At 64.8% G+C, this 57,671-nt stretch carries 50 protein-coding genes and 3 rRNA genes (1 of these 53 running past the window's edge); 47 read left to right on the top strand and 6 right to left on the bottom strand.

Going from position 1 to position 57,671, the window contains the following annotated elements; genetic code table 11:
- From BM197_RS09345 to dapF, 13 genes are all read left to right on the top strand, one after another.
- A protein-coding gene (locus tag BM197_RS09345; protein ID WP_090710870.1) for a dihydrofolate reductase crosses the window boundary here: on the top strand, positions 1–271 show its 3' portion. Its footprint begins 245 nt before the window's first position; the window shows 271 of its 516 coding nt (coding positions 246–516); the start codon falls outside the window, past its left edge; its stop codon occupies positions 269–271.
- Positions 272–335: 64 nt separating this feature from the next.
- Complete coding sequence (gene dapA / locus BM197_RS09340; RefSeq protein WP_090710867.1) at positions 336–1,313, top strand: 4-hydroxy-tetrahydrodipicolinate synthase; 978 nt, start codon at positions 336–338, stop codon at positions 1,311–1,313.
- A gap of 22 nt (positions 1,314–1,335) precedes the next feature.
- Positions 1,336–3,012, top strand: coding sequence for a ribonuclease J (locus tag BM197_RS09335; protein ID WP_090710865.1), 1,677 nt, complete (start codon positions 1,336–1,338; stop codon positions 3,010–3,012).
- A gap of 156 nt (positions 3,013–3,168) precedes the next feature.
- Positions 3,169–6,024 carry an FtsK/SpoIIIE family DNA translocase gene (locus BM197_RS09330; RefSeq protein ID WP_090710862.1) on the top strand — a complete coding sequence of 952 codons (2,856 nt, stop codon included), beginning with the start codon at positions 3,169–3,171 and terminating at the stop codon, positions 6,022–6,024.
- 3 nt (positions 6,025–6,027) lie between these two features.
- Complete coding sequence (gene pgsA, locus BM197_RS09325; protein ID WP_090710860.1) at positions 6,028–6,615, top strand: CDP-diacylglycerol--glycerol-3-phosphate 3-phosphatidyltransferase; 588 nt, start codon at positions 6,028–6,030, stop codon at positions 6,613–6,615.
- A gap of 17 nt (positions 6,616–6,632) precedes the next feature.
- Entirely contained in the window at positions 6,633–7,133 is a 501-nt protein-coding gene (locus tag BM197_RS09320; protein ID WP_245762475.1) for a CinA family protein, read from the top strand.
- Positions 7,134–7,313: 180 nt separating this feature from the next.
- Positions 7,314–7,622 carry a helix-turn-helix domain-containing protein gene (locus tag BM197_RS09315; RefSeq protein WP_090710857.1) on the top strand — a complete coding sequence of 103 codons (309 nt, stop codon included), beginning with the start codon at positions 7,314–7,316 and terminating at the stop codon, positions 7,620–7,622.
- Between the two features lie 82 nt (positions 7,623–7,704).
- Positions 7,705–7,929 (top strand): DUF3046 domain-containing protein, encoded by a 225-nt coding sequence (locus BM197_RS09310; protein WP_090711189.1) that lies wholly within the window; start codon positions 7,705–7,707, stop codon positions 7,927–7,929.
- 269 nt (positions 7,930–8,198) lie between these two features.
- On the top strand, positions 8,199–9,296 hold the full coding sequence (recA, locus tag BM197_RS09305; protein WP_090710855.1) for a recombinase RecA: 1,098 nt from the start codon (positions 8,199–8,201) through the stop codon (positions 9,294–9,296).
- Positions 9,297–9,310: 14 nt separating this feature from the next.
- Positions 9,311–9,958, top strand: a complete 648-nt coding sequence (locus tag BM197_RS09300; RefSeq protein ID WP_090710853.1) for a regulatory protein RecX — start codon at positions 9,311–9,313, stop codon at positions 9,956–9,958.
- Between the two features lie 418 nt (positions 9,959–10,376).
- Entirely contained in the window at positions 10,377–11,975 is a 1,599-nt protein-coding gene (gene miaB, locus BM197_RS09295) for a tRNA (N6-isopentenyl adenosine(37)-C2)-methylthiotransferase MiaB (RefSeq protein ID WP_090710851.1), read from the top strand.
- Positions 11,972–12,901, top strand: coding sequence for a tRNA (adenosine(37)-N6)-dimethylallyltransferase MiaA (miaA, locus tag BM197_RS09290; protein ID WP_090710849.1), 930 nt, complete (start codon positions 11,972–11,974; stop codon positions 12,899–12,901). Before miaB ends, miaA begins: the two co-directional genes overlap by 4 nt.
- Positions 12,902–13,064: 163 nt before the next feature.
- The gene (gene dapF, locus BM197_RS09285) at positions 13,065–13,946 is read left to right on the top strand and encodes a diaminopimelate epimerase (protein WP_090710847.1); all 882 of its coding nucleotides are present in this window, start codon (positions 13,065–13,067) and stop codon (positions 13,944–13,946) included.
- A gap of 2 nt (positions 13,947–13,948) precedes the next feature.
- Here the strand turns inward: dapF and BM197_RS09280 are convergent, their stop codons facing one another.
- A complete protein-coding gene (locus BM197_RS09280; protein WP_090710845.1) occupies positions 13,949–14,560 on the bottom strand; it encodes a class I SAM-dependent methyltransferase in 612 nt (203 codons plus the stop codon).
- Between the two features lie 41 nt (positions 14,561–14,601).
- Here BM197_RS09280 and hflX point away from each other — a divergent pair, with 41 nt between their 5' ends.
- The gene (gene hflX, locus BM197_RS09275) at positions 14,602–16,137 is read left to right on the top strand and encodes a GTPase HflX (RefSeq protein WP_090710843.1); all 1,536 of its coding nucleotides are present in this window, start codon (positions 14,602–14,604) and stop codon (positions 16,135–16,137) included.
- A 4-nt stretch (positions 16,138–16,141) separates the two neighbouring features.
- On the opposite strand, the gene lexA is transcribed toward hflX, so the two are convergent.
- Positions 16,142–16,756 (bottom strand): transcriptional repressor LexA, encoded by a 615-nt coding sequence (lexA, locus tag BM197_RS09270; protein ID WP_425435714.1) that lies wholly within the window; start codon positions 16,754–16,756, stop codon positions 16,142–16,144.
- 399 nt (positions 16,757–17,155) lie between these two features.
- On the opposite strand from lexA, the gene BM197_RS09265 reads away from it, so the two are divergent.
- From BM197_RS09265 to BM197_RS09225, 9 genes are all read left to right on the top strand, one after another.
- Positions 17,156–17,611, top strand: a complete 456-nt coding sequence (locus BM197_RS09265; RefSeq protein ID WP_245762474.1) for a LysM peptidoglycan-binding domain-containing protein — start codon at positions 17,156–17,158, stop codon at positions 17,609–17,611.
- Positions 17,612–17,676: 65 nt separating this feature from the next.
- Positions 17,677–18,759: a histidinol-phosphate transaminase gene (locus tag BM197_RS09260; protein ID WP_090710840.1), complete on the top strand. Its 1,083-nt coding sequence runs from the start codon at positions 17,677–17,679 to the stop codon at positions 18,757–18,759.
- The gene (gene hisB / locus BM197_RS09255) at positions 18,756–19,394 is read left to right on the top strand and encodes an imidazoleglycerol-phosphate dehydratase HisB (RefSeq protein WP_090710838.1); all 639 of its coding nucleotides are present in this window, start codon (positions 18,756–18,758) and stop codon (positions 19,392–19,394) included. The genes BM197_RS09260 and hisB overlap by 4 nt, the downstream gene beginning before the upstream one ends.
- On the top strand, positions 19,391–20,041 hold the full coding sequence (gene hisH / locus BM197_RS09250; RefSeq protein ID WP_090710836.1) for an imidazole glycerol phosphate synthase subunit HisH: 651 nt from the start codon (positions 19,391–19,393) through the stop codon (positions 20,039–20,041). The genes hisB and hisH overlap by 4 nt, the downstream gene beginning before the upstream one ends.
- Positions 20,042–20,091: 50 nt before the next feature.
- A complete protein-coding gene (gene priA / locus BM197_RS09245; RefSeq protein WP_090710834.1) occupies positions 20,092–20,838 on the top strand; it encodes a bifunctional 1-(5-phosphoribosyl)-5-((5-phosphoribosylamino)methylideneamino)imidazole-4-carboxamide isomerase/phosphoribosylanthranilate isomerase PriA in 747 nt (248 codons plus the stop codon).
- Positions 20,822–21,589 carry an SseB family protein gene (locus tag BM197_RS09240; protein ID WP_090710833.1) on the top strand — a complete coding sequence of 256 codons (768 nt, stop codon included), beginning with the start codon at positions 20,822–20,824 and terminating at the stop codon, positions 21,587–21,589. Before priA ends, BM197_RS09240 begins: the two co-directional genes overlap by 17 nt.
- Positions 21,590–21,674: 85 nt before the next feature.
- Positions 21,675–22,190 (top strand): SRPBCC family protein, encoded by a 516-nt coding sequence (locus BM197_RS09235; protein WP_090710831.1) that lies wholly within the window; start codon positions 21,675–21,677, stop codon positions 22,188–22,190.
- Between the two features lie 51 nt (positions 22,191–22,241).
- Positions 22,242–22,697, top strand: a complete 456-nt coding sequence (locus tag BM197_RS09230; protein WP_090710829.1) for an LpqB family beta-propeller domain-containing protein — start codon at positions 22,242–22,244, stop codon at positions 22,695–22,697.
- The gene (locus tag BM197_RS09225; protein WP_090710828.1) at positions 22,694–24,466 is read left to right on the top strand and encodes a DUF5671 domain-containing protein; all 1,773 of its coding nucleotides are present in this window, start codon (positions 22,694–22,696) and stop codon (positions 24,464–24,466) included. Before BM197_RS09230 ends, BM197_RS09225 begins: the two co-directional genes overlap by 4 nt.
- A gap of 205 nt (positions 24,467–24,671) precedes the next feature.
- On the opposite strand, the gene BM197_RS09220 is transcribed toward BM197_RS09225, so the two are convergent.
- The gene (locus BM197_RS09220) at positions 24,672–25,037 is read right to left on the bottom strand and encodes a DUF1844 domain-containing protein (RefSeq protein ID WP_177216793.1); all 366 of its coding nucleotides are present in this window, start codon (positions 25,035–25,037) and stop codon (positions 24,672–24,674) included.
- A 268-nt stretch (positions 25,038–25,305) separates the two neighbouring features.
- Here BM197_RS09220 and infC point away from each other — a divergent pair, with 268 nt between their 5' ends.
- The 10 genes from infC to pheT all read left to right on the top strand — a co-directional run bounded on the left by infC (position 25,306) and on the right by pheT (position 34,511).
- Positions 25,306–25,890 (top strand): translation initiation factor IF-3, encoded by a 585-nt coding sequence (infC, locus tag BM197_RS09215; protein ID WP_090710825.1) that lies wholly within the window; start codon positions 25,306–25,308, stop codon positions 25,888–25,890.
- Positions 25,883–26,077, top strand: a complete 195-nt coding sequence (gene rpmI, locus BM197_RS09210; protein ID WP_090710823.1) for a 50S ribosomal protein L35 — start codon at positions 25,883–25,885, stop codon at positions 26,075–26,077. Before infC ends, rpmI begins: the two co-directional genes overlap by 8 nt.
- Before the next feature lie 26 nt (positions 26,078–26,103).
- The gene (gene rplT / locus BM197_RS09205; RefSeq protein ID WP_090710822.1) at positions 26,104–26,496 is read left to right on the top strand and encodes a 50S ribosomal protein L20; all 393 of its coding nucleotides are present in this window, start codon (positions 26,104–26,106) and stop codon (positions 26,494–26,496) included.
- Between the two features lie 103 nt (positions 26,497–26,599).
- Entirely contained in the window at positions 26,600–27,409 is an 810-nt protein-coding gene (locus BM197_RS09200; protein ID WP_090710820.1) for a TrmH family RNA methyltransferase, read from the top strand.
- 85 nt (positions 27,410–27,494) lie between these two features.
- Positions 27,495–28,283 (top strand): amino acid ABC transporter ATP-binding protein, encoded by a 789-nt coding sequence (locus BM197_RS09195; RefSeq protein ID WP_090710818.1) that lies wholly within the window; start codon positions 27,495–27,497, stop codon positions 28,281–28,283.
- A gap of 90 nt (positions 28,284–28,373) precedes the next feature.
- Positions 28,374–29,240, top strand: a complete 867-nt coding sequence (locus tag BM197_RS09190) for a glutamate ABC transporter substrate-binding protein (RefSeq protein ID WP_090710816.1) — start codon at positions 28,374–28,376, stop codon at positions 29,238–29,240.
- A gap of 81 nt (positions 29,241–29,321) precedes the next feature.
- Positions 29,322–29,969, top strand: coding sequence for an amino acid ABC transporter permease (locus BM197_RS09185; RefSeq protein WP_090710813.1), 648 nt, complete (start codon positions 29,322–29,324; stop codon positions 29,967–29,969).
- Positions 29,966–30,889: an amino acid ABC transporter permease gene (locus BM197_RS09180; RefSeq protein WP_090711185.1), complete on the top strand. Its 924-nt coding sequence runs from the start codon at positions 29,966–29,968 to the stop codon at positions 30,887–30,889. The genes BM197_RS09185 and BM197_RS09180 overlap by 4 nt, the downstream gene beginning before the upstream one ends.
- Positions 30,890–30,943: 54 nt before the next feature.
- Positions 30,944–31,984: a phenylalanine--tRNA ligase subunit alpha gene (gene pheS, locus BM197_RS09175; RefSeq protein WP_090710812.1), complete on the top strand. Its 1,041-nt coding sequence runs from the start codon at positions 30,944–30,946 to the stop codon at positions 31,982–31,984.
- A gap of 1 nt (position 31,985) precedes the next feature.
- Positions 31,986–34,511: a phenylalanine--tRNA ligase subunit beta gene (gene pheT, locus BM197_RS09170; protein ID WP_090710810.1), complete on the top strand. Its 2,526-nt coding sequence runs from the start codon at positions 31,986–31,988 to the stop codon at positions 34,509–34,511.
- Between the two features lie 450 nt (positions 34,512–34,961).
- Here pheT and BM197_RS09165 read toward each other — a convergent pair whose 3' ends face one another.
- Positions 34,962–36,476: an SDR family oxidoreductase gene (locus BM197_RS09165; protein WP_090710808.1), complete on the bottom strand. Its 1,515-nt coding sequence runs from the start codon at positions 36,474–36,476 to the stop codon at positions 34,962–34,964.
- Between the two features lie 63 nt (positions 36,477–36,539).
- On the opposite strand from BM197_RS09165, the gene pnuC reads away from it, so the two are divergent.
- From pnuC to BM197_RS09115, 10 genes are all read left to right on the top strand, one after another.
- Complete coding sequence (gene pnuC / locus BM197_RS09160) at positions 36,540–37,229, top strand: nicotinamide riboside transporter PnuC (RefSeq protein ID WP_090710807.1); 690 nt, start codon at positions 36,540–36,542, stop codon at positions 37,227–37,229.
- Between the two features lie 297 nt (positions 37,230–37,526).
- Positions 37,527–40,052: a DEAD/DEAH box helicase gene (locus BM197_RS09155; RefSeq protein WP_090710805.1), complete on the top strand. Its 2,526-nt coding sequence runs from the start codon at positions 37,527–37,529 to the stop codon at positions 40,050–40,052.
- Between the two features lie 222 nt (positions 40,053–40,274).
- On the top strand, positions 40,275–41,324 hold the full coding sequence (argC, locus tag BM197_RS09150) for an N-acetyl-gamma-glutamyl-phosphate reductase (protein ID WP_090710803.1): 1,050 nt from the start codon (positions 40,275–40,277) through the stop codon (positions 41,322–41,324).
- Entirely contained in the window at positions 41,321–42,472 is a 1,152-nt protein-coding gene (gene argJ, locus BM197_RS09145; RefSeq protein ID WP_090710801.1) for a bifunctional glutamate N-acetyltransferase/amino-acid acetyltransferase ArgJ, read from the top strand. Before argC ends, argJ begins: the two co-directional genes overlap by 4 nt.
- A gap of 3 nt (positions 42,473–42,475) precedes the next feature.
- The gene (gene argB / locus BM197_RS09140) at positions 42,476–43,411 is read left to right on the top strand and encodes an acetylglutamate kinase (protein WP_090710799.1); all 936 of its coding nucleotides are present in this window, start codon (positions 42,476–42,478) and stop codon (positions 43,409–43,411) included.
- The gene (locus tag BM197_RS09135; protein ID WP_090710798.1) at positions 43,408–44,610 is read left to right on the top strand and encodes an acetylornithine transaminase; all 1,203 of its coding nucleotides are present in this window, start codon (positions 43,408–43,410) and stop codon (positions 44,608–44,610) included. Before argB ends, BM197_RS09135 begins: the two co-directional genes overlap by 4 nt.
- Positions 44,607–45,530, top strand: coding sequence for an ornithine carbamoyltransferase (gene argF / locus BM197_RS09130; protein ID WP_090710796.1), 924 nt, complete (start codon positions 44,607–44,609; stop codon positions 45,528–45,530). Before BM197_RS09135 ends, argF begins: the two co-directional genes overlap by 4 nt.
- A gap of 79 nt (positions 45,531–45,609) precedes the next feature.
- Positions 45,610–46,809, top strand: coding sequence for an argininosuccinate synthase (locus BM197_RS09125; RefSeq protein ID WP_090710795.1), 1,200 nt, complete (start codon positions 45,610–45,612; stop codon positions 46,807–46,809).
- Between the two features lie 3 nt (positions 46,810–46,812).
- Positions 46,813–48,249 (top strand): argininosuccinate lyase, encoded by a 1,437-nt coding sequence (argH, locus tag BM197_RS09120; protein WP_090710793.1) that lies wholly within the window; start codon positions 46,813–46,815, stop codon positions 48,247–48,249.
- Positions 48,250–48,255: 6 nt separating this feature from the next.
- Positions 48,256–48,855, top strand: coding sequence for a DNA-3-methyladenine glycosylase (locus BM197_RS09115; RefSeq protein ID WP_090710791.1), 600 nt, complete (start codon positions 48,256–48,258; stop codon positions 48,853–48,855).
- A 159-nt stretch (positions 48,856–49,014) separates the two neighbouring features.
- On the opposite strand, the gene BM197_RS09110 is transcribed toward BM197_RS09115, so the two are convergent.
- Positions 49,015–49,620, bottom strand: a complete 606-nt coding sequence (locus BM197_RS09110) for a hypothetical protein (protein WP_090710790.1) — start codon at positions 49,618–49,620, stop codon at positions 49,015–49,017.
- Positions 49,621–49,665: 45 nt separating this feature from the next.
- On the bottom strand, positions 49,666–50,319 hold the full coding sequence (locus tag BM197_RS09105) for a DNA-binding protein (RefSeq protein ID WP_090710788.1): 654 nt from the start codon (positions 50,317–50,319) through the stop codon (positions 49,666–49,668).
- 131 nt (positions 50,320–50,450) lie between these two features.
- On the opposite strand from BM197_RS09105, the gene tyrS reads away from it, so the two are divergent.
- The 4 genes from tyrS (at position 50,451) to rrf (ending at position 57,664) form a co-directional block, all read left to right on the top strand.
- Positions 50,451–51,746, top strand: coding sequence for a tyrosine--tRNA ligase (tyrS, locus tag BM197_RS09100; protein WP_090710787.1), 1,296 nt, complete (start codon positions 50,451–50,453; stop codon positions 51,744–51,746).
- 535 nt (positions 51,747–52,281) lie between these two features.
- Positions 52,282–53,804: ribosomal RNA gene (locus BM197_RS09095) — 16S ribosomal RNA — on the top strand.
- A gap of 456 nt (positions 53,805–54,260) precedes the next feature.
- A 23S ribosomal RNA gene (locus tag BM197_RS09090) occupies positions 54,261–57,391 on the top strand.
- 156 nt (positions 57,392–57,547) lie between these two features.
- Positions 57,548–57,664 (top strand): 5S ribosomal RNA (gene rrf, locus BM197_RS09085).
- The 16S, 23S and 5S rRNA genes sit together here, the layout of an rRNA operon.
- The last annotated feature ends 7 nt before the right edge of the window (positions 57,665–57,671 follow it).

Below are 57,671 nucleotides of genomic sequence, written 5' to 3'. Positions count from 1 at the left end.
CTCGAACTCCCTGGCATCCGCCCTCCAGCTCGCCGCTGAGGGCACGGGAGAAGACGACTTCGTCTGGGTGATCGGGGGAGCGGAGGTGTTCTCCGCCGTCATCGACATCGCCCACCGGCTCGAGGTCACCTCTCTCCGTGTGCGGATCGAGGGGGATGCCGTCGCCCCCGCCATCACGGAACGCTGGCGACTCGTCGCCTCAGACCCCGAAGAAGGCTGGCATACGTCAGCGACCGGGATCGAGTACCGCTTCCAGCGCTACGAATCGTAACTGAGCGCGTCCGACCTCCGCCTGGTGGGTCGGGACGGGCCCCGCAACCGGTAACCTGATACCTGTGTCTAACGTCGCAAATCCTTTCGGTCAGGTCCTCGTAGCTCTCGTCACCCCTTTCACCTCGGATGGTGAAGTCGACTGGCCCGGCGTCGAGAAGCACATCGACGACGTCATCAACGCGGGCGCTGACGGCATCGTCGTCACCGGCACGACGGGGGAGACGTCGACCCTCACCGACCCGGAGAAGCTCCGGCTTGTCGAGATCGGCAAGTCGGTATCTGCCGGCCGGGCGAAGATCATCACCGGCGGCGGATCCAACGAGACGGCCCACGCCATCGATCTGTACCGCCAGAGCGAGAAGGCCGGCGCCGACGGCGTCATGATCGTCACGCCGTATTACAACAAGCCGACGCAGGCAGGCATCCTCACGCACTTCCGGATGATTGCGGATGCCACGGACCTTCCGGTCATCCTCTACGACATCCCCGGCCGCACCGGTGTCGAGATCAAGTACGAGACCATCCTGCGCGCCGCCAAGCACCCGAACATCCTCGCTGTGAAAGACGCCAAGGGTGACTTCTCAGAGGTCAGCCGTGTCCTCAACCAGACGGACCTCCTCTACTTCTCCGGCGACGACGCGAACGCTCTGCCGCACCTGTCGATCGGCGCTGCGGGCCTCATCGGCGTCACCGCGAACATCGCGGCGACCCCGTACCGCCAGATCGTCGATGCTGTGAACGCAGGCGACCTCACCGCAGCGACCGCCGCGCACAAGCAACTCGAACCACTCGTCCGCGCCGTGATGACGCACGTGCCGGGCACCGTGGCCGCGAAATACATCCTGCACGGGCTCGGCCGCATCGGCAGCCCTCGCGTCCGCCTCCCCCTCGTCGGACCCGAGGAATGGGAAGCAGCACAGATTGAAGACGAGATCGACCTCGTTAGGAACATCCCGGGAGTGGACTTCTCCAACTTCCGTCCAGACCGCAACGCGGCAGCCGGCGGTGCACTGCCCAAGGTGCACGGCACCACTCGCTGACGCACACATCCAAGGAGGGCATATGCCCACATCCGTTTACAGTCCGCCTGCCCTGAAGAAGGGAACGCTCCGCGTCATCCCGATCGGTGGTCTCGGCGAAGTCGGCCGGAACATGACAAGTTTCGAGATCGACGGCAAGATTCTCATCGTCGACTGCGGCGTTCTGTTCCCCGAAGAGCACCAGCCAGGCGTCGACCTGATCCTGCCTGACTTCACCCCGATCAAGGACCGCCTCGACGACGTCGTTGGTGTCGTCCTCACCCACGGTCACGAAGACCACATCGGTGCGGTCCCGTACCTGCTTCGCCTGCGCAAGGACATCCCGCTGATCGGCTCAGGCCTGACCCTCGCGCTCGTCGAGGCGAAGCTCAAGGAGCACCGCATCCAGCCGTACAGCCTGACGGTGAAAGAGGGCCAGAAGGAGCAGCTCGGCCCGTTCGATCTCGAGTTCGTCGCCGTGAACCACTCGATTCCGGATGCCCTCGCCGTCGCGATCAAGACGTCGGCGGGCACCGTGCTCGCCACGGGTGACTTCAAGATGGACCAGCTCCCGCTCGACGGCCGGCTCACCGACCTTCGCGAGTTCGCCCGGCTCGGCCAGGAGGGCGTCGACCTGTTCCTCGTCGACTCCACCAACGCCGACGTGCCCGGTTTCACACCGCTCGAGCGGTCCATCGGACCCGTCCTCGACCAGGTGATCGCCCGTGCCCCCCGCCGGGTCATCGTCGCCAGCTTCTCGAGCCACGTCCACCGCGTCCAACAGGTGCTCGACGCTGCCCACTCCAACGGCAGGCGGGTCGCCCTCCTCGGCCGCTCGATGGTTCGGAACATGACCATCGCGGCGGACCTCGGCTACCTCAAAGTCCCCGAGAACGTTCTCATCGACTACAAGAAGGCGAAGGACGTTCCTGACGACAAGATCGTCTACATGTCGACCGGCTCCCAGGGCGAGCCGATGGCCGTGCTGAGCCGCATGGCGAACATGGACCACGCCATCGAGGTCGGCGACGGCGACACCGTCATCCTCGCGTCCAGCCAGATCCCCGGCAACGAGAACGCGATCTACCGCGTCATCGACGGACTCACCAAGCTCGGCGCCAACGTCGTGCACAAGGGGAACGCCAAGGTCCACGTCTCCGGGCACGCGGCTGCCGGCGAGCTGCTCTACTGCTACAACATCATCAAGCCGAAGAACGTCCTGCCTGTGCACGGTGAATACCGGCACCTGGTCGCCAACGCGAAGCTCGCCATCGACACCGGTGTTCCAGAGGAGAACACCATCCTCGCGGAGGACGGCACCGTCATCGACCTGCGCGACGGAGTGGCCGAAGTCGTCGGCCAGCTGGACCTCGGCTTCGTCTACGTCGACGGCTCCAGCGTCGGCGAGATCACCGACGCCGACCTCAAGGACCGCCGCATCCTCGGCGAAGAGGGCTTCATCTCGATCATCGTCGTCGTCGACGTGCAGACCGGCAAGGTCATCGTCGGCCCTGAAATTCACGCGAGGGGCTTCGCCGAGGACGACCGTGTGTTCGACGGCGTCAAGCCGAAGATCGAACAGGCGCTTGCTGAGGCAGCACGCAACGGCGTTCGCGACCCGCACGCGCTCTCGCAGATCGTCCGTCGTACCGTCGGCCGCTGGGTGAACACGTCGTACCGCCGCCGTCCGATGATCGTGCCTCTCGTCATCGAGGCGTAACCACGTTCGAGTTGCCCGGTCTGCCCGGTCCTGGTTCGCCAGGACCCGGCAGACCGGGCACTTCGGCGATATGGGGCGCTAAGACTCGCCGTTGCAGCGGGGGACAGGCCCACGTCAATGCGGGGCAAAGCGCCGCCTCGGAAGTACCGTTGAACCATGGCCACGACCAGCAAAACGTCCGGCCGCGGTCGGAGCACGCCGGCGCGCGGAGGAACATCGAGCGCCCCCGAAGCGCGAGCGAAAGCAGCACCGGCGAAAAACACGACGGCGAAAACCACCAAGCTTCCGACGGCGAAGACGGTGGCGTACCCCGCCGAATCGACCGAGAACGTGTTCGTCAGGATGTGGATGGGGCTCGCCCACCTCGCCGGCGGCACCGCCCGCGCGTTCGGTCCTGAACGGTTCGCCAAGGAAGATCGCCGCGACGGCATCCCGTTCCTGATCGTCCTGCTCGCCATCGTCGGCATGGTCATCCAGTGGTTCGGCGTCAACAACGACCTGGCCCAGAACCTCAACGCATTCACCTTCGGCGGTATTTTCGGGCGTCTCGCATTCGCGCTTCCCGTCATCATGCTGCTGTTGGCCATCTGGCTGTTCCGGCACCCGAATTCCGTCAACGACAACGACAATGGCCGGATCGGCATCGGCCTCATCCTCGCGCTCGTGGCAGTGGCGGGTCTGTGCCACGCATTCGGCGGCCAGCCGAGCCCGAGCGAGGGGATGCCCGCCCTCGCGGTGGCCGGCGGACTTATCGGCTGGATCGTCGGAGCACCCCTCGTCGCACTGACGACCCAGGTCGGCGCCGCCATCATCCTGTCGCTTCTCCTCCTGCTCAGCCTCTTCATCATCACCAAGACACCGCCGAACAAAATCGGTAACCGCCTCCGCGAGCTGTACGCGTGGACCTTCGGCACCGAACTTCCGTCCGAAGAAGAACGCCAGGCGGCGAAGCTCGAGAAGACGAAGCAGGTCGAGCTCTCCGGGCTCGACGGGGACGACGACGAGGCCGACGATTCACTGCCCTGGTGGCGACGCAACAAGAGCCAACGCGAGATCGATCCCGCGTTCGATTCGGCGCTCGAGACCGACGACGTCACCGAGCTGCTCGGCGGCCCCAGCCGCGGCAACGGGGAGTTCGATTCGGCGCTCGAAGGCCAGGACCTCGACATGTTCGGCAACCCGATCGACGACGACGAGGGCATGACCGAGATCATCGGTGATCTCTCCGCCGCTGAAGCCGCGCTCGGCACGTTCGACAGTTCGGGGGAGTCCACCTCAGGCCTGCACGACGACGGCCCGGACGGACAGACCGAAGCGCTCCCCGGGATGGAGGGGCTCGGGCTGATGGAGAACTCCAGCCCGCAGCGGATGACCCGGCCGGTGGCTCCTGCCGCTCCGTACCGGCTCCCCTCCGCCTCGACGCTCGGCGCGGGCGACCCTGCGAAGACCCGCTCGGCAGCGAACGACGTCGTCGTCGCCGCCGTGACGAGTGTCCTCGAGCAGTTCAAGGTCGACGCGAAGGTCACCGGGTTCTCTCGCGGGCCGACGGTCACGCAGTACGAGATCGAGGTCGGCCCGGGCGTCAAGGTCGAGCGGATCACGGCGCTCACCAACAACATCGCCTACGCCGTCGCGTCGAACGAGGTCCGAATCCTCGCGCCCATCCCTGGCAAGAGCGCCATCGGCGTCGAGATCCCGAACACCGACCGCGAAATCGTGACCCTCGGCGACGTGCTCCGGTCAGCGAACGCCACGAAGAGCGTGCACCCGATGACCATCGGTGTCGGAAAAGATGTAGGCGGCGGGTTCGTCGTCGCCAACCTCGCGAAGATGCCCCACCTCCTCGTCGCCGGCTCCACCGGGTCCGGAAAGTCGAGCTTCATCAACTCGATGATCACGAGCCTTCTCATGCGGGCCAAGCCCAGCGACGTGCGCATGGTGCTGATCGACCCGAAGCGGGTTGAGTTGACCTCGTACGCCGGGGTCCCGCACCTCATCACTCCCATCATCACCAACCCGAAGAAGGCGGCCGAAGCGCTGCAGTGGGTGGTGAAGGAGATGGACATGCGGTACGACGACCTCGCCAGCTTCGGCTTCCGCCACATCGACGACTTCAACAAGGCCGTCGTCAACGACGAGATCGTCCTACCCGCCGGCAGTGAGCGCGTGCTCAAGCCGTACCCGTACCTCCTCGTCGTGGTCGACGAGCTCGCCGACCTGATGATGGTCGCCCCGCGCGACGTCGAGGACTCGATCGTCCGCATCACGCAGCTCGCGCGAGCATCCGGCATCCACCTCATCCTCGCCACCCAGCGGCCATCGGTCGACGTCGTGACCGGACTGATCAAAGCGAACGTGCCATCGAGGCTTGCCTTCGCCGTGACGAGCGTCACCGACTCCCGCGTCATCCTCGACCAGCCGGGCGCCGACAAACTCATCGGGCAGGGCGATGGGCTCTTCCTGCCGATGGGGACCAACAAGGCAATCCGGGTGCAGGGCGCGTGGGTGTCCGAAGCGGAGATCGAAAAGGTCGTCAAGCACGTCACCCAGCAGGCGCGGCCCGAATACCGCAAGGATGTCGCGGCGATCACCGAGAAGAAGGAGGTCGACGCTGACATCGGAGACGACCTCGAGCTGCTCCTCGCCGCGACCGAACTCGTCGTCGGCACGCAGTTCGGGTCGACGTCGATGCTGCAGCGCAAGCTCCGGGTCGGCTTCGCGAAAGCCGGCCGTCTGATGGACCTCATGGAGTCCCGCGAGATCGTCGGACCATCTGAGGGCTCGAAAGCGCGCGACGTGCTCGTAACGGCCGAGCAATTGCCAGGACTTCTCGCGAAGCTCAAGGGAGAAGACGGCCCAGCGTTCGACTCTCAGCCCGAGCCTGCATCCGGATCCGGACCGGAATCGGACGATCGTTACGACGGAGACAAGGTCGAGGACCAGTTCGCCGGTTACGATGAGGTTGAAGGCGAATCCGACGAGGACGCCTGGCAACTCACCGGCAAGGACTAGATCATGGCTCTTCCCAGCGCCGCTTCCCCCCGTTCTGCCAACCTGAACCTGCCGAACGCGATCACCGTCGTCCGCATCCTTCTCGCCCCGGTGTTCATGTGGATGCTCCTGGCCGATGACGGAGCAGACGGTGCTCTCCGCTGGGCGGCGGCCGCGCTCTTTGTCGTCGCCATCGCCACAGACGGGATCGACGGTGCGATCGCCCGAAAGCAGGGCCTCGTCACCGAACTGGGCAAGCTGCTCGATCCGATCGCCGACAAGGTCCTGACCGGCGGCGCCCTTGTCGCCCTGTCGATCCTGGGCGAACTGCCCTGGTGGGTGACCATCATCGTGCTGGTCCGTGAGATCGGGATCACGGTGCACAGGATGATCGTGGCCACCGACCATGTCGTCGCCGCCGCGTGGATGGGCAAGCTCAAGACGCTCGCGCAGGCGGTCGCCATCTCGATCGCGCTCGCCCCGCTTTACCTCCTGCTCGGCGACTGGATCTTCTGGGTCAACGGGGCTCTCATGACCATCGCTGTACTTCTCACCATCGCAAGCGGTCTCGACTACGTCCTGACAGCACTGAAAGCATCCCGACGGCCATGACCGGCACAGGGGGGCACGTGGCGGATCGCACAGCCGCGTTGATCCGCCACCTGACCACGCGCGGACTCACCGTCGCCGTGGCTGAGTCGCTCACCGGGGGACTGCTCGCAGCCGAACTGATCCGGCCCGCTGGGGCCTCCGCTGTCGTCGTCGGCGGAGTCGTCGCCTACGCAACCGCTGCGAAGGAGTCCGTGCTCGGAGTCGAATCGGCGCTCCTCGCTCAGAACGGCGCCGTTCATCCCCGGGTCGCGGAGCAGATGGCGGCCGGTGCGCGTCGTGTCCTCAGCGTCGGCGGCCGCGAAGCCGATATCGGAATCTCGACGACCGGGGTCGCCGGTCCAGACCCGCAGGATGGCCGGGAACCCGGCACGGTCTTTCTCGGACTGTCGATGGGAAACGGCTCCCGCTCGATCGGGCTCAGTTTGGCTGGCGACAGGGACACAATCCGGCGCGACACCGTCACCGCCGCCATCGACTACCTCATCGCCATCACCGGCGCGGAAATGGGGGAATCCTGAAGGATTTCAACCCGTTCGGTGACCACGGAATACCAGCAAACATCCCGTCGTTGCATCGAACAGACTCACAAGAAAAGATCCAGTCAGCAACACTAGGGTTCGTGCGTGGATGGGTGTAGTAAAGTAGCCATTCACAGACTTACCGGTGGTGAGGCTGACCGGCAGAGAAGGAGGGGTCAAATGATACTTGTTCGTCAAGAAATCGGCGACGTGCTTCGTGACTTCCGGCTGCAAAAAGGGCGGACTCTTCGCCAGGTTGCAAGCAAAGCGAGTGTAGCCCTCGGCTACCTCAGCGAAGTCGAACGCGGGCAGAAAGAGGCATCGAGCGAAATTCTCGCCTCGGTTGCCGACGCGCTGGAGACGCCGATCTCCGTGATCATGCGCGAAGTCGGAGACCGCCTCGCTGTTCTCGAAGGCATCGAGCCGATTCCAGACACCGTCCCAGACGAATTCGTCGCAGAATTGGATGCCAACCTCGTCAGTCACTGACACGGTTGAATCCTCGAAAAACCCCGGAGTGCGTTGCGCTCCGGGGTTTTTCGCCGTCTGCGCGAACGTTACGCTTGAGTCCGTGAAGCTCAGCGAGTTCAGGACGGCCATGACGACCGAGTTCGGTGGCGCCTACAGCCGTGTGCTCGCGAACGATCTTGTTCTTCGCGAACTCGGCGGCCGGACGGCCAACGACGCGCTGGCAGCAGGGGAGTCGCCTCGCGCCGTGTGGCTGGCCATCTGCCGCGAAACCGATGTCCCTGAGGAGCGCCGCCACGGCGCCGGGGTTCCGCCGCCCCGCAAGTAGCCACTGCACTTCGCCGCCGTGCACCGAAATTGACTTCGACACGCCGACGCGTTCCTCTCGAACATCTGTTCGGTTTGGGTTAGGCTCCTTCACAAGAGCTATTCGGCTTCGTTCTGCCCACTGATTTCCTCCCCCAGACATTAATGTCAGGGGTGCACAATACAGTCGACAGCGTTCCTGAACATCGCTTCCAGCCTTGTCACAGCGCCGGATTTCCCGGGGCGCGACAGCCTACAGGCGCACCGATATCGACAGAGAAAGAGGCAGACATGCCATCACCAGCAGACCGCGAGAAGTCCCTCGAGACCGCTCTCGCCCAGATCGACCGCCAGTTCGGCAAAGGGTCAGTCATGCGCCTCGGCAGCGATGAGCGTGCCCCTGTCGCTGTCATCCCGACCGGTTCGATCGCGCTCGACGTCGCGCTCGGTGTCGGAGGGCTCCCACGCGGCCGGATCGTAGAGATCTACGGTCCTGAGTCGTCCGGTAAGACCACTCTCACTCTCCACGCCATCGCCAACGCGCAGAAGGCCGGCGGTATCGCTGCGTTCATCGACGCGGAACACGCCCTTGACCCCGAATACGCGAAGAAGCTCGGTGTCGACATCGACGCCCTGCTGGTCTCCCAGCCCGACACCGGTGAGCAGGCCCTCGAGATCGCCGACATGCTCGTCCGTTCCGGTTCCATCGACCTCATCGTGATCGACTCGGTGGCCGCACTCGTTCCCCGGGCCGAGATTGAAGGCGAGATGGGTGACTCCCACGTCGGACTCCAGGCGCGGCTCATGTCGCAGGCTCTCCGCAAGCTCACCGGTGGACTCAGCCAGACCAACACCACCATGATCTTCATCAACCAGCTGCGCGAGAAGATCGGCGTGTTCTTCGGTAGCCCCGAGACCACGGCCGGCGGAAAGGCGCTCAAGTTCTATGCGTCGGTCCGACTCGACATCCGCCGGATCGAGACGTTGAAAGACGGCACGGATGCTGTCGGAAACCGCACACGCGTCAAGGTCGTCAAGAACAAGATGGCACCGCCGTTCAAGCAGGCTGAATTCGACATCCTCTACGGCACGGGAATCTCCCGTGAAGGCAGCCTCATCGACTTCGGTGTCGAGCACCTCATCGTGAAGAAGTCCGGCTCCTGGTACACCTACGACGGTGAGCAGCTCGGCCAGGGCAAGGAGAACTCCCGGAACTTCCTGCTCACCAACCCCGATGTCGCCAACGAGATCGAGGGCAAGATCAAGGCGAAGCTCGGCATCGGTGGGGCCGTCGCGGCCGAGAATGCCGTCGAAGCGCCCGCAGCCGGCAAGACGACCGCTGCAGCCAAATCGGCCGCAGACCAGCTCGCCGCCCGGCGCGGCGCCTAGGGCTGGTCCCGAGTATGGTCCGGTTCATCGATCCAGACGAGAACGACTCGCCCGCGGGCGAGGCCGCCAAGCTTGCGACGGTGACCTACCTTCCCGGAGCGACGCCGAAGCGGGACTTTCCCGCTTCGAGTGTGGCCCAGGAGGTGGCTCAGGAGGTTGCTCTGGAGGCCGACCCTGAGGCGGTCGAGGCTGCGCTCGTGAAGAAGCTCGCCCGGCGGGCCCTGAGTGAGGCCGAAGTCCTGTCGTACGGCATGGACGAAGGCCTGACCGCTCACCAGGCGAACTCGGTGCTCGACCGTTTGCGCGACCTGGGCTACGTCGATGACCGGGTCCTCGCCGAGCAGCTGAAGCACGCGCTGTATGAGCGCAAGGGGCAGAGCAAGTCCGTGGTCACCCGGGCGATGTCCGGCCGATCGATCGACCGCGAGATCATCGATGAGGTCCTCGATGACATCGACTCGGGCGACGAGCTCAGTGCGGCTACCGAGCTCGCCGCGAAGCGCGCGTCACAGCTCACCGGGCTCGACAAGCAAACACTCGAGCGCCGGCTGGTCGGGTTCCTCGCCCGCCGGGGCTATCCGGGCAACATCGTCCGCGAGGCGATCGCACCTCTCCTCGCGGGCCGTTCGAGCTCGGCGTCGTCCACGGTGCGGTTCCGCTGAGCCGACGCTGCCCGAGGACACCCGACCCGGCTTGTGCCTACCGCTGAGCGGCGGGCACAAGCCGGTGCATCCGCTCGCTGGGCCGTGGAGGCGGCGCGCGGCGCGAATTCACTCGTTGCGAATTCACTCGTTGCGGCCGCAAACACCCGGTGGGCCGCGTGAGCTCGTCCGTACCGGGTGAACTCGTGCGACGAAGCCGCCGGTGCCGCCGGTGCGCCGGTGCCGCCGGGCCGCTGCTGCGCATGGCGGGCGGGCGGCGTCCGCGAGCCGGGCTTTGCTCCTGCGGCGAATTCACTCGTTGCGGCCGCAAACACCCGGTGGGCCGCGTGAGCCCGTCCGTACCGGGTGAACTCGTGCGACGAAGCCGCCGGTGCATCCGTCGCCCAGTTCGAGCGGGCGAACGTAGACTGGGACGATTATGAGCACGCTGCAGGAAACGCCCACCGTCATCACGCCGTCAGCCGCGGCACTCGACGGGTCAGGGCGCGCACGAACCTACGAAGTCCGCACCTACGGCTGCCAGATGAACGTGCACGACTCGGAGCGCCTCGGCGGTTCGCTTGACGCCGCCGGTTACGTCAAGGCCGTCGGAGTCGAACCGGATGTCGTCGTCATCAACACGTGTGCCGTCCGTGAGAACGCGGACAACAAACTGTACGGAAACCTCGGCTACCTGGCATCCGTGAAGAAGCGTCACAAGGGCATGCAAATCGCCGTTGGCGGATGCCTCGCCCAGAAAGACAAGAACGTCATCCTCGAGAAGGCGCCCTGGGTCGACGTCGTGTTCGGCACGCACAACATGGGGTCGCTTCCGAGGCTGCTCGAACGGGCCCGCCACAACGATGAGGCGCAGATCGAGATCCTCGACGCCCTCGAAACGTTCCCGTCGACGCTGCCCACCAAACGGGAATCCACCTACAGCGGCTGGGTGTCGATCTCGGTCGGCTGCAACAACACCTGCACGTTCTGCATCGTCCCAGCGCTCCGCGGCAAAGAGAAAGACCGCCGACCCGGCGAGATCCTCGCCGAGATCCAGGCGCTTGTCGACGACGGTGCGATCGAGGTCACCCTTCTCGGCCAGAACGTGAACTCCTACGGCGTCGAATTCGGCGACCGGCAGGCCTTCAGCAAACTCCTCCGTGCCGCAGGCGAGATCCGGGGACTCGAACGCATCCGCTTCACCAGCCCTCACCCCGCCGCGTTCACCGACGACGTGATCGACGCCATGGCCGAAACGCCCAACGTCATGCCCCAGCTGCATATGCCGCTGCAGTCCGGCTCGGACCGGATCCTCAAAGCCATGCGCCGGTCCTACCGCAGCGCGAAATTTCTCGGCATCCTCGACCGGGTCCGGGCGCAGATGCCGCACGCGGCCATCTCGACCGACATCATCGTCGGTTTCCCCGGTGAGACCGAAGAAGACTTCCAGGAGACGCTCCGCGTGGTCGAAGCCGCCCGCTTCGCCACAGCGTTCACGTTCCAGTATTCGGTTCGTCCGGGCACACCCGCCGCGACCATGCCCGACCAGGTGCCCAAGGCGGTCGTCCAGGAGCGCTACGAGCGGCTCACCGCCCTGCAGGACCGGATCAGCCTCGAAGAGAACCGGGCCGTCGTCGGCCGTGAGGTGCAGCTGGTCGTCGCCGTCGGCGAAGGCAAAAAGGATGCCGCCACCCACCGGATGTCTGGCCGCGCGGAGGACTCCCGGCTCGTGCACTTCGACGTTCCCGAGGGCTCCGAGATCCCTCGCCCCGGCGATGTGGTCACCGTGCGCATCAGCCAGGCGGCTCCGTTCTATCTCATCGCCGACACGGCAGACGGACAGCCGCTCCGGGTGCGCCGCACCTCGGCGGGGGATGCCTGGGACCGGGCAGAGGCGGAGTCCTGCGGCGTGCCGTCCCCCGCGTCTGCGACTCCCGGCCGGGTGTCGCTGGGGCTGCCGTCGCTGCGCGTCGGCCCGCAGGCATCCCTCGCGGGTGCCACGACACCGATCTACGACCAGTTGGACGGTCAGCGCTGAACCCGTCACCGGCCGACCTGATCGCGGTCGTCGGCCCGACGGGCACCGGTAAGTCAGAACTCTCGCTCAACCTCGCCGAGCGACTCGCCGCTCTGGGCCGGCCTGCCGAGATCATCAACGCCGACGCCATGCAGCTCTACCGCGGCATGGACATCGGCACCGCCAAGCTTGGTTTGCCAGAGCGCCGCGGTATCCCGCACCACCTCCTTGACGTCCTCGACGTCACCACGGAATCCACCGTCGCCCGTTACCAGGCGGATGCCCGCGCCACGATCGAGGACATCCTCGAACGCGGCGCAACGCCGATCCTGGTCGGCGGGTCGGGCCTGTATGTCGCAAGCGTTCTCTACGACTTCCAGTTCCCGGCATCCGACAAGGCTGTCCGTGCGCGGCTCGAAGCCGAGCTCGAAACGGACGGCGCGGGCGCGCTCTACCGCCGCCTCGTCGCGATGGACCCTGCCGTTGCGGCACGGATCGGTTCGCAGAACACGCGCCGTCTCGTCCGGGCGCTCGAGGTCGCCGAGCTGACCGGGTCGCCGGTGGCCGGGATGCTTCCTGAAGCGCCGGTTTACTGGAAGCCGACCCGCATTGTCGGCCTCCGAGCGCCGCGGGACGAACTGGTCGCCCGGCTGGACGAACGAGTCCTCGGGATGTGGCGGGGCGGCCTTGTCGACGAGGTCCGTGAACTGGTGCCGCTCGGGCTTGAGCATGGTGTCACCGCATCCCGGGCGATCGGCTACGCCCAGGCGCTGCAGCAACTCGCAGGCACGGCCACCGAGGCCGAGGCGATCGACCAGACACAACAGCTGACCAGGAGGTACGCCCGCAGGCAGGTGAGCTGGTTCCGTCGCTACGCCGACATTGTCTGGCTGTACTACGACGACCCCGAACTCGTCCCGACCGCGCTGGCATCCGTCGCAGGCTGACGATCGATCGGTCCCAAAGGGTCGCACACGGGATCGATCGGTCCGCAAGGGTCGCCGGAATTCCGGTGAGTGACCCTTAGGGCCCGATCGATGTGCATCCGAGCGCCAACGCCTTCGAGCCGCGGCGCCCTTGGCCCGCTGGCACGAACCGTAGACTTGGGCCATGGCATTCACTCTCCAGTTCACCAAAGGTCACGGCACAGGCAACGATTTCGTCCTCTATGCTGACCCGGACGGAACCATGCCACTCACCGCCGAACAGATCACCGCGATCTGCGACCGGCATTTCGGCGTCGGCGCAGACGGCGTCATCCGCGCCGTGCGGTCGGCGAACCTCGACGCAGGGGCTGCGGCCCTGGCGGAAGATGAGAACGCCGAATGGTTCATGGATTACCACAACGCAGACGGATCGATCGCAGAGATGTGCGGCAACGGCATCCGCGTTTTCGTCCGTTACCTGCTCGACCAGGGCCTCGCGACCCTGGAGTCCGGCGACACGCTGCCGATCGGGACGCGCGCTGGCGTGCGCGACGTTCAGAAGTCGACGAACGGCTTCCAGGTCGACCTCGGCCGGTGGAAACTCGACGGCGGAGAACCTCTCGTCCGGGCCAAGGAACTCAAAGTGGCTCGGCCGGGCCTCGGCATCAACGTGGGCAATCCCCACGTGGTCCTCGCCCTCGCGGATGAGACGGAGCTGGCGTCAGCGGACCTCAGCTACGTGCCGCGGATCGAACCGGAGCCGATCGACGGCGCCAACGTCGAGTTCGTCGTGCCGCACGACCCGCTGGTCACCGATGGCGTCGGCCGCATCACCATGAGGGTCCACGAGCGGGGGAGCGGCGAAACGCTTTCCTGTGGCACCGGCGTCGCCGCGGCAGCGCTGGCGACACGTCATTGGGCGGGAGCGGCCGCCCCGAACCAGTGGCGGGTGGACGTGCCTGGTGGAACACTCGGTGTGCGGATGTTCGCCACCCAGGACGGTGAGCACGTCGGGCTGAGCGGCCCCGCCGAACTGGTTTACGTTGGAACGCTCGAACTGGGCTGAGTTCAGCTGTCGTGCCGGCCGGCGCGCAACACGCGATAGCCCTTGCTGATCGCCTCCCGGGTCACATCGAAGTCGGGGAGATGCTCCTGCAGCCAGCGGTGCAGGCTGTCAGCGCCGAGATTCTTCTGCACGACGAGCCAGGCGTCCGAGCCTGGGGCGAGCCGCGGCAGCCAGTACTCGAGCATCTCGTGCAGCGCCTGCTTGCCGATCCGGATCGGCGGGTTCGACCAGATCGAGTCGAAGACGAGATCGGCGGGCACCTGGTCGGGGAGCACTGCGCGCACATTGTCGAGGCCGAGCTTCTCGGCGTTCATCCGGACCAGTTCGAGGGAACGTTCGTTGACGTCGACGGCCCACACCGTGGCATCCGGTGACGCAAAAGCGATAGTGAACGCGATCGGTCCCCAACCGCAGCCGAGGTCGAGGATATTGCCGGTCGCCGGCGGGCGGGGTGTCTCGCTCAGGAGGACCTGGGTTCCCTGGTCGACACGGCTGGGGCTGAAGATGCCGTTGGCCGTGGTCAGCTCGCGTTCGGCGCCCGCGAGGTGCACCGTGACGGTCCGCAGCTTGAGTTCGGTGCCAGGCACCCCGGTGAAATAGTGATCGCTGGCCATACCCGAACGTTACTCGACCATTCGGGTTAGGGTTAACTCTGATGACTCAACCTAGCGATACTCCAGACACACCCGTCGACGACGACGCCGTCGCCCGCGTCCTGAAGAACGCCGAGACCCGCGCGTCCGGGTACTCGCTTTTCGGCACGGGCAAGGCCACAGCGCTCGACGCTGAAACCGGCTTCGAGACGACAGACGCAGGCCGCGACGGCGAGCAGTTCGACCGCGAAGACCGTCAGGCGCTGCGCCGGGTGTCCGGGCTGTCGACCGAGCTCGAAGACGTCACCGAGGTCGAATACCGGCAGTTGCGCATCGAGAACGTCGTGCTCATCGGGATCTACTCGCAGGGATCGCTGCAGGATGCCGAGAACTCCATCCGGGAACTCGCCGCGCTGGCCGAGACAGCCGGCGCCGTTGTGCTCGACGGCATGCTCCAGCGCCGACCGCACCCGGACCCCAGCACCTACCTCGGCAAGGGCAAAGCTGAGGAACTCCGCGGCATCGTCGCGGCCCTTGGCGCCGACACCGTCATCGCCGACACCGAACTGGCGCCCAGCCAGCGCCGTGCCCTCGAGGACGTGGTGAAGGTGAAAGTCATCGACCGCACCGCCGTCATCCTCGACATCTTCAGCCAGCACGCGAAGAGCCGCGAGGGTAAGGCGCAGGTCGAACTGGCGCAGCTCGAATACCTCCTGCCGCGACTTCGAGGCTGGGGTGAATCGATGTCCCGCCAGGCCGGTGGCCAGGTCGGTGGGGCCGGCGCGGGAATGGGTTCGCGCGGACCAGGTGAGACGAAGATCGAACTCGACCGCCGCCGCATTCACACCCGGATGGCCAGGCTCCGCAAGCAGATCAAAGGTTTCGGCCCGGCACGAGAGGCGAAACGCGCCAACCGGCACCGCTTCGAAGTGCCGTCCGTCGCGATCGCCGGATACACAAACGCGGGCAAGTCGAGCCTTCTCAACCGCATCACGAAGGCGGGCGTTCTCGTCGAGAACTCCCTGTTCGCTACCCTGGACGCCACTGTCCGGCGCACCCAGACTGAAGACGGCAGGCTCTACACGATCTCGGACACCGTCGGCTTCGTCCGGAACCTGCCGCACCAGCTTGTCGAAGCATTCCGGTCGACGCTCGAAGAAGTCGGTGAAGCGGACGTCATCGTGCACGTCGTCGACGGATCCCACCCGGATCCCGCGGCTCAGCTGACGACCGTTCGCGACGTCATCGGAGACGTCGGCGCGAGGGACATCCCCGAACTTGTCGTCTTCAACAAGAGCGACCTCGTCGACGAAGATGACCGGCTGCTGCTGCGCGGCCTCGAGCCGAATGCCATTTTCGCGTCAGCGCGAACGGGCGAAGGCATTGACGAGATCCTTGCCGCCCTGGGCCGGCTCCTGCCGAGCCCATCGGTCGCACTCGACCTTCTCGTGCCGTACGACCGAGGCGATGTCATTTCGATGCTGCACCGGCGCGGACGGGTCGATCATCTCGACTACCTCGAGGAGGGCACCCACGTTCGCGCGATGGCATCCGAAGAACTCGCCGCGCAGGTCGCGGAGTTCGCCCGGCCGGCCTGACCCGTCAGACCGCTCGGAGCACAGCCACGATCTTGCCGAGCACGTCGGCTTCGTCACCGAGGATCGGTTCGAAGCTCGAGTTGCGGGGGAGCAGCCAGGTGTGACCGTCGCGCTGGCGGAAGACCTTGACGGTCGCTTCGCCGTCGAGCATCGCCGCGACGATGTCACCGTTCTCGGCTGTTTGCTGCTGCCGGACGACCACCCAGTCACCATCGCAGATCGCCGCGTCGATCATCGACTCGCCTGACACCTTCAACATGAAGAGCTCGCCCTTGCCGACGAGCTGCCGGGGAAGCGGGAAGACCTCTTCGACCTGCTGGTCTGCGGTGATCGGCACGCCGGCGGCGATCCGCCCTACGAGGGGGACCATGGCGGCGTCGCCGACCGGAGTCGTGTTCTCGAAGTCCACTTCGGATGACGGCGACGGCAGATCGATGAGGATCTCGAGCGCGCGGGGACGGTTCGGGTCGCGGCGGAGGTAGCCGCTGAGCTCGAGCTGGTTCAGCTGGTGGGTAACGCTCGACAGGGAGGCGAGGCCGACCGCATCGCCGATTTCGCGCATGCTCGGCGGATACCCACGAGAACTCACCGAGCGCTGGATCACGTCGAGAATCGCCATCTGCTTCTCGCTGAGGCTCTTACGTCGCCGGGTTGTCGGCTTCTCGGCGAGCACCCGCTTGGGTTTCGCGGCAGCGGCGGCAGCCCCAGCCGTTCCGGCGGCATTCCTCTTGTCGAGCGTCATGTCACTCCCGTCCGGCGGGCGTCGCCGGCCAATGTCAGTGGTCGCTGATTGGGTATCAACCAGTAGCAGAACTCTAGTCTCGGCACCGGTGGGCGGCAAACATTCGTTCGAGTGTGTCGGGAAAGAATTCCGCAAAAGTACGAACACCTACTTGAATGTTCGAACAATCGAATATATATTCGGAACACAGCTTCGTATCCGGCTCCCCCCGCCGGGGGTCGGATACGAACACTCCGAAGCACCGCACCGCACAGTCAGCCACGCAGGAGACACATCATGAGCACAGCAGTCATCACCCCGATCCGCCCGGCACTCTCATCCCGCCAGGCAGCGATGCGACCGTCGCCCGTTGTAGCCCCGCACCCGGTCGCCTCTATGACGCAGCCAACCGGGACGCAGCCAACCGGGACACAGCCCACCGGCCGTATCCGACTGACCCGCCGCGGCCGCGTCGTCTTCACCTCGCTTGCTGCCGCTCCACTGGTCGCCGTCGCCGCATGGCTCGGCGTCAACGCGCTTCCCGCCGTCGCGACATCGAGCTCGAGTTCCGTCGTATTCGAATACGCGACCATCGAGTCCGGTCAATCGCTCTGGCAGCTCGCGTCGAGCATCGCCCCCGAGGCAGACCCGCGCGATGTGATCGCAGACATCATGCGGCTCAACCAGCTCGACAGTTCGACCGTCTCGCCCGGGCAGCGCATCGCCGTCCCCGAGCAGTACGCAGGCAACTGAACCAGGCTGTCCGCGGCTTCGCGCGGGCGAACCGAGGCGGTGGCCGCCGTCGGTAAACTTGTCGGGTGAGTTCTCTCGAGTCCCTGCCCATCCGCGACGACCTGCGCGGCAAGACGCCCTACGGGGCTCCCCAGAAGACCGTCCCCGTGGCGCTCAACGTCAACGAGAACACGCATCCGATTCCTGAGGTCGTCGCCCGCGACATCGTGACCGCCCTCGCCTCCGCCGTCCTCGGCGCCAACCGGTACCCCGACCGTGAGTTCAGCGCGCTGCGCGACAGCCTCGCTGGGTACCTCGGACACGGGCTCAGCCGGGACAACATCTGGGCCGCGAACGGATCCAACGAAGTGCTCCAGCAGGCGCTGCAGGCCTTCGGTGGTCCGGGCCGGACCCTCCTCGGTTTTGCGCCGACCTATTCGATGTATTCGCTCCTTGCCTCAGGGACGGGGACCACGTGGCTCGCCGCCGAGCGGGACGCCGAGTATGAGTTGTCGCCGGCCACTGCTGCTGCGGCCGTGGCGAAGGCTCAACCGGACATCGTCTTCCTCTGCTCGCCGAACAACCCGACCGGTACGCCCCTCGCGCTCGACACGATCAAGGCGGTCTATGACGCGACTGACGGCATCGTCGTCGTCGACGAGGCATACGTCGAGTTCGCACCGCACGACATCCCGAGCGCCCTGACCCTGCTGCCCGGCCGCGAGCGACTGCTCGTCTCGCGGACGATGAGCAAGGCGTTCGCTTTCGCCGGCATCCGGGTGGGGTATCTCGCCGCGGACCCCGCCGTGACGGATGCCCTCCGTCTCGTGCGGCTGCCTTACCACCTGTCCGCACTCACCCAGGCGGCGGCGACCGCCGCACTCGCGCACAGCGACGCGATGCTCGCCATGGTCGACGACATCCGGGTCCAGCGCGACCGCATCACCGCAGGACTGACCCAGCTGGGCTTCCACGCCTACCGCAGCCACAGCAACTTCGTTCTTTTCGGGGGAGTGGAGAACCCGCACGCCCTGTTCGAAGCGTTGCTGGAGCGAGGTATCCTGATCCGCGACATCGGGCTACCCGGCCAGCTGCGCGTTACCGCCGGCACCGAAGCAGAGACGACCGCGTTCCTCGACGCGATGGCCGCGATAGGCTCGAAACCATGAGCGTCGAAACCATCAGCACCGAGCACATCGGCACCGAGAGGCGTGTCGCCCGCATCCAGCGTGAGACGAGCGAATCCAGCATCGAACTGTCGATCAACCTCGACGGCACCGGCACGAGCGACATCGACACGTCCGTTCCGTTCTACGACCACCTGCTGACGGCGTTCGCGAAGCATTCGCTCACTGACCTCACTGTGCGCGCCAAGGGGGACACAGATATCGATGTGCACCACACAGTGGAGGACATCGGAATCGCGCTCGGCCAGGCGATCAAAGAAGCACTCGGCACCAAGTCGGGGATCTCCCGGTACGGTGATGCGCTTGTTCCGCTCGACGAAGCACTCGTGCAGGCGGTCGTCGATATCTCCGGCCGCCCGTACCTCGTGCACTCCGGCGAGCCCGCCGGTTTCGAGTTCCACCTGATCGGCGGGCACTTCACCGGATCGATGATCCGCCACGTCTTCGAGGCGATCACATACAACGCCGCCCTCACCGTGCACGTCCGGGTTCTCGGTGGCCGCGACCCGCACCACATCGCCGAGGCCGAATTCAAGGCCTTCGCCCGGGCGTTTCGGCTGGCGAAGGCGCTCGACCCCGAAGTGACGGGTATCCCATCGACGAAAGGTGTGCTGTGAGCGGAGGGTCTTCTCCTCGCGTCGTCGTCCTCGACTACGGCAGCGGAAACGTGCACTCTGCGGTCAAGGCGCTCGAAGCGGCCGGGGCCAACGTTGAGCTCACCGGTAACCGTGCGCGCGCAATGGAAGCCGACGGCCTCCTTGTGCCAGGCGTCGGCGCATTCAGCGCCGTGATGGAGCAGCTGAACAAGAACCGGAGCGCTGAGATCGTCGACCGCCGCCTGGCCGGGGGTCGTAAGGTGCTCGGCATCTGCGTCGGCATGCAGGTCATGTTCGAACGCGGCGTCGAACGCGGTATGGACACCGAAGGTCTCGGCGAGTGGCCCGGCGCCGTCACCGAACTGGATTCCCCCGTGCTCCCGCACATGGGCTGGAACACGGTGGATGCCCCGGAGAATTCGGTCCTCTTCGCCGGCCTCCGGGACGAACGCTTCTACTTCGTGCACTCCTACGCCGCGCAACACTGGACGCTCGAAGCGACGCGCCCGTTCCCTGAGCCTCGGGTGACCTGGTCCGAACACGGCGCCCGTTTCATCGCCGCCGTCGAGAACGGTCCCCTCTCCGCCACCCAGTTCCACCCCGAGAAGTCGGGAGAAGCCGGCATCCGGCTGCTGAGGAACTGGGTCGGCTCCCTTACCACCGACTGACGAATACCCATGCGGCGTCCAACTGCCGCGCCCGAAAACCAAGGACAATAATGAGTGAGTTCAACTCGACGCCGAAGCTTGTGCTGCTTCCTGCGGTCGACGTCGCCGACGGCAAGGCCGTCCGGCTGACCCAGGGCGAGGCCGGCACCGAAACCAACTACGGTGACCCGGTGGATGCGGCATCCGACTGGGCGACGCAGGGAGCCGAGTGGATTCACCTCGTCGACCTCGACGCCGCGTTCGGCCGAGGCAGCAACTCCGGCGTCATCCGCAAGGTGATCAAGCAGGTCCGCGGCGTGAACGTCGAGCTGTCAGGAGGCATTCGTGACGACGCGTCACTCGAGGCCGCTCTCGCAACCGGGGTCAAGCGGATCAACCTTGGTACAGCCGCGCTCGAGAACCCGGAGTGGGCAGCCAATGTCATCGGGCAGTATGGGGAGGCGATCGCCGTCGGTCTCGACGTTCGCGGCACGACCCTCGCCGCTCGCGGCTGGACCAAGGACGGCGGCGACCTGTGGACCGTCATCGACCGGCTCGAACAGGCTGGCTGCGCGCGTTACGTTGTGACCGACGTCACCAAGGACGGCACCCTGCAGGGCCCGAACATCGAGCTGCTCCGCCAGGTTCTTGAACGCACGAACCGGCCCGTCGTCGCCTCCGGCGGTGTGTCCAGCCTCGACGACCTCGTCGCGCTGCGTTCGCTCGTCCCTCTCGGGCTCGAGGGTGCCATCGTCGGCAAGGCGCTCTATGCGGGCGCCTTCACGCTCGCTGAGGCGCTGGATGTCGCATCCGACTGACTCCGCGGATTCGGCGGGCCAGCCGTGGCAGGGCCGTTCGTTCGGTGATGCCCCGGCGTCGACCGATGACGGGTCAGCGCCCGAACTCCTGATCAGTGCGTTGGCGCGGTTCCACGACGGCACATCCGGTGAAGCGGATGTCGTCGACGCGTTCCGCACGTCCCGGCTGCTGATCCCGCTGGTCGCGCACGCCGGCGACGTCGGGATCGGGCCGAACGGCCAGAAGGTCGACAAGACGCAGGAACTCTCGATCGTGACCGTCGGGGGACCGGACGGCCGCAATGTCCTGCCGGTGTTCTCGTCGGTTACGGCCATGGCTGCGTGGAACGTGAAAGCGCGCCCGGTGCCGGCCGACGGCATCCGTGTCGCGCTAGCTGCGGCGAGCGAGAGCACGGACCTTGTCGTCCTCGACCCGACGAGCCCGACCGAGTTCGCCATCCGCCGCCCGGCGCTGTGGGCGATCGCCCAGTCGCAGCCGTGGCAGCCTGGCTATGCGAACCCGGATGTTCTCGACGCCTTCCTCACCAGTGTGCGATCGGAACTGGCGGTCCTCAACGTCCGGCTTGCTGCCGGCGACACTTCGGCTCGCCTCGGCGGACCCGAAGTGATTGTGCGGCTTGAACTCGTCGACGGCCTCACCCGCGCCGAACTCGATGTCACACTGAACCGGCTGGCCCAGCGCTGGGCGGCGAGTGACATCATCGCCACCCGGGTGGATTCCCTGAGGGTGAAGCTGGAAGCGTCCGCCTGAACCGTTCCAGAGTCTGACAGCATCCGCTTTCCCGGTGCGTGCCCCGAGTATGGTGGTGCCATCAGTCACCCGGAAGGAAGCAACGATGCCGCAGCCCACTGGGAAGGTGACGCGTTCAGGCGCTGGAACCTTCGAACTTGAACTTACCCGCACCTTCGACGCCCCCGCCGCTGATGTGTGGGCGAGCCTCACCGATCCCGAACGGACCGCCGAATGGATCGGTCCGTGGCGCGGGCGACCGGGAACCGGCAGCACCGTGGAGCTTCGCATGTCGTTCGAAGAGGGTGCGGACTGGAGTGCCGTGCGCATCGACGAGTGCAATCCGACGCACCTGCTCAGGGTCACGGCGTCGGGCGCAGGGCAGGGCGAGGAGTGGCTGCTGGAAACGCGGCTCGAAGAGAACGACGGCCAGACCGTGCTGACCTTCGTTCACTTTCTCGACGACGTCGCCACCGCCGAGATGAGCGGCCCCGGCTGGGAGCACTACCTCGACCTGCTCGTGGCATCCCGTGCTGGTGTGCCGCGCCCCGAGTGGGACGACTACTTCCCGGCTCAGCTCGAGTATTACTCCGAACAGGTTCGCCGCGCCTCCGCCGGTTAGCGGCCCGTTCTCGGGGTGCCCACGCCGGAACAGGTGCGCCATACTGACCAGATGACGCACGCCACAGCTGGTGCCCGCAGAAGTCTGATTCTTCTCCTCACCGTGATCGCCGTGTTGGTGATCGTCGCGCTTGTCCTGGTTTTCACCAGGGGCGAACCGGAGCTGCTCGACGAGTCCACGCCGGAGGGGGTGGTGCAGCGATACTCGACAGCTGTCCTCGAGGGTGACGACGACGCGGCCATGGACTACCTCTCCGCCGGCGCCCAGGAGGAATGCGGGACCGTCCAGAACACATCCGCTGACGATATCCGGATCACACTCATCTCGACAGACCAGCGCGACGACAGTGCGGATGTGCGTGTGCAGGTCAGTAGGCACGAGGGGGGCGCGTTCGGGTCGGAGTACAGCTACGAAGAAGACTTTCGCCTCGTGCAGGAGGGCGGCGACTGGGTCATCGAAACCGCCCCGTGGGAACTCGCCATCTGCCTGATGGACGGTGCGAAGTGAGTGCCGTCCAGGCCCCATATGCGCCTGCTCCTGGGCCGACGGCCGGTCAGACGGTCCGCAGGCTCATTGTCTATACGCTTCTTTTCGTCCTCGTCGTCATCACCGCGATCGGCGTGCAGACCCTGCTCAGCCTGGTCCTCGGGCCAGACACTCTCCTCGTCGGGAACAATACGTCCACCATCGCGCAGGGGCTGGCGTTCACCCTGATCGGCGGCCCGCTCGCTGGTGTGCTCTGGTGGATCCTCTGGCGCCGGCTGGCCGACCCTGCCGAGCGGGGAGCGATCGAGTGGGGACTCTACATCTCGGCTGTCCTGGTCGTGGCGCTGGTCTCCTCCAGCACCGCGCTGCTCTCGGTGATCGCCTCCCTGATCGACGGCGACTGGGACGCGCTAGCGCTCGGCACGGGCCTGGTCTGGGCCGCAGTCTGGGTGTGGCACCGCTGGATGTGGCGCCACCCGTCGAAGGGCCCGGTCGAACTTGTCACGCTGCCTCTCATCATCGGCGCGGCGTTCGGCCTCGTGCTCGGCTCCTTGAGCGCCATCACCCTGCTCAACGGGATCTTCACGACGGCGATTCGCGACCTGACGTCATCCCCGACGATCGGCGGGCCGTGGTGGATCGGAACCCTGCAGGCGCTGGTCTGGGCGGTCGGCGGGGGAGCCGTGTGGGCCTGGCACTGGTACCGGGAAGGGGCACGCACCACGACCAACGGGCTCGCGAACGTCTTCCTCATCCTGTTCGGGATTCTCCTCGCCAGCGTTGCGTCCCTCGGCGGCATCGGCACCGTGCTGTACGTGGTCCTTCGACTGCTGTTCGACAATTCCGAGCCGGTGGGCGAACTGTTGTCCCCGCTCGGACTCGCGCTCGCGGCCGCGGCAGTCGGAACCGCAGTCTGGACCTACCACCGCGCCGTCGCCATCGACCGGTCACCGTCGACGCGGCAGGCGAGCATCCTTGCGACGAGCGGTGTCGCCCTCGTCGGTGCGGCATCCGGTCTCGGGGTCGTCGTCAACTCGGCACTGGGTATCCTCTCCACGCCGCTCGCGGGGGAGGGTCTTCGTCCGTTGCTGCTCGGAGGACTCAGTGCGCTCCTCGTCGGTGGTGTCGCGTGGATCCTGTCCTGGCGGCCGCTCCGTCCAGCGGATGCCTCGCGGCTGACGACAGGGCGACGCATCTACCTCATCGCAGTGTTCGGCATCAGTGCCATCGTCGCCCTGATCACCCTGCTCGTCATCGGTTTCCAGGTGTTCCAGGTCGTCCTGCAGGGCGGCTCCGGCCTTATCGACCAGATCCGTGCACCGCTCGGGCTGCTTACCGCGACGGCGCTGGTCGCTGGCTATCACTTCGCGGTCTGGCGGGAGGACCAGGCGGATGCCGTCGCGCCGGCCCCGGCGTCACGTCGGCGAACGATCGGCGAGGTCATCCTCGTGACGGCCGCAGACCCGGCCCCGTTCGTCCAGGCCATTCAGGCGGTGACCGGAGCATCCGTCGCCGTCTGGCGGATGGCATCCGCTGGACCCGGAACCCTGCCGGGAGTGGAACAGGAACTTGCGGGTGTCCGGGCGCAGGGGCCGCTGCCGGTTCCTCCGCCGATTGAGGATCTGCCGCTGGCGTCCTCCTACACCCCGGCGGCGCCGGCCGGGGTGGCTGCCGGACCTGCGGCAGATGCGGAGCGTCTCATGCGGGCACTGGAAGGAGTAACGGGGCGACGTGTCCTGGTTCTCCTCGGTCCCGGCCCTCGCCTGGAAGTGGTCCCGCTGGTCGACTGACCGTTCAGTGGCGGAGCATTTCCAGCCGTAGTGAACTGGTGAACAAGGCGGGCGACGACGAATTGTGCCGAGGGTGTGGTCGGGCGCCCAGCCTTCAAGCCGTTTGTGAACTGCCGGACAAGGCGAAGCGGTGTGTGCCGCGTCCAGGGCGTGGACGGGCGTCCACGGGCGGGGACGCGGCGCACGCCGCGGAGCCGCAGAAGGACTAGTTAACCGGCCCCGTCCATTTTTCCCCCGGCCCCTTCCCAATGGGGTCGGGGATGACGGATGCCTCACGGAACGCAAGCTGCAGCGAACGCAACCCGTCGCGCAGGCTCCGAGCGTGCATGTCGCTGATCTCGGGTGCCCCAGCAGTGATCAGGCCGGCAAGCGCGTTGATGAGCTTCCTGGCTTCGTCGAGGTCGAGCTGGCTGTCGGGGTCGTCGGCGAGGCCGCACTTCACGGCCGCTGCGCTCATCAGGTGGACGGCGGTCGTGGTGATGACCTCGACGGCGCCGACGTCGGCGATATCGCGCGAAGCATCCGCTGCCGCGTCTTCAATGTTGTCGTAAGGGGATTCGTTAGTGCTCAATGCCAACCTCTGCTAGACTTTAGGACGGCTCCGGGACTATGTCTCGGTACGAAAGAGGAAATTTCCCACCCGCGCTTGACCGCTTCACTAAGGTTACCGGGTTGTTGTACTCCGCCAGACGCATGGTCCCCATGCCGAGGTAGTCAGGGTACGAGCCGCTGTGATGGCTGAACCATTACGGCTGCGATGTGGTATTTCTCCTCTCTCGCCCGGTGCAGGCATCCGTCTGAACCGATGGTCACGAGTTTTGAGTTAGAGGAGTTTACGCATTAGCGATCCCCGTACAAACGACCGAATCCGCGTCCCCGAGGTTCGCCTCGTCGGTCCCGCCGGAGAACAGGTCGGCGTCGTCAAAATCGAGGTGGCATTGCGCCTGGCGCAGGATGCCGACCTCGACCTCGTCGAGGTTGCACCCAACTCCAAGCCACCGGTCGCAAAGATCATGGATTACGGCAAGTTCAAGTACGAGGCTGCGCAGAAGGCGAAAGAAGCCCGGCGCAACCAGGCGAACACGATCCTCAAAGAGGTTCGTTTCCGCCTCAAGATCGACAAGCACGACTACGAGACGAAAGTAAAGCGCGCTGAGGGATTCCTCAAGGGTGGCGACAAGGTCAAAGCAATGATCCTGTTCCGCGGCCGTGAGCAGTCCCGCCCCGACCAGGGCGTGCGCTTGCTCCAGAAATTTGCCGAAGATGTTGCGGAGTTGGGCACTGTTGAGTCCTCTCCGACCATTGACGGTCGAAACATGGTCATGGTCATTGGTCCTCTGAAGAACAAGTCAGAGGCCAAGGCCGAGGCCAACGCACATCGTGCTGCCGACAAGGCAGCGAAGCAGGAGGAAAACAATGCCTAAGCAGAAGACCCACTCCGGGGCCAAGAAGCGGTTCAAGCTCACCGGTTCCGGCAAGATCAAGAAGCAGCAGTCGGGCATGCGCCACAACCTCGAGGTGAAGTCCGGCCAGCGCAAGCGTCGCCTGAACTCCGACCAGCTTGTGTCGGCGGCCGACTTCAAGAACATCAAGAAGCTTCTCGGTCGCTAGACCAGACCCGATAGGAATATAGACAAATGGCAAGAGTAAAAAGGGCGGTAAACGCTCACAAGAAGCGTCGGGTCATCCTCGAGCGCGCCGAGGGTTACCGCGGTCAGCGTTCACGCCTGTACCGCAAGGCCAAGGAGCAGGTCACCCACTCCATGGTTTACGCGTACCGTGACCGCCGCCAGAAGAAGGGTGACTTCCGTCGCCTCTGGATCCAGCGGATCAACGCGGCATCGCGCGCCAACGGCCTGACCTACAACCGCCTCATCCAGGGTCTGGGTCTTGCTGGCATCGAGGTCGACCGTCGCATCCTCGCTGAACTCGCCGTTCACGAGCCCGCCACGTTCGCTGCCCTCGTTCAGAGCGCCAAGAACGCTCTCCCGGCCGACACGTCGGCTCCGAAGGCTGACGCTGCGGCGTAGTCTCCTGCTTGTTACAACGGGCATTCCGCTTTCGCGGGATGCCCGTTGTTGCGTTTCTGGCGAGCCTGTCGGCTCTCCCGGCTGCCCCTCCTAGACTGGGGCCGTGCTTGATAATCCACGTTCCCCGCGCGTCAGAGCGGTCGCCAAACTTGCCAAACGCCCAGGCCGCGCAGAGACGGGACTGTTCCTCCTCGAAGGCCCGCAGGCGGTCGCCGAGGCGCTGATGTTCCGGCCTCAGCTCTTCGTCGAATTGTTCGCGACGCCCACGGCGCTCGAACGCTACACAGACATCGCCGAGAAGGCCGTTGCCGCCGGCATTGAGATCGAGTACGTCTCCGAAGAAGTCCTCAATGTGATGAGTGACACGGTGACCCCCCAGGGATTCATCGCTGTCGCCCACCAGTTCCCCACGTCGATGAAAGACATCTTCGCGGCGGGGCCGAAGCTGATCGCGATCCTCGAAGAGGTCCGTGACCCGGGCAACCTCGGCACGATCATCCGTGCCGCAGACTCCGCTGGGGCGGATGCCGTCATCCTGACCGGTCGCACCGTCGACCTGTACAACCCGAAGGTCGTCCGGTCGACCACGGGGTCGCTGTTTCACTTACCGATCGCGGTTGGCGCAGAATTGCCGAATGTCATCCAGCGCGCCCGCGCCGCTGGCCTCACCGTTCTCGCGGCAGACGTGAAGGGCACCAGCCTGCTCGACGCCCGCGCCGACGGCACTCTTGGCGGCCCGACCGCGTGGCTCTTCGGCAATGAAGCACACGGACTCACCGACGAGCAGCTGCCGCTGGCGGATGCTGCGATCACGGTGCCCATCTACGGCCACGCGGAGTCGATGAACCTCGCCACCGCGGCATCCGTCTGCCTGTACGAATCTGCCTTCTCGCAGCGTTCCGCCGCATCCTGAACGTACGGGAATGTTTGGTTACAACTGAGTAACGGGGGCTGCTCCGATATGCGCGCGAAACATGGAGTCCCCTACGTTGGATCCCATGGAACCAACGCTTATCCCGCACACCACAAGTGTGCCCGTTGCCAAACGTGGCGAGCCTCTTGTCGTCATGGACGGGGTGAACAAGCACTACGGTGAACTCCACGTCCTCAAGGACATCAACACCTCGGTCGCACGTGGTGAGGTTGTGGTTGTCATCGGCCCGAGCGGCTCCGGTAAATCGACGCTGTGCCGCGCGATCAACCGGCTCGAGACGATCGACGCCGGAACGATCTCCATCGATGGCAAGAAACTGCCCGAAGAAGGGGCCGACCTCGCCCACCTGCGCGCAGACGTGGGCATGGTCTTCCAGTCCTTCAACCTCTTCGCCCACAAGACGGTCCTCGAGAACGTCACCCTCGCGCCGCTCAAGGTGAAGAAGATGTCGAAGAAGGATGCGACGGAGCGCGCGATGACGCTGCTTGAACGCGTCGGAGTCGCCAACCAGGCCAACAAGATGCCCGCGCAGCTCTCTGGCGGCCAGCAGCAGCGTGTGGCGATCGCAAGGTCGCTCGCGATGAGCCCCAAGCTCATCCTCATGGATGAGCCGACGAGCGCTCTCGACCCCGAGATGATCAACGAGGTTCTCGACGTCATGGTGGGACTCGCCAAGGAGGGCATGACGATGATCGTCGTGACCCACGAGATGGGCTTCGCCCGCAAGGCTGCCGACCGGGTGCTCTTCATGGCGGACGGTGAGATCGTCGAAGAGGCTACTCCCGAACAGTTCTTCACGACACCCAAGTCTGACCGGGCGAAAGACTTCCTGTCGAAGATTCTCGAGCACTGACCACCGGGCTGCGGCGTTCGGCCGCGCCCGTTTCCCTTGACCGTCCTCGGCGGTCGAGACACAGCACAACACAAGAGGAATGAGAAGCTGATGAAGCGTAAGAAGCTATCCCTGATCGCTCTCGGAGGAGCCGCTCTGCTGGCCCTCTCTGCCTGCGCGGGTGGCGACGGCGGCGGCGCCGCTGCACCGGAGCCGGAAGAGAAGCCGACGTTCGAAGCGGGCACCACCATGGCTGAGCTTGCTGAGGCCGGTTCGATCACCATCGGGACCAAGTTCGACCAGCCGCTGTTCGGCCTCGTCGGCCCGAGCGGCGAGCCCGAGGGCTTCGACGTCGAGATCGGCAAGATCATCGCCGCGAAGCTCGGCATCGCGGACGACAAGATCGAGTGGAAGGAGACGGTTTCCGCGAACCGCGAGCCGTTCATTCAGAACGGTGAGGTCGACCTCGTCATCGCCACGTACACGATCAACGACAAGCGCAAGGAAGTCATCTCCTTCGCCGGGCCGTACTACATGGCAGGCCAGTCGATCCTGACGCTCGCCGACAACGACGACATCAAGAGCGAGAAGGACCTCGTCGGGCAGCCGGTCTGTTCCGTCACCGGTTCGACCCCGGCCGCCAAGCTGGCCGAAATCGGCGCAGAGCCCGTTCTCACCGACACCTACTCGAACTGCCTGGAGCCGCTGCGCACCGGACAGGTCGTCGCCGTGTCGACCGACAACGTGATCCTCGCGGGCCTCGCCGCACAGAACGAGGGCGAGTTCAAGGTGGTCGGCAAGCCGTTCACCGAGGAGCCTTACGGCATCGGCCTCGCGAAGGACGACACCGAGTTCCGCAACTTCATCAACGACACCCTCGAGGAAGCCTACGAAGACGGTTCGTACGAAGAAGCATGGGACAGCACCGCTGGCACCGTGCTCGAGTTCGTCGAGCCGCCGGCTGTAGACCGCTACTAGTCCCAACCGTGAACGGGGCGGGGGACTTTCTCCCCGCCCCGTCCACGAGCCCGTCGTACAGACAGAAACGGAAGAGGCCACATGGACGTCATCATCGACAACATGCCTCGGTACCTCGAGGGTTTCAGCATGACCCTGCAACTGCTCGTCGTTGCAGCGATCGCCTCCCTCGTCCTCGGCACCTTCATCGCCATCATGCGCATCTCGCCCGTTCCCTCGCTCCGCGGTTTTGCGGCGGCATACACCGAGCTGGTCCGTAACACGCCGCTCACCCTCATCCTCTTCTTCTGCGCGTTCATCCTCCCGTACCTGGGCGCACGGATGCCGTACGAGCAGTTCGCCATGATCGGTTTGAGTGTCTACACCTCGCCCTTCATCGCTGAAGCACTCCGCTCGGGCATCAACGGCGTTCCCATCGGCCAGGCCGAAGCCGCTCGAAGCGTGGGACTCGGGTTCGGGCAGACCGTCGGCTATGTCGTCCTTCCCCAGGCATTCCGCATGGTGATCCCGCCCCTCATCAACGTCATCATCGCGCTGACCAAGAACACGTCGGTTGCCGGCGGCTTCTTCGTCGTCGAACTGTTCGCCATCGGTAAGGAACTCGCCAACGCCAACGGCGACGCCGTCATCGCCGTCCTCCTCGGCGTTGCGACCTTCTACCTGCTGATCACCATCCCGCTCGGCTTCTTTGCCGGTCGGCTCGAGAAGAAGTGGGTGGTGTCGCGATGAGCAATTCCGTTCTGTTCGACGCACCGGGCCCGAAAGCCCGTCGTCTTTCGATCACGCTGTCCATCGTGGTGGGCGTACTCATCGTCGCCGGACTGTACTGGCTCTACGCCGTGCTCGCCGCGCCGAGGCCCAGCTCCGGTGGAATCGTGCTTCCCGGGATGTTCGACCCCAGCCGCTGGGACGTCTTTGCGAACCCTGAGGTCTGGACGTTCATCTGGTCGGGTGTGGTCAACACTCTGCAGGCCGCAGCGGCTGCCGCCGTGCTCGCGTTGATCCTCGGAGTGGTCTTCGCCCTGCTTCGCACAGCGAAAGCATCGTGGGTCCGTGTGCCGACGACCGTCGTCCTCGAATTCGTGCGCGGCATGCCCGTGCTGCTCATGATGCTCTTCATCCTGCTCGGATTCGCGAGTGGGGCGTACTGGGCAGTTGTCCTCGCCCTCGGCCTGTACAACGGCGCCATCATCGGTGAGGCCCTGCGCGCCGGTCTTGCTGCTCTTCCGCGCGGTCAACGTGAGGCGGGGCTCAGCCTCGGCCTGCGTGAACTGCAGACGCGCATGCTCATCGAGTTCCCCCAGGCGTTCCGTCAGATGCTGCCGATCATCGTCGCTCAGCTCGTCGTACTCCTCAAGGACACCTCGCTCGGCTACATCGTCGGATACCCGGAGCTGATCCGGTCGACCATGAACAACCTGGCGAGCTTCTACGGCAACCGGTACCTGTTCTCGTTCTTCATCGTCACACTCGTGATCTACCTGATCATGAACCTGTCGCTGTCCTGGTTCGCCCGCTGGCTGTCGAAGCGCACCGACTCCGCGCGGCGTGGAGGCAAGGCCAAGAAGAACGTCCCGGTCGACCCCGGGCTGGCCATCGCCCAGGCGTCAGCGACAGCAGCACAGTCGGAATCGAAGCAGGGCCTCTAACCAGCCCCGCGCAGCGGCACGGGGCATTCGCTCCACTCGGTAGACTTGTGACCCGTGTCCGACTCTCCCGAAATTTCCGAATCCACCGTCACCGCTGCGGTTGAAGCGGCGCTCGAGGCAATAGCCGCAGCCGCTGACTCGTCCGCACTCAAGCAGGTGCGAACAGAGCACACCGGGGAAGCATCGCCTCTCGCGAAGCTCAACGGTATGCTCCGCTCCGTCGCGCCAGAGCAGAAGGCGCCGCTGGGCAAGCTCGTCGGCCAGGCCCGTGGCCGGGTCAATGCCGCATTCGCTGCTCGCGAGCACGAGATTGTCGAGGTGGAGAACGCCCGTCAGCTCGCCGCCGAAGCCGTCGACGTGACCGCCCTTGCCAGTCGCTACCGGGCCGGCGCGCGGCATCCGCTCACCCTCCTTCAGGACCGGGTGAGTGAGATCTTCACCGGAATGGGCTGGGAGATCGCGGAAGGCCCCGAGGTCGAGAGCGAGTGGTTCAACTTCGACGCCCTCAACTTCGATGCCGACCACCCCGCACGGGCCATGCAGGACACCTTCTTCATCGACCCGCCCGAGTCGCACCTCGTGCTGCGCACCCACACCTCACCGGTGCAGGTGCGGTCGCTGCTCGACCGGGAGCTTCCCGTGTACGTGCTCGCACCGGGGCGGGTTTACCGCACCGACGAGTTCGACGCGACGCACCTGCCCGTGTTCATGCAGTTCGAGGGTCTCGCGGTCGACAAAGGACTGACGATGGCGCACCTCAAGGGCACCCTCAATCACTTCGTGAAGTCGATCTTCGGTGACGAAGCGAAGATCCGCCTGCGCCCGAGCTACTTCCCGTTCACCGAGCCGAGCGCTGAGCTCGACTTCTGGCACCCGACCTTCAAGCACGGGCCGCGCTGGATCGAGTGGGGCGGCTGCGGCATGATCAACCCGAACGTGCTTCGCGCCGCCGGAATCGACCCGGACGAATATTCAGGTTTCGCCTTCGGCATGGGAATCGAGCGCGGCCTGATGCTGCGCAACGACGTCCAGGACATGCGGGAGATGGTTGAGGGCGACGTGCGCTTCTCACAGCAGTTTGGAATGGTGGTTTAGCATGCGGGTGCCCCTGAGTTGGCTCGCCGAGTACGTCGATCTCGCACCGGGATCGACGACCGAAGACGTCCACGCCGCACTGGTGAAGGTCGGTCTTGAAGAAGAAGACATCCACACCTTCGACGTGAGCGGACCGGTTGTCGTCGGAGAGGTGCTCGAGTTCGTCGAGGAACCCCAGTCGAACGGTAAAACCATCCGCTGGTGCCAGGTGCGCGTCGCACCCGACGGAGAAACCGCCGCGGACGGCGGACCGGCTGTGCACGGTATCGTCTGCGGAGCCGACAACTTCTTCGTCGGCGACAAGGTCGTCGTGACCCTGCCAGGCGCTGTGCTGCCAGGCCCGTTCCCGATCGCCGCCCGCAAAACCTACGGCCACGTCTCTGACGGAATGATCGCCTCCACCCGTGAGCTCGGCCTCGGTGACGAGCACGACGGCATCCTGCGCCTGTCGACGCTCGGTGTCGACGCCGAGGTGGGAACGGATGCCATCGCGCTGCTCGGCCTTGACGACGCGGCGATCGAGATCAACGTCACCCCCGATCGCGGCTACGCCTTCTCCATCCGAGGTGTCGCCCGCGAGTACTCTCACGCCACCGGCGCTACCTTCCGCGACCCGGCGACCCGGCCCGAGCTCGTCACCCCGGTCGGCGACGGTTACCCCGTCGCGATCGACGACGTGGCGCCGATCCGCGGACGCCAGGGCGCGAGCGTGTTCGCGACCCGCGTCGTTCGGGGGGTCGACGCGACGCGTCCGACGCCACCCTGGATGGTCTCGCGACTCAAGCTCGCGGGCATCCGTTCGATCTCGCTGCTGGTCGACATCACCAACTACGTGATGCTCGAACTCGGCCAGCCGATCCACGGTTACGACCTCGATCACCTCACCGGCGGCATCGTCGTGCGACGGGCCATCGGCGGCGAGACCCTCGAGACTCTCGATGGGCAGAAGCGAAAGCTCGACCTCGAAGACCTGCTCATCACCGATGGCTCGGGAGCGATCGGCCTCGCCGGCGTCATGGGCGGCGCCCGCACCGAGATGAGCGACGCGACGACCAATGTGCTCATCGAGGCGGCGAACTTCGACCCCGTGTCGATTGCTCGTACCGCTCGCCGGCACAAACTGCCGAGTGAAGCCTCCCGTCGGTTCGAGCGCGGGGTCGACCCGCGCATCGCCGTGGCCTCGGCGGCCCGGGTCGCCGAGCTGATGGTGTCGCTCGCCGGTGGAACAACGGATGCCGTTGCCGGCGTCGTCGGGGAACCGGCGGAACCGGAAGCGATCCGGTTCCCGGGCGGCTACGTCTCGGCGCTGATCGGCGTCGACTACACCGATGACGAGATCCGCGGCTCGCTCGAGGAAATTGGTGCGACGGTCGCCGATGCCGATGGCGGGTTGCTCGTCACGCCGCCGAGCTGGCGCCCCGACCTCACCGACAAGTCCGACCTGGCCGAGGAAGTCGCCCGCATCGTCGGGTATGACCGGATCCCGTCCGTGCTTCCCGTCGCTCCTGCAGGGCGGGGGCTGACCCGTTCGCAGCGCATCCGTCGCACGGTGGCCGACACACTCGCCGCGGCCGGATCCACTGAGATTCTCGCGTTCCCCTTCCTCGGCGCCGAAGACAACAACCTCTACGGGTCTCCCGACTCGGAGACGGTGCCGGCGATCAAGGTCGCCAACGCCCTCGACGCGAGTGCCCCATACCTGCGGACGACTCTCCTGCCCGGGCTGATCGCTGCCGCGAAGCACAATCTCTCCCGCGGACTCACTGACCTGTCGCTGTTCGAGGTCGGGCTCGTCTTCACACCGGAGGCCGGCCGCTCCTACGGCCAGGCCGAATTGCCCTCCGGCGTCGCCCTGCCGACCGACGAGCAGCTCGCGGAGCTCAACGACGGCATCCCTCCGCAGCCTCGTCACGTCGGCGTGCTGATCCTCGGTAACGCCGTACCGAAGCAGCCGGGCCAGCCCGCTGTGGCATCCGGCATTGCGGATGCCCTCGCCGCCGTCACCCAGATCGGCCTGGCGACCGGTGCACCGATCGAGGTCAAGCAGGGAAGCCACAAGGCGATGCACCCCGGCCGGACCGCTGAATTGTGGATCGGTGACCGTTCGATCGGTTTCGCCGGGGAACTGCTGCCCCAGCTGGCCCTCGACTCGGACCTGCCGCGCGTGGTCGCCGTGCTCGAGCTGGACCTCGATGCGTTGCTCGAGTCGACCGATGCGGCCTTCACCGCCGGTGTGATCGGTACGCTTCCCGCCGCCACCCAGGACCTCTCCCTTGTCGTTTCCGTTGACGCGCCTGCCGCTGCCGTCGGTGCTGCGGTACGGGAGGGCGCAGGCTCGCTGCTTGAGGACATTCGCCTGGTCGACGACTACCGGGGCCAGGGTCTCGCCGACGGCACCAAGAGCCTGACCTTCGCCCTGCGGTTCCGGGCGCCGGATCGGACCCTTACGGCGGCTGAAGCGACCGAGGCCAAGCTCGCCGGGTCTGCCCTCGCGGCTGAACGCTTTGGGGCGCACATCCGCGACTGAGTGTTCATAACTCCGCCAGAGTGACGGCCCGGGGCCCCTGCAGGGGGTGCCGGGCCGTTTCTGTTGTGTTCAGGCGGAGTTATGTGCGAGCGCGCGGACGGCGGGTGCGGCAGCCTGGCTCGGGGCATCAGGGCCAGACGCTCCCGGCGGCGATGTGGCTCTCGGCTACCGAGCGTTCATAAGTCAGCCAAACCGGCGGCGGTGACGTTCGACGGGGTCCCACGGGCGCTTCTGTGGTGTTCAGGCTGAATTGCGCACACCAGGCGAGCGACGCGGCGCCGCGGGCTCGACGGCTCTCGGTGGCTCTCGGTGGCTCTCGGTGGCTCCGGTGGCCGCGACGTGGCTCTCGGTCACCGAGCGTTCATAACTCAGCCCAAGTGGCGGCCCGGAGCCCGTCCAGAGGGTTCCGGGACCGTTTCGGTTGTGTACAGGCTGAGTTGTGCGCAGCAGCTACCAGGCGCCGGGGCGGTAGTCCTTGAGGAAGCAGCCGTACAAGTCCTCGCCGGCCTCGCCGCGCACGATCGGGTCGTATACGCGGGCAGCACCGTCGACGAGGTCGAGCGGAGCGTGGAAGCCCTCCTCGGCAAGCCGCACCTTCGTCGGGTGCGGACGCTCGTCGGTGATCCAGCCGGTGTCGACGGCGGTCATCAGGATGCCGTCCTTCTCGAGCATCTCACCGGCACTCGTGCGGGTGAGCATGTTGAGCGCAGCCTTTGCCATGTTCGTGTGCGGATGCCCCGGCCCTTTGTATCGGCGCGAGAACTGCCCTTCCATCGCCGACACGTTTACGACGTACTTCCGGCGAGCGGGGGACGCTGCCATTGACGGACGCAGGCGGCTGATCAGCAGGAAGGGCGCCGTCGTGTTGCAGAGCTGCACTTCAAGCATCTCGAGCGGGTCCACGTGCTCGACATTCTGCACCCAGCTGTTCGTCGTCTGCAGGTCGGGAACGAGCCCGCCCGCGTCGATGGCGGTGCCGTCAGCGTGCTTCGCGAGTGACGACGAGCCGGGTGCCATGGCCAGGTTCGCGAGGTCCGCGGCGGTGAGGGCGGGGGAGCCGGACTGGGCGACCGTCCCGGCGAGGGATGCGACGGAGAGCAGCGGATGCGCCGCGACGGATGCCGCGAGTGCCTCAGGGTGCTGGTCGGCGGTGTGGCCGAAGGTCTCCATTTCGGGGAGGGGACCGTCGGGGAGCGGCTGCAGTTCGGCATCCGCCAGCAGCGAGTACGAACCGGGGGAGCGGCGTACGGTCTGGGCAGCGTTGTTGATGAGGATGTCGAGGGGACCCTGGGCGGCGACAGAGTCGGCGAGGCCGATCACCTGGGCCGGGTCGCGGAGGTCGATGCCGACGACGCGCAGCCGGTGCAGCCAGTCCGCAGAGTCGGGGAGTGACGCGAACCGGCGGACGGCATCCCGCGGGAACCGCGTCGTGATCGTCGTGTGCGCCCCGTCGCGCAGCAGTCGCAGCGCGATGTACATGCCGATCTTCGCGCGGCCGCCGGTGAGCAGCGCGCGCTTGCCGGTGAGGTCGGTGCGGGCGTCGCGCTTGGTGTGGCTGAACCGGGCGCAATCCGGGCAGAGCTGGTGGTAGAACGCGTCGACGAGCGTGTACGGCTGCTTGCAGATGTAGCAGTTGCGCGGTTTCAGCAGTTCGCCTGCGGTCGGCGCCTCGATCGTCGTCGCGAGCGGGATGCCACGGGTCTCGTCGTCGATGCGATCGGATGCCCCGGTGGCGGTGGCCGCGATGACCGCCTTGTCGGCGTTGGCGATCTCGTCACGGAGCTCCCTGCGGCGGGTGCGCTTGACCGCTTTGAACATGGCGGCGGTCGCCCGGCGGACCGTGACGTAGTCCGGATGTTCCTCGTCGAGGGTGTTCATCGAAGCGAGGACGCGGAGGGTGGTTTCGAGGTCGGTGGGGTCGATCCCGTCGCCGAGGGAAGCGGGTGGCGGTGTGGCGGCGGTCATTCGGGCGATTCTACCGGAGGACATATGCCCGCTTCCTGTGTGGCGAAGTGGAAGGATGCAGGCATGAATCCGATCGAGTGGCTGTTCGATGCGCAACTGATCATCGGCGGCCAGACGATCCTTTGGCGCGAGATCATCGGCAACCTCTTCGGCATGGCCAGCGCGGTCGGAGGCATGCGCCGCAAAGTGTGGGCGTGGCCCGTCGGCATTCTCGGCAACGTACTTCTGCTCACGGTGTTCCTCGGCGCGGTGTTCGGTACCCCGAACCCGGTGAACCTTCTCGGTCAGGCCGGCCGCCAGGTGATGTTCATCATCGTGTCCATTTACGGCTGGGTGCAGTGGTCAGAGAGCCGCCGAACGGGCGAGCACACCGCGGTGACCCCGCACTGGGCGTCGAACAAGACCCGCGTGCTGCTCGGCCTTGGGCTGATCGGCGGCACACTCGTGCTCATCCCGATCTTTCGGGCGCTCGGCTCGTTCGAACCGGTATGGGCGGATGCCTGGATCTTCATGGGCTCCCTCCTCGCCACCTACGGAATGGCCAAGGGCTGGGTCGAGTTCTGGCTGATCTGGATCGCGGTCGACATCGTCGGCGTGCCGCTGCTGATCAGCGCCGGGTACTACGCGTCCGCGGTGCTGTATTTGTTCTACGGCGGGTTTACCCTCGTCGGGTTCTTCATCTGGATGCGGGTGCACAGAAGAAACTCGCTGAGCATCGAGACGGCGTTCCCAGACCCCACGCTCAAGCACTGACCCGAATCCGCCGCGGCATCCATATCCGCTCGCTGGAGGAGCGGCGGGGGTGGGGGCGTCTCTTCACTCGGTACGGACGGGGTCACCTGGTACAACGGCTGTACTGGTCCGGGGCGGGTGTGTTGGTGCGGGTGGGTGTGCGGGTCCCTCCGCTTCGGTCGCTGCGCTCCCTCCAGCGAGCGGGGAGGGGGCGCTCCCTCAAACGAGCGGGGAGGGGGCGCTCCTTCAAGCGAGCGGAGTGGGGTCGAGGAGCGCGCGGCGCCCATGCTCCGGACGAGGTGGGATGATCGAAGGACCATGACAGCCCAGCCGAAGCTCGACCCACACGCCCTCAGCGAGACACTCGGCGACACGATCGACCCGGATGCCATCTACGACGCGTTCTCCGAGTGGGTCACGGCCACCGGTATCCGCCTGTACCCGGCGCAGGACGAAGCGATCATCGAAATCGTGTCGGGGCAGAACCTGATCCTGAGCACCCCGACCGGAACCGGCAAGTCCCTCGTCGCCGTCGGCGCGCACTATGCCGCGCTCGTCGCAGGCAAACGCAGCTTCTACACCGCGCCGATCAAGGCACTCGTCAGCGAGAAGTTCTTCGCCCTCGTCGACATCTTCGGAGCGGAGAACGTCGGCATGATGACCGGCGACTCGTCGGTCAACGCCGACGCGCCGATCATCTGCTGCACGGCGGAGATCCTCGCCAACCTCGCGCTCCGCAACGGTGAAGACACCGAAGTCGACCAGGTCGTCATGGACGAATTCCACTTCTACGCCGACCCGGAACGCGGCTGGGCCTGGCAGGTTCCGCTGCTGTGCCTGCCCCGGGTCCAATTCATCCTGCTCTCGGCGACCCTCGGCGATGTGACGGCGCTCGCCGAAGACCTGTCGAGGCGCACCGGCCGCGGCACAGCGCTGGTCACCGGGGTCGAACGCCCCGTCCCGCTGCACTTCTACTACGAGACGACGCCGATCCACGAGAGCGTGGAGGAACTGCTGACCACCGGGCAGGCACCGGTCTACGTCGTGCATTTCTCGCAGGCCGCCGCCATGGAACGCGCCCAGTCGATGTCGAGCATGAAGGTGGCGACGAGGGAACAGCGGGATGCCATCGCCGAGCTGATCGGGGAATTCCGCTTCACCACGAGTTTCGGCAAGACACTGTCCCGGCTGATCCGTGCCGGGATCGGGGTGCACCACGCCGGCATGCTGCCCAAATACCGACGGCTCGTCGAACAGCTCGCGCAGCGCGGGATGCTCCGGGTGATCTGCGGCACCGACACCCTCGGCGTCGGCATCAACGTGCCCATCCGCACGGTGCTGTTCACCGCGCTCACCAAATACGACGGAACCCGGATGCGCCAGCTCAAGGCGCGTGAATTCCATCAGATCGCCGGGCGGGCAGGCCGTGCCGGGTACGACACCGCCGGAACCGTCGTCGTCCAGGCGCCCGAGCACGAGACCGAAAACCTCAGCGCGATCAAGAAGGCCGGCGACGACCCGAAGAAGAAACGCAAGATCATCCGTAAGAAGGCGCCGGACGGTTTCGTGTCGTGGGGCGAGCCGTCGTTCCAGCGGATCGTCGCCGCCGAGCCGGAGACCCTGACCTCGAGCATGCAGATCACCTCGGCAATGCTCATCAACGTGATCGGGCGCGGGGGAGACGTCTACCAGCACGTGCACGACCTCGTCTTCGACAACCACGAGCCGTGGAAGCGGCAACTCGAACTCGCACGGCGCGCGCTTGGCATCTACCGCACCCTTCGCGAGTCGGGCATCGTCGAGCAGTCCGCCGACGGCACCATCCGGCTCACCGTCGACCTGCAGCCGAACTTCGCGCTCAACCAGCCGTTGTCGCCGTTCGCGCTCGCCGCGTTCGACCTGCTCGACCCGGAGGCCCCCGGCTACGCCCTCGACATGATCTCCATCGTCGAGGCCACCCTCGACGACCCGCGTGCCGTGCTCAGCCAGCAGCAGTTCCTCGCCAGGGGCGAAGCCGTCGCCGCAATGAAAGCCGAGGGCATCGAATACGACGAGCGGATGGAACTCCTCGAGCAGATCACGCATCCCAAACCCCTTGAAGAACTTCTCACCGTCACGTTCGAGACCTACAGCGCCGCCCAGCCGTGGATCCGCGACTTCGAGCTGAACCCCAAATCCGTCGTCCGCGACATGTACGAACGCGCCATGTCGTTCGGCGAATTCATCGCCTTCTACAAGCTCGCACGTTCAGAGGGTGTCGTCCTCCGCTACCTGTCCGACGCGTACCGGGCTGCCCGGCAGACCATCCCGGACGACGTGAAGACGGAGGACCTCCTCGACCTGATCGAATGGCTCGGTGAACTCGTCCGCCAGGTCGACTCGAGCCTTCTCGATGAGTGGGAAGAACTCAGCCACCCGGATGCCGAGAAGCACAAGGAGCACGCGCACGACATCGTCCCGCCGGCGCCGAAACGGCTCACCGGCAACACCAGGGCGTTCCGCATCCTCGTTCGCAACGAACTGTTCCGCCGCGTTCAACTCGCGGCGCTCGAGGACTACGACGCGCTCGGAGAACTCGACGCGGCATCCGGGTTCGACGCCGACCGCTGGGCGGACTCCCTCGACGGCTACTTCGAGGAGCACGACCAGATCCTCACGGGCCCGGACGCCCGCAGCTCGGCGCTCCTGATCCTCGACGAAAGCGGCCCGGTGTGGACCGCCCGGCAGATCTTCGACGACCCCGCAGGCGACCACGACTGGGGCTTCAGCGCCGAGATCGACCTCGCCGAATCCGACGAGCAGGGGTTCGCCGTGGTCACCGTCACCGGCGTGAACCGGTTGTGACGGCAGCCCTCGATTCGCGGATGCCACGGCGAACCGGCTACAGTTCAACCATGGCCATCTCGAACAGCAGTGTTTCAGCACAGGGTTTCGCCCCGTGCGTGCTGCGTCGACGCCGTAACACCTCAGAGCGACGATAGGCGACGCTGGGCGAACGGTGCAGGTCACGGTTCCGACAGACGCCGCCGACCTTAACCCCATCGTTTTCCTCAATAAGGTAGAGCCATGTCCTTCTCTGTAGCCGTAGCCGGTGCATCCGGTTATGCGGGGGGCGAGTTGCTGCGATTGCTTGCGGCGCACCCCGACTTCGACATCCAGACCGTCACAGCACACTCCAATGCCGGCCAGCCGCTGGCATCCGTGCAGCCGCACCTGCGTTCCCTCGCGCACCTCACCCTCGTCGACACCACGCCTGAGAACCTCGCGGGTCACGACGTGGTGTTCCTGGCCCTGCCGCACGGCAAGTCCGGCGAGGTCACCGCCCAGCTCGATGAGGCAACCCTCGTCGTCGACTGCGGCGCAGACCACCGGCTGACGAACGAGTCCGACTGGGCGTCGTTCTATGGCGGTGACTACTTCGGCGCGTGGGCGTACGGCGTGCCTGAACTGCTCGTCGGTGCGGACGGCGCGAAGCAGCGCCAGAACCTCGCCGGTGTGAAGCGGATCGCCGCCCCAGGCTGCAACGCCAGCACCGTCGCACTCTCGCTCGCCCCTGGCATCGCCGCCGGTGTGATCGAAGCCTCAGACATCGTCTCGGTGCTCGCCGTCGGTCCGTCCGGCGCAGGCAAGGCGCTGAAGACCAACCTGCTCGCATCGGAGATCCTCGGATCGGCCAACCCCTACGCCGTCGGAGGCACCCACCGGCACATCCCCGAGATCGCGCAGGGGCTCCGCGGTGCAGGCGCGGCAGACGTGAGCGTCTCGTTCACGCCCGTCCTCGTGCCGATGTCGCGAGGCATCCTCGCCACCTCAACGGCCCGCATCGTCCCGGGCACCAGTGCGGATGCCGTTCGCGCGGCCTGGCAGAGCGCCTACGGTGACGAGTCCTTCGTGCAGTTGCTGCCGGCGGGGCAGTTTCCGCGTACCGCAGACGTGCTCGGCTCCAACTCGATGCTGATGGGGCTCGCGGTCGATGAAGCCGCCGGCCGTGTCGTCGTCGTGACCGCCGTCGACAACCTTGCCAAGGGCACCGCCGGTGCTGCCATCCAATCCGCCAATATCGCCCTCGGGCTCGAGGAAACGACCGGCCTTCCGGTGAACGGAGTCGCACCATGAGCGTCACATCAGCGCAGGGATTCGAAGCCGCCGGTATCGCCATCGGCCTGAAGTCCTCAGGGGGCAAGGACCTCGCCCTCGTCGTCAACCGTGGCCCCCGCCACTCGTCAGCAGCCGTGTTCACCAGCAACCGCGCGAAGGCGAACCCGATCCTGTGGTCGCAGCAGGTCATCGCCGACGGAACGGTCAGCGCGATCGTCCTCAACTCGGGCGGTGCGAACTGCTTCACCGGCCCGCAGGGGTTCCAGGCCACGCACGCCACCGCCGAAGCGGTCGCCACCGAACTCGGTGTGTCTGCGGGCGACGTGCTCGTCTGCTCCACCGGCCTGATCGGTGAGCAGCTCGACACGGGCAAGCTGCTTCCCGGTGTCGCCACAGCCGCCGCCGCGCTGAGCGCTGACGGGGGAGCGGATGCTGCAGAAGCGATCCTCACCACCGACAGCCACCCGAAGACGGCGGTCATCGAACGGGACGGCTGGACCATCGGCGGCATGGCGAAGGGCGCGGGCATGCTCGCCCCCGGACTCGCGACGATGCTCGTCGTCTTGACCACCGACGCGAGCCTTGCCTCCGACCAGCTCGACCGTGCGCTCCGTGCGGCAACCCGGGTGAGCTTCGACCGGCTCGACTCAGACGGATGCATGTCGACGAACGATCAGGTGTCGCTCCTCGCCTCTGGAGTCTCAGGAATCGAACCCAACGCCGACGTCTTCGCCGAAGCCCTGCGCGAGATCTGCCTCGACCTCGCCCGCCAGCTTCAGGGAGATGCAGAGGGTGCCGCCCACGACATCACGATCGAGGTAGTCGGCGCGGTCAGTGAAGAGGATGCCGTCGAAGTCGGCCGTTCCGTCGCCCGCAACAACCTGTTCAAAGCTGCAGTGTTCGGCAACGACCCCAACTGGGGCAGGGTCCTCGCGGCGATCGGAACCACCAGCGCTCCGTTCGACCCGTACGCGGTCGACGTCAGCATGAACGGCATCCGGGTCTGCCACGCCGGTGCCCCTGACCAGTCCAGGGACCTCGTCGACCTCACCGGTCGCGCCGTGCACGTTCTCATCGACCTGCATGAAGGCCAGCGGGCAGCGACCATCCTCACCAATGACCTCACGCACGACTACGTGCATGAGAACAGCGCGTACTCGAGCTAGACGATGGCCACAGTTCTCCCTGCATCCACTGCAGAAGCGATCGCGAAAGCGGCCGTGCTGATCGAGGCGCTTCCCTGGCTTCAGCGCTACCACGGCGCCATCGCCGTCGTGAAGTTCGGCGGCAACGCCATGGTCAGCCCTGAACTCACCCGCGCCTTCGCCGAAGACATGGTCTTCCTCCGCCACGCCGGCCTCAAGCCCGTCGTCGTGCACGGCGGCGGCCCGCAGATCTCCGCCCGCCTCACCGAGCTCGGGATCGCCAGCGAATTCCGTGGCGGCTACCGGGTGACGACACCCGAGGCGATGACCGTCGTCCGCGAGGTCCTCCGCGGCGAGGTCAACGCGGAACTGGTCGATTCGATCAACGAGCACGGCGACTTCGCCATCGGGTTGAGCGGCGAGGACTCGTCGCTCTTCACCGGCCGCAAGCGCGGCGCGGTGGTCGATGGCGAGACCGTCGACCTCGGCCTCGTCGGCGACGTCGTCGCGGTCGACCCACACGCTGTCCACGCCGCCATCGAAGCGGGGCTCATCCCCGTCATCTCGTCGATCGCACCAGACGGAGACACTCCGGGGCAGGTGCTCAATGTGAATGCCGATGCCGCGGCATCCGCCCTCGCCGTCGCCCTCAAGGCCGACAAATTCCTCATCCTCACGGATGTCGCCGGACTATACAGCGACTGGCCGAACCGAGACTCTCTCGTTTCGGTCATCTCGGCAGACGAACTGCGCGAACTGCTGCCGTCGCTCGAGTCGGGCATGATCCCCAAGATGACCGCGTGCCTCGAAGCGGTGGACGGCGGCGTTTTCAACGCGGCGATCATCGACGGCAGGCTCGAGCACTCGATCCTGCTCGAGGTGTTCACCCGGCAGGGCATCGGAACCCAGATCGTCGCCAACGAGACCAACTCAAACCCGAGCATCGAGGACGAATCATGACCGACTGGCACGACGCCGCGAACGCCGACATGATGCAGGTCTTCGGGGCGCCACAGGCGCTTCTCGTCCGCGGCGCGGGTTGCACCGTCTGGGATGCCGACGGCACCGGATACCTCGACTTCCTCGGCGGCATCGCCGTCAATGCGCTCGGCCACGCCCACCCGGTGATGGTTGCCGCGATCAGCCGTCAGGCCGCTGAACTCATCCACGTGTCGAACTACTTCGTCACCCCGCCGCAACTCGAACTGGCCGCCCGGCTCAAACGGCTCACCGGGGCAGGCGAGCGCGGTCGCGTCTACTTCTCCAACTCAGGAGCGGAAGCGAACGAGGCCGCGTTCAAACTGGCCCGGCTGAACAACGGGGGAGGCAGCCGCACCCGCATCCTCGCGCTGAACGGCTCGTTCCACGGCCGCACGATGGGCGCGCTCGCGCTCACCGGCAAGCCGTCGATCCAGACCGACTTCGCCCCGCTGCCTGGCGGGGTCACCCACATCGACTCCACGATCGAGACACTCGAAGCGGAACTCGACGAGACCGTCGCCGCACTGATCGTCGAGCCGATCCAGGGCGAAGCCGGTGTCGTCGAGCTTCCTGACGGCTACCTTGCCGCAGCCCGCGAACTGACCGAACGGCACGGCGCGCTGCTGATCCTCGACGAGGTGCAGACGGGGGCAGGGCGCACCGGCAGCTGGTTTGCGTTCCAGCGTGCAGGCATCGTTCCGGATGCTGTCACCCTCGCCAAGGGGATGGGCGGCGGTTTCCCGATCGGCGCCCTCGTCACCTTCGGCGCGGCATCCGACCTCTTCACGCCGGGCAAACACGGCAGCACGTTCAGCGGTAACCCGCTCGGAACGGCGACGGCCAATGCCGTCCTCGGTGAAATCGAGGATGCCGGTCTCGTCGAGAATGCCCGGGTGAGGGGAGAACAACTCCGCGAGTTGGTCCTGGGCATCGGCTCTCCGTTGATCACCGAGGTCCGCGGCCGGGGCCTCCTCCTCGGCATCGGACTCGCCCACCCGGTGGCGAACGACCTCGTCGGCGCCGCGCTCACATCCGGGCTCATCATCAACGCCCCCAACCCGACCACCATCCGCCTCGCCCCGCCGCTGATCATCGGCGACGACGAGTTGCGTCTCTTCGACGAGCGCTTTCGAGCCGCCCTCGAAACCCTCGGCACCCCGAACGAAGGAACACCGTGACCAGACACTTCCTGCGCGACGACGATCTCAGCCCCGCTGAGCAGTCCGAGATCCTCGACCTCGCTCTCGAGCTGAAGAAAGACCGGTTCAGCCGCCGTCCCCTCGAGGGCCCGCAGACCGTCGCTGTCATCTTCGACAAGTCGTCGACGAGGACCCGGGTCTCATTCGCCGTCGGTATCGCTGACCTCGGCGGCGTCCCGTTGATCATCTCGACCGCGTCGAGCCAACTCGGCGGAAAGGAGACCGCCGCTGACACGGCGCGTGTCCTCGAACGACAGGTCGCCGCGATCGTCTGGCGCACCTACGGCCAGGCCGGGCTCGAGGAGATGGCGCACGGCACATCCGTTCCCGTCGTCAACGCGTTGTCCGACGACTTCCACCCGTGCCAGCTGCTCGCCGACCTGCTCACCATTCGTGAGCACAAGGGGGCGCTGGCCGGACTCACTCTCACGTTCGTCGGGGACGGAGCCTGCAACATGGCGCAGTCCTACCTCCTCGCCGGAGCGACCGCCGGGATGAACGTGCGGATCGCCTCGCCGGAGGGGTTCACCCCCAACCGGGTCGTGGTCGCCGACGCGACAGCGATCGCCGAGAAGACCGGCGGTTCGATCGCCCTGTTCACCGACGCGCGGACAGCGGCCGTCGGCAGCGACATCCTCGTCACCGATACCTGGGTGTCAATGGGCAAGGAGGAGGAGAAGGCGGATCGCGTCGCTGCACTCGGCCCATACCGGGTCGACGCCGACATGATGGGGCTCGCCAAGGACGACGCCCTGTTCATGCACTGCCTCCCGGCCGACCGCGGTTTCGAAGTGACGGCCGACGTCATCGATGGCCCACAATCGATCATCTGGGACGAGGCAGAGAACCGCCTCCACGCTCAGAAGGCGCTGCTCACGTGGTTGCTTGAACGCGCCTAGTCAGGATCGCCAGCCGCGCAATTCGGCACCACCGGGTTTCACTACACTTAACAGCTAAGCAATCAAGGAGAAGAACTTCATGGCGGAACGCGTCGTACTCGCATACTCAGGCGGCCTCGACACCTCAGTGGGAATCGGCTGGCTGAAGGATGCCACCGGCAAAGAGGTCGTCGCACTCGCGATCGACGTCGGCCAGGAGGGCGAGGACATGGAGGTCATCCGGCAGCGCGCCCTCGACTGCGGTGCAGTCGAATCGGTTGTCGTAGACGCCCGCGATGAGTTCGCGAACGACTACATCATGCCGGCCCTCAAGGCCAACGCGCTCTACCAGAAGCGCTACCCGCTCGTCTCGGCACTGAGCCGCCCGCTCATCGCGAAGTACCTCGCGTCGACCGCACGTGAACTCGGCGCGAACAGCGTCGCCCACGGCTGCACCGGCAAGGGCAATGACCAGGTCCGCTTCGAGGCGGCCGTCGCCGCGCTCGCCCCCGAGCTGACGAGCATCGCCCCCGTGCGTGACCTCGCGCTGACCCGCGACAAGGCCATCGTCTACGCCGAGCAGCACAACCTCCCGATCGCGCAGTCGAAGAAGAGCCCGTACTCGATCGACCAGAACGTCTGGGGCCGCGCGGTCGAAACCGGGTTCCTCGAGGACCCGTGGAACGCCCCGATCGAGGACCTCTACACCTACACGAAGAACCCGGCGGAGGCAGGCGCCCCGACCGAGATCGTGATCACCTTCGACCAGGGTGTCCCCGTCGCCTACGACGGCAACCCGATCACACCGCTCGAAGCCGTCGAACTGATGAACCGGATCGCCGGCGACCAGGGCGTTGGCCGCATCGACATCGTCGAGGACCGCCTGATCGGGATCAAGAGCCGTGAGGTGTATGAATCGCCCGCGGGCATCGCGCTCATCACCGCGCACGAAGAGCTCGAGAACATGACCATCGAGCGTGACCTCGCCCGCTACAAGCGCAACGTTGAGTCGAAGTGGGCAGAACTCGTCTACGACGGCCTCTGGTTCTCGGGACTCAAGAAGGCACTCGACGTGTTCATCGACGAGACTCAGAAGCACGTCTCTGGCGACATCCGCCTCAAGCTCCACGCCGGCTCCGCCGTCGTGACCGGGCGCAAGAGCAACTCGAGCCTGTACGACTTCAACCTCGCCACCTACGACACCGGTGATACCTTCGACCAGTCGCTGGCCAAGGGCTTCATCGAGCTGTGGTCGCTGCCGAGCAAGATCTCGGCTCGCCGCGACGCAGGCCAGGAGTAGACGATGTCGGGTGACGACTCGCAGAATCGCGCCGGCGAAGCTGGGGCGCTTTGGGGCGGCCGATTCGCCAGCGGGCCGTCACCCGAACTCCTCCGCCTGAGCAAGTCGACGCACTTCGACTGGCAACTGGCGCCGTACGACATCGCCGGCTCACGAGCCCACGCGAAAGCACTCGCGGCCGCCGGGTACCTTTCCGAGACGGAACTCGAGGCGATGCTTGACGCGCTGTTCCGCCTGCAGGAGGACGTGGCATCCGGTGCGGTCACCGCTGCCGAGTCCGATGAAGACGTACACTCCGCGCTCGAACGTGCGTTGATCGAGCGCGCGGGCGCCGAACTCGGCGGCAAGCTGCGCGCCGGGCGAAGCCGCAACGACCAGATCGCCACCCTCGTGCGGCTGTATCTGCTCGACCACTCGCGGCTGATCGGGCACCTGGTCGTGCAGCTCATCGACGCGATCGCGTCACAGGCCGAAGCGCACGGAGACGCTCCGATGCCCGGCCGCACCCACCTGCAGCACGCTCAGCCCGTGTTGCTCGCCCACCACCTGATGGCCCACGCGTGGCCGCTGGTCCGCGATCTCGAGCGGCTCGCCGACTGGTCGAAGCGAGCGTCGGCGTCCCCGTACGGGTCAGGCGCGCTTGCCGGAAGTTCGCTGGGTCTCGACCCGCAACTCGTCGCATCCGAACTGGGACTCGACCGCCCGACCGAGAACTCGATCGACGCGACTGCCAGCAGGGATGTCGTCGCCGAGTTCGCGTTCGTGACGGCGCTGATCGGGATCAACCTGTCGCGCTTCGCCGAGGAGATCATTCTCTGGAACACGCGCGAGTTCGACTTCGTCACCCTCGACGACGGTTATTCGACCGGGTCGAGCATCATGCCGCAGAAGAAGAACCCCGACATCGCCGAGCTTGCCCGCGGCAAGTCAGGGCGGCTGATCGGCAACCTCAGCGGACTGCTCGCGACGCTCAAGGGGCTGCCCCTCGCGTACAACCGCGATCTGCAGGAAGACAAGGAACCCGTCTTCGACACCGTCGAACAGCTGGAAGTGCTCCTGCCGGCGTTCACCGGCATGGTCGCCACCTTGCGTTTCAACACCGAACGGATGGCTGAACTCGCGCCCCAGGGATTCTCGCTCGCGACCGATGTGGCCGAGTGGCTCGTCAAGCAGGGAGTGGCATTCCGCGACGCCCATGAGATCTCAGGTGAACTCGTGCAGTTCTGCGAGGAGCGTGGGCTCGAGTTGCATGAACCGTCGGACGAAGAACTCGCGAAGCTGTCGCCGCATCTGACTCCCGCGGTTCGCGACGTGCTCACTGTCGCCGGCTCGATCAGCTCGCGCACCGGTGCAGGCGGAACGGCGCCCGACCGGGTGGCTGAGCAGCGCCTGGCGTTGACCGAACGTGTGCGGCAGTTGTCGCTGGCCCTTCGGGCTTAGCCCGCCGTGCTGGAGCGCGCGTTTTTCGAGCGACCGTCCGTCGAGGTTGCCCCCGAACTGCTCGGGACGATTTTTCGGCACGAAACGGATGCCGGCGCCGTCGCGGTCCGGATCACCGAGGTCGAGGCGTACGTCGGGCAGGGCATCGACCCTGGGTCGCATGCGTTCCGTGGCAAGACCCGCAGGAATGCCAGCATGTTCGGTGTGCCAGGGCACCTGTACTGCTACTTCACCTACGGCATGCATGTGTGCGCGAACATGGTCTGCTCACCGGACGGCGAAGCATCCGGAGTCCTGATCCGGGCGGGGGAGATCGTCGAGGGCATCGAACTCGCGCGCGAACGGCGGACCACGTCCCGGTCGGACCGGGACCTCGCCCAGGGCCCGGCCCGGCTGACCGTTGCGCTCGGTATCGCGCTGACCGACGACGGGAGCGACCTGTTCTCGCCGCCGTTTTCGCTCGAGGCGGGGCCCCGGGCTCCCGAGGTTCTGACGGGGCCGCGCACGGGTCTCGGCGGACCGGGTGGTTCAGCGGATTTCCCGTGGCGATTCTGGATCCCGGGTGAGCCGTCCGTGTCGCCGTACAAGAAGCATCCGAAGCTCTGACGTCTAGATCGCGCGATCGGTCGGTCCCAAAGGGTCGTTCGCACCATCGATTGATCCCAAACGGTGGTTCATCGCTGAGGCAGTGACCCTTTGGGCCCACTCGAAGCCCATCCGTCGCAAAGCGCGCGACGAGGGGATGCCTCCCGCCGCCGACTGGGCTCAGAGCATCGCGAAGTGGAACAGGGCCGCACTCGACGTCGCCCAGGTCAGGCTGGTGAACGTTCCGATGATGAACCGTTCCCGAGCCTCCGCGGCGGCGAGTTCCGTAAACCGGCCAACGCCCTTGATGGCGATGATGACGGCGACTGCTTCGGGGAACCCGGCGATCAGGGTTCCGGCGGTTGCGAATCGTTCGAGGTAGCCGATGGTCCGCCCGCCCCGCAGGACCTCGTGTTGCTCACCGGCGTTCGCGCGCAGAGAGTTGCCGAAACGCTCCGGTTCGGTCACGATGATGCCGCCGAACAGACCCGGGCGAACGAGCCCCCGGGTCGAGAGCTTGAGCACATAGTTCGACGCAATACCGCCGCCGAGCACGGCAATGGCCATCGCGAGAATGCCGAGGGCGATGCTGACCCAGATGGGCGACTCGGGCGAGGGGATGCTGACGAGCACCAGGTCGACGGCGAGCAGTGCCGCAGCGATCACGATGATCCTGTTCCTTTTTCGCCAGTGGGCGATGCCGATGGCAGCGAGGCAGCCAACGGCGAGCACCAGAACGGCCACCCAGTACAGGGTGATCGGGAGGGCACCGTTGATCGGGCTCACTATCGTCTCCTTGCTGCGTCGGCGCCGTTTCGACGGTCTGCCGACTCAGCTCGGCCGAGCATCGCCGCTGGCCCCGGATGCTGCCGGGTCGGCGGATCGGTTGACCGTGTCGAGTAGCCTAACAAGCGCCTCCGACGCTGCCTTTTCGACACGGATGCCAGCGGCTCGGGCCCGCAAACTGGCTGCGCCGGCCGTGATCCCCAGTCTCTCTGCCGACTCCGACTGGGTCAGGCCGGTGGTGAGGAGGTCGTACAGTTCCCAGCCGCCGTCCGTCCGACGTTCGCGGAGAACGAGCAGGAGCGAGATGAGGGCTTCGGCGTCGACACCACGGAGAGGCTCATCCGTATCGGTACCTGCCCGGGTGAGCGCGAAACGCGTCTGGGATTTCTTCGCGCGCGTCACGGCATCCCGGGCCGCGAAGAAAGCTTCACCGGTCGCTTCCCGGGTTGCCTGGGGGAGGGGGAGTCGCGCGGGGCCGATGCCGACGCCGACACTCCACGCATCCTCGCGCGTCAGTTCGAGCACGATCGCGAGGGTGTCTTCGGCACTGGCCGGGAGAATCTGGATCTCATCGCCGGCCGTACGATCGGCCGGGAGGAGGAGGGCGGGACCTTTGGGCCCGTTCAGGGTGTTGAGGGCGGATGCGGCTCGGTCGGGCTGGTTGCGGCTGTCGACCTGATCAGCGGTGATGACGAACACGGTGCCTCCCTTGTTTAGGCGTGAGACCTAACTGCATTGATATTAGGGAATAACCTAAACTTCGTCAAGAGTGAGGTTTCAAGCTCACATTCCCGCCTGTCGGGTCATAGCACGCTGGTACTGTAGCTTGCGTGTCGCAGCCCCAACTCCAGTCCCAGTCCAATGACCCGACGTTCGAGGATGTCTGGGAGGAGATCGTCTGGCGCGGACTCGTCCACGTGTCCACTGACGCAGCCGCACTGAAGACTCTGCTCTCGGGGCCGCCGATCACCTACTACTGCGGATTCGATCCGACTGCGCCGAGCCTGCACCTGGGCAACCTCGTCCAGTTGCTGCTCCTGCGTCGTATCCAGCTTGCCGGTCACAAGCCCCTCGGACTCGTCGGTGGTTCGACCGGGCTCATCGGCGACCCGCGCCCGACCGCCGAGCGCACGCTCAACACCCCGGACACCGTCGCCGAATGGGTGGGGTACCTCCAGGCCCAGGTCTCACGCTTCCTCAGCTTCGACGGTGACAACGCCGCCCGCCTGGTCAACAACCTCGACTGGACGGCGCCGCTCTCTGCTATCGACTTCCTCCGCGACGTCGGCAAGTACTTCCGCGTCGGCACGATGCTCAAGAAGGATGCCGTCAGCGCACGACTCAATTCGGATGCCGGCATCAGCTACACCGAATTTAGCTACCAGATCCTGCAGGGGATGGACTTCCTCGAGCTGTACCGCAACTACGACTGCGTCCTGCAGACCGGCGGCAGCGACCAGTGGGGCAACCTCACGAGCGGCACCGACCTCATCCACAAGGCCGAGGGTGAGAGCGCGCACGCGATCGGCACGCCGCTCATCACGAACTCCGACGGCTCGAAGTTCGGCAAGAGCGAGGGCAACGCGGTCTGGCTCGACCCGACACTGACCAGCCCGTACGCGTTCTACCAGTTCTGGCTCAACTCCGACGACGCTGACGTCATCGCGCGCCTGAAGATCTTTACGTTCCTTACCCGCGCCGAGATCGAACAGCTCGAAGAGGCCGTGGCCACTGAACCGTTCCGCCGTGAGGCGCAGAAGCGGCTCGCGTGGGAGGTCACCTCTCTCGTTCACGGTGCCGAAGCGACGGATGCCGCGATCGCCGCGTCTGCTGCACTGTTCGGGCAGGGGGAACTGGAGAGTCTCGACGCAGACACGCTCGCTGCCGCACTCCGCGAACTTCCGCACACGACGGCGACCGCCGGCATCCTGATCACGCAGCTGCTTGTCGACACCGGGCTGACCGCGAGCCTCGGCGAAGCGCGCCGCGCGATCGCCCAGGGCGGGGTGTACCTGAACAACACCAAAGTGACCGATGAATCGGCGGTGCTGGATAGCATGCTGGCCGGGGGAGTGGCGGTTCTTCGCCGCGGCAAGAAGACCCTCGCCGGCGTGTTCACCGGCTGAAAACCGCGCGACACGCCCGGCCTGCAGATGCAATTTGCAGGGCCCCCGGGATGTGCGTAAAGTAATCACTCGTCACCCCAAAGGTGCGGCGGAGCGGAACAGCTCGCCGGCCTCATGCGGGACCAAACCCCACATAAAAATCGCCCCGAATTATTCGGATTACCGGTTTTTGTGGGGATAATCCTTCACTGGATTTCTCTCGTACTCGAGACTCGGGCTTCGGTCCGGAGCGTGTACAACACAAGAGAAAATCGGTGCTAGGCTAGAGAAGTTGCCCTGCGGAGCAGCCCGAGAGGGTGAAAAGCAGGAGCATCCGATCCTTGAGAACTCAACAGCGTGCACAATGTCAAATGCCAAATACCCGGCAACTCAACCTTTTCTGGTTGGGTTACGGATTCCTTTGGAAAACATTTAAACAACAAAGCAAGTCAGTAATGATTTGTTCTGTCAGTTTCAAACTCGCGGTTTCTGAACCTATTCCGGTTCGTTACCGCAAATAATGTGCCGGCACTTTCGGGTGTCGTGCGATTAAACATTTACGGAGAGTTTGATCCTGGCTCAGGACGAACGCTGGCGGCGTGCTTAACACATGCAAGTCGAACGATGAAGGAGAGCTTGCTCTCTGGATTAGTGGCGAACGGGTGAGTAACACGTGAGTAACCTGCCCTTGACTCTGGGATAAGCGTTGGAAACGACGTCTAATACCGGATACGACCAGCCTCGGCATCGAGTGTTGGTGGAAAGAATTTCGGTCAAGGATGGACTCGCGGCCTATCAGGTAGTTGGTGAGGTAATGGCTCACCAAGCCTACGACGGGTAGCCGGCCTGAGAGGGTGACCGGCCACACTGGGACTGAGACACGGCCCAGACTCCTACGGGAGGCAGCAGTGGGGAATATTGCACAATGGGCGAAAGCCTGATGCAGCAACGCCGCGTGAGGGACGACGGCCTTCGGGTTGTAAACCTCTTTTAGCAGGGAAGAAGCGAAAGTGACGGTACCTGCAGAAAAAGCACCGGCTAACTACGTGCCAGCAGCCGCGGTAATACGTAGGGTGCAAGCGTTGTCCGGAATTATTGGGCGTAAAGAGCTCGTAGGCGGTTTGTCGCGTCTGCTGTGAAAACCCGAGGCTCAACCTCGGGCCTGCAGTGGGTACGGGCAGACTAGAGTGCGGTAGGGGAGATTGGAATTCCTGGTGTAGCGGTGGAATGCGCAGATATCAGGAGGAACACCGATGGCGAAGGCAGATCTCTGGGCCGTTACTGACGCTGAGGAGCGAAAGGGTGGGGAGCAAACAGGCTTAGATACCCTGGTAGTCCACCCCGTAAACGTTGGGAACTAGATGTGGGGACCATTCCACGGTCTCCGTGTCGCAGCTAACGCATTAAGTTCCCCGCCTGGGGAGTACGGCCGCAAGGCTAAAACTCAAAGGAATTGACGGGGGCCCGCACAAGCGGCGGAGCATGCGGATTAATTCGATGCAACGCGAAGAACCTTACCAAGGCTTGACATATACCGGAAACGGCGAGAGATCGTCGCCCCGCAAGGTCGGTATACAGGTGGTGCATGGTTGTCGTCAGCTCGTGTCGTGAGATGTTGGGTTAAGTCCCGCAACGAGCGCAACCCTCGTTCTATGTTGCCAGCACGTAATGGTGGGAACTCATGGGATACTGCCGGGGTCAACTCGGAGGAAGGTGGGGACGACGTCAAATCATCATGCCCCTTATGTCTTGGGCTTCACGCATGCTACAATGGCCAGTACAAAGGGCTGCAATACCGTAAGGTGGAGCGAATCCCAAAAAGCTGGTCCCAGTTCGGATTGAGGTCTGCAACTCGACCTCATGAAGTCGGAGTCGCTAGTAATCGCAGATCAGCAACGCTGCGGTGAATACGTTCCCGGGCCTTGTACACACCGCCCGTCAAGTCATGAAAGTCGGTAACACCCGACGCCGGTGGCCTAACCCTTTATTGGGAGGGAGCCGTCTAAGGTGGGATTGGTAATTAGGACTAAGTCGTAACAAGGTAGCCGTACCGGAAGGTGCGGCTGGATCACCTCCTTTCTAAGGAGCATGTGCACCCGCGTCCCTGTTTACAGGACGCAGTAGTGGTGCCAAGTCAGTTCAGGAGCAAATGTTTCCTGCTGGCGCTCATGGGTGGAACATTGACATTGATGCGGATCGGTTCGATCCGGTATGAGTACGCCCAGGCTTTGGTTTGGGAAGGAAAGCACCGGCCGGCACGGTTCGCATGTTGCACGCTGTTGGGTCCTGAGGGACCGGAACATGATCACGGAAGTGGTTGTGGACTGTACCTCTGGACCTTCTCCTGTTCAGCAGACACATCAGTGGCTGGATGGGGTGGGTACCGCCCGTACTTTGAGAACTACACAGTGGACGCGAGCATCTTAGATTTGAACATCTAATGTTCAAATCACAGAAACAATTAGCTCTGAACTTCGGTTCAGAGTTCATTGGTCAATTTTTCCGAAACGATAAATTCGATTCAAACTCATGTGATTGCAAGTTTCTAAGAGCAAACGGTGGATGCCTTGGCATCTGGAGCCGAAGAAGGACGTAGTAATCTGCGATAAGCCTCGGGGAGCTGATAAACAAGCTTCGATCCGAGGATTTCCGAATGGGGAAACCCCGCCAGGCGGCGCAAGTCGACCTGGTGACTCCCGCCTGAATATATAGGGCGGGTAGAGGGAACGTGGGGAAGTGAAACATCTCAGTACCCACAGGAAGAGAAAACAACAGTGATTCCGTCAGTAGTGGCGAGCGAAATCGGAACAGGCTAAACCGAGCATGTGTGATACCCGGCAGGGGTTGCATGTTCGGGGTTGTGGGACTTCTCAGTACTGGCTGCCGCTGGTACGGCGTTACAGAGCGTTATAGACGAACAGGATTGAAAGCCTGGTCAGAGAGGGTGCGAACCCCGTAGTCGAAATGACGTGATGGCGCGAGAAGTATCCCAAGTATCACGGGGCCCGAGAAATCCCGTGTGAATCTGTCAGGACCACCTGATAAGCCTAAATACTCCCAGATGACCGATAGCGAACAAGTACCGTGAGGGAAAGGTGAAAAGTACCCCGGGAGGGGAGTGAAATAGTACCTGAAACCGTTTGCTTACAAACCGTTGGAGCCTCCTTGTAGGGGTGACAGCGTGCCTTTTGAAGAATGAGCCTGCGAGTTAGCGATATGTGGCGAGGTTAACCCGTGTGGGGTAGCCGTAGCGAAAGCGAGTCTGAATAGGGCGATTCAGTCGCATGTCCTAGACCCGAAGCGAAGTGATCTATCCATGGCCAGGTTGAAGCGCGTGTAAGAGCGCGTGGAGGACCGAACCCACTTAGGTTGAAAACTGAGGGGATGAGCTGTGGATAGGGGTGAAAGGCCAATCAAACTTCGTGATAGCTGGTTCTCTCCGAAATGCATTTAGGTGCAGCGTTGCGTGTTTCTTACCGGAGGTAGAGCTACTGGATGGCTAATGGGCCCCAAAAGGTTACTGACGTCAGCCAAACTCCGAATGCCGGTAAGTGAGAGCGCAGCAGTGAGACGGTGGGGGATAAGCTTCATCGTCGAGAGGGAAACAACCCAGACCACCAACTAAGGTCCCCAAGCGCGTGCTAAGTGGGAAAGGATGTGGAGTTGCACAGACAACCAGGAGGTTGGCTTAGAAGCAGCCACCCTTGAAAGAGTGCGTAATAGCTCACTGGTCAAGTGATTCCGCGCCGACAATTTAACGGGGCTCAAGCACGCCACCGAAGTTGTGGCATTGACGTTTTAGGTAGGCCGCACATTTAGTGTGTTGGTCCAGCCATGTTGATGGGTAGGAGAGCGTCGTGTGGCCAGCGAAGCGGCGGTGTAAACCAGCCGTGGAGGCCACACGAGTGAGAATGCAGGCATGAGTAGCGAAAGACGGGTGAGAAACCCGTCCTCCGAAAGACCAAGGGTTCCAGGGCCAGGTTAATCCGCCCTGGGTAAGTCGGGACCTAAGGCGAGGCCGACAGGCGTAGTCGATGGACAACGGGTTGATATTCCCGTACTGACGAAGAACCGCCCAAGCTAATCCAGTAATGCTAAGTGTCTGAATCCCAGTGATTGATCCCTTCGGGGTGAGACTCTGGGCCTAGCGCACGACCCTATGCTGGTGCGGTTAGCGTATTAACAGGTGTGACGCAGGAAGGTAGTCGGTCCTGGGCGATGGTTGTCCCAGGCCAAGGTTGTAGGCCGAGAGATAGGCAAATCCGTCTCTCACACAGGCTGAGAACTTAAGGGGAGCCCGCAAGGGCAAGATCCGATGATCCTATGCTGCCAAGAAAAGCATCGACGCGAGGTTCAAGTCACCCGTACCCCAAACCGACTCAGGTGGTCAGGTAGAGAATACCAAGGAGATCGAGAGAATCGTGGTTAAGGAACTCGGCAAAATGCCCCCGTAACTTCGGGAGAAGGGGGGCCTGACACGTCAACGGATTTACTCCGGGAAGCGTGGTAGGGCCGCAGAGACCAGTGGGAAGCGACTGTTTACTAAAAACACAGGTCCGTGCCAAGTCGCAAGACGATGTATACGGACTGACGCCTGCCCGGTGCTGGAAGGTTAAGAGGAACGGTTAGCCGTAAGGCGAAGCTGAGAATTTAAGCCCCAGTAAACGGCGGTGGTAACTATAACCATCCTAAGGTAGCGAAATTCCTTGTCGGGTAAGTTCCGACCTGCACGAATGGCGTAACGACTTCCCAGCTGTCTCAACCGCGAACTCGGCGAAATTGCACTACGAGTAAAGATGCTCGTTACGCGCAGCAGGACGGAAAGACCCCGTGACCTTTACTACAGCTTGGTATTGGTGTTCGGTGTGGCTTGTGTAGGATAGGTGGGAGACTGTGAAGCCGGCACGCTAGTGTCGGTGGAGTCGTTGTTGAAATACCACTCTGGTCATATTGGATATCTAACTTCGAACCGTAATCCGGTTCAGGGACAGTGCCTGGTGGGTAGTTTAACTGGGGCGGTTGCCTCCTAAAAAGTAACGGAGGCGCCCAAAGGTTCCCTCAATCTGGTTGGCAATCAGATGTCGAGTGTAAGTGCACAAGGGAGCTTGACTGTGAGACTGACAAGTCGAGCAGGGACGAAAGTCGGGACTAGTGATCCGGCAGTGGCTTGTGGAAGCGCTGTCGCTCAACGGATAAAAGGTACCTCGGGGATAACAGGCTGATCTTGCCCAAGAGTCCATATCGACGGCATGGTTTGGCACCTCGATGTCGGCTCGTCGCATCCTGGGGCTGGAGTAGGTCCCAAGGGTTGGGCTGTTCGCCCATTAAAGCGGTACGCGAGCTGGGTTTAGAACGTCGTGAGACAGTTCGGTCCCTATCCGCTGCGCGCGCAGGAAATTTGAGAGGATCTGACCCTAGTACGAGAGGACCGGGTTGGACGAACCTCTGGTGTGTCAGTTGTTCCGCCAGGAGCACCGCTGATTAGCTACGTTCGGGATGGATAACCGCTGAAAGCATCTAAGCGGGAAGCCGGCCTCAAGATGAGATTTCCACGCCTTCGGGCGAGAGGCTCCCAGCTAGACTACTGGGTTGATAGGCCGGATGTGGAAGAGAGGACTAACGACTCTCGGAGCTGACCGGTACTAATAAGCCGATAACTTGATAATCAAACCCACCCTTGAGGTGGGAGCATGAACTTTGTATCGAAGTTTCGTGAAAAATACTGCTTGCGTCCACTATGTGGTTCTCGATGTACGGTCGAGAACCGAACACACACACTTGATGTGTTGTTCGATTCAGTTTTGACATACGTCACTAATTGTTTCGGCGGCCATAGCAAGAGGGAAACGCCCGGTCACATTCCGAACCCGGAAGCTAAGACTCTTTGCGCCGATGGTACTGCAGGGGGGACCCTGTGGGAGAGTAGGACACCGCCGGACTTAACTT

This window comes from Mycetocola miduiensis, assembly GCF_900115155.1.
In the GTDB taxonomy this organism is placed as follows: Bacteria; Actinomycetota; Actinomycetes; order Actinomycetales; family Microbacteriaceae; genus Mycetocola_A; species Mycetocola_A miduiensis.
The sequence above is the reverse complement of the archived record's forward strand: the minus strand, read 5'-3'. Positions and strand labels throughout refer to the sequence as shown.

Bases quoted from the DNA above. Each gene is read 5' to 3' on its own strand.
- BM197_RS09335 (WP_090710865.1), top strand. From the start codon at position 1,336: ATGCCCACATCCGTTTACAGTCCGCCTGCCCTGAAGAAGGGAACGCTC.
- BM197_RS09330 (WP_090710862.1), top strand. From the start codon at position 3,169: ATGGCCACGACCAGCAAAACGTCCGGCCGCGGTCGGAGCACGCCGGCG.
- pgsA (WP_090710860.1), top strand. From the start codon at position 6,028: ATGGCTCTTCCCAGCGCCGCTTCCCCCCGTTCTGCCAACCTGAACCTG.
- BM197_RS09315 (WP_090710857.1), top strand. From the start codon at position 7,314: ATGATACTTGTTCGTCAAGAAATCGGCGACGTGCTTCGTGACTTCCGG.
- recA (WP_090710855.1), top strand. From the start codon at position 8,199: ATGCCATCACCAGCAGACCGCGAGAAGTCCCTCGAGACCGCTCTCGCC.
- BM197_RS09300 (WP_090710853.1), top strand. From the start codon at position 9,311: ATGGTCCGGTTCATCGATCCAGACGAGAACGACTCGCCCGCGGGCGAG.
- miaB (WP_090710851.1), top strand. From the start codon at position 10,377: ATGAGCACGCTGCAGGAAACGCCCACCGTCATCACGCCGTCAGCCGCG.
- dapF (WP_090710847.1), top strand. From the start codon at position 13,065: ATGGCATTCACTCTCCAGTTCACCAAAGGTCACGGCACAGGCAACGAT.
- BM197_RS09280 (WP_090710845.1), bottom strand. From the start codon at position 14,560: ATGGCCAGCGATCACTATTTCACCGGGGTGCCTGGCACCGAACTCAAG.
- hflX (WP_090710843.1), top strand. From the start codon at position 14,602: ATGACTCAACCTAGCGATACTCCAGACACACCCGTCGACGACGACGCC.
- lexA (WP_425435714.1), bottom strand. From the start codon at position 16,756: ATGGCGATTCTCGACGTGATCCAGCGCTCGGTGAGTTCTCGTGGGTAT.
- BM197_RS09265 (WP_245762474.1), top strand. From the start codon at position 17,156: ATGAGCACAGCAGTCATCACCCCGATCCGCCCGGCACTCTCATCCCGC.
- hisB (WP_090710838.1), top strand. From the start codon at position 18,756: ATGAGCGTCGAAACCATCAGCACCGAGCACATCGGCACCGAGAGGCGT.
- priA (WP_090710834.1), top strand. From the start codon at position 20,092: ATGAGTGAGTTCAACTCGACGCCGAAGCTTGTGCTGCTTCCTGCGGTC.
- BM197_RS09240 (WP_090710833.1), top strand. From the start codon at position 20,822: ATGTCGCATCCGACTGACTCCGCGGATTCGGCGGGCCAGCCGTGGCAG.
- BM197_RS09235 (WP_090710831.1), top strand. From the start codon at position 21,675: ATGCCGCAGCCCACTGGGAAGGTGACGCGTTCAGGCGCTGGAACCTTC.
- BM197_RS09230 (WP_090710829.1), top strand. From the start codon at position 22,242: ATGACGCACGCCACAGCTGGTGCCCGCAGAAGTCTGATTCTTCTCCTC.
- rpmI (WP_090710823.1), top strand. From the start codon at position 25,883: ATGCCTAAGCAGAAGACCCACTCCGGGGCCAAGAAGCGGTTCAAGCTC.
- rplT (WP_090710822.1), top strand. From the start codon at position 26,104: ATGGCAAGAGTAAAAAGGGCGGTAAACGCTCACAAGAAGCGTCGGGTC.
- BM197_RS09195 (WP_090710818.1), top strand. From the start codon at position 27,495: ATGGAACCAACGCTTATCCCGCACACCACAAGTGTGCCCGTTGCCAAA.
- BM197_RS09190 (WP_090710816.1), top strand. From the start codon at position 28,374: ATGAAGCGTAAGAAGCTATCCCTGATCGCTCTCGGAGGAGCCGCTCTG.
- BM197_RS09185 (WP_090710813.1), top strand. From the start codon at position 29,322: ATGGACGTCATCATCGACAACATGCCTCGGTACCTCGAGGGTTTCAGC.
- BM197_RS09180 (WP_090711185.1), top strand. From the start codon at position 29,966: ATGAGCAATTCCGTTCTGTTCGACGCACCGGGCCCGAAAGCCCGTCGT.
- pheT (WP_090710810.1), top strand. From the start codon at position 31,986: ATGCGGGTGCCCCTGAGTTGGCTCGCCGAGTACGTCGATCTCGCACCG.
- BM197_RS09165 (WP_090710808.1), bottom strand. From the start codon at position 36,476: ATGACCGCCGCCACACCGCCACCCGCTTCCCTCGGCGACGGGATCGAC.
- pnuC (WP_090710807.1), top strand. From the start codon at position 36,540: ATGAATCCGATCGAGTGGCTGTTCGATGCGCAACTGATCATCGGCGGC.
- BM197_RS09155 (WP_090710805.1), top strand. From the start codon at position 37,527: ATGACAGCCCAGCCGAAGCTCGACCCACACGCCCTCAGCGAGACACTC.
- argC (WP_090710803.1), top strand. From the start codon at position 40,275: ATGTCCTTCTCTGTAGCCGTAGCCGGTGCATCCGGTTATGCGGGGGGC.
- argJ (WP_090710801.1), top strand. From the start codon at position 41,321: ATGAGCGTCACATCAGCGCAGGGATTCGAAGCCGCCGGTATCGCCATC.
- argB (WP_090710799.1), top strand. From the start codon at position 42,476: ATGGCCACAGTTCTCCCTGCATCCACTGCAGAAGCGATCGCGAAAGCG.
- BM197_RS09135 (WP_090710798.1), top strand. From the start codon at position 43,408: ATGACCGACTGGCACGACGCCGCGAACGCCGACATGATGCAGGTCTTC.
- BM197_RS09125 (WP_090710795.1), top strand. From the start codon at position 45,610: ATGGCGGAACGCGTCGTACTCGCATACTCAGGCGGCCTCGACACCTCA.
- argH (WP_090710793.1), top strand. From the start codon at position 46,813: ATGTCGGGTGACGACTCGCAGAATCGCGCCGGCGAAGCTGGGGCGCTT.